The sequence below is a fragment of the Actomonas spartinae genome, assembly GCF_051209155.1.
GTDB lineage: Bacteria > Verrucomicrobiota > Verrucomicrobiia > Opitutales > Opitutaceae > Actomonas.
Map to the genome: position 1 here is coordinate 937064 of NZ_JBPJGB010000002.1, position 57671 is coordinate 994734.

Genomic DNA, 57671 nt, shown 5'->3' on the forward strand with positions numbered 1-57671 from the left:
GACTGGGATGCCGACGTCACGGAGGCGGTCGCGATGGCGGACACGATGTCGAGCCTGGGAGCGTTTCCGTTGGTGAGCGGTGCCGGTGATGCGGCGACCTCGACCTCGTTTGGCGCCGGGGTGAATTCGGTGCACGTGACGGGTGTCGGCGGACAGACGGGACTCGCGCTGGTTGAGGCCTATGACGCCGGCGGAGATGCCGATACGCGATTGGTCAATGTGTCGGCGCGGAGTCAGGTGGGGTTGGGAGCGGACGTGTTGATCGCGGGTTTTGTGATCGATGAAACGATGACCCTGCTGGTTCGCGGCGTGGGCCCGGCGTTGACCGGGCACGGTGTCGACGGCGCGATCAGCAATCCCATCGTGCAGCTGCATGGCGCGAGTGGGTTGATCGCGCAGGTCGACGACCTGGCGGTCACGAGTGACGCGGCGATTGTTGCGGAGCGGGCGGCGTTGGTGGGGGCGTTTGCGCTTCCGGCCGGCGGCAAGGACGCGGCGATGATCGTGACCGTGCCGGCAGGACTTTACTCCGCGGTGGTGAAAGGCGCGAACGGCGAGACCGGGGTGGGCCTCGTCGAGGTCTACGTGCTGGCGCCCTGAGCCATAACCATGCAGTTGAGCGGGTCGCTACTCGGCGGATTCCGGGGCGAGCTGGATGTCGACCATGAGGTCGGTGGCGATCTGTTCGAGGTCGTCGCCGAGCGTATCAAGGTCGAAGCTGTCGGGCACGAAGACCGTGGCGCTGGCCTTAAAGAGCGTGCCGCCACCGAGTGGAGCCGCGGCGCGTTCGCTTTCGAGTTCCTCGACATTGAGACCGTGCTTGGCGAAGACGCCGGTGATCTGGCGGAGCAGACCGGGCCGATCCTGCCCGACCAGGTCAACCATGGCGAGGCTGCCCGCGACCGGCGCGGGGGAGGCGTCGTCGGCCTGCACGGTGATGGCGAGGCCGCTGGCGACGAGGCCCTCGATGGCGGTGCGCAGGGCGGCGGCCTGGTCCGCTTCGATTTCGACGCGCATGAGGCCGGCGAACTGGCCACCGAGGTGGCACATGCGGCTCTCGAGCCAATTGCCGCCGTGGTCGGCGACGGTGCGGGCGAGCGAATCGACGAGGCCGGTGCGGTCGGCTCCGATGACGGTCATCACAAAAGACGTGAGCATGCCGCCAAGCTAGCGTCGCCAGCGGGGCGCCGGCAAGACGGCGCTGCCAGAGTTCTACGGTCCCGGTGGTCGACTCTCCCGTCCGCAACTTGCCCTCGGCTCGACCGCGCCATGCTGGGTAAACTGTCACCTAATAGGTGACAAAATTGGGTTCCAGCCGCGAAGCCGCAGGGCACTTTTGCTCGTTAAAGTGTGCCGCAAGGTAGGATTTGGGGCCGAAAGGAAGTGTAACCTATTAGGTTACAATTGATCCGGGTTTTGGATGGAAATGGGTGGGGCCTCTTGGCGGGCAAGGCGCGGGGGGCGGGTTAGACGAGGGCGGCCTGGCTGGCGACGCGGGCGACGAGTTCGAAGAGGCGTTGGATGGGGGCGAGTTCGTTGGGGCCGAAAGGTTGGCGGCGGGCGTTTTCCCAGCCGATGAGCAGGATGCCTTTGAGTTCGCGACGATGAGCGACGGGCAGCGCCAGAAAACTGCGTGGCGCGTTGTCTGACTTGAGCCACGGCGGCAGGAGCGGGTTGATCTTGGGCTCGGCGGTGTCCTTGACGGCGAGGTTGCGCAGGTGCTGATGACAAAGGAGGAAGGCGTTGCGCTCGTTGGCCGAGAACAGGGTGCGATGGCCCAACTCGTCGCTCAAAGGGCCGCGGCCGCGATGGATGGTAAAGGTGCGGCCGCGGGAGTCTGGTTGGGCGTAGATGAGGTCGCGTGGAGCGAGACTTTGCCACACGGTATCGAGCGCGAGTTGGAGCGTTTCGTCGGGACAGCCGGATTCCTCCATACGCTTCAGGATGTCGGCGGAAACCGGCTCCGGCGTCAGGCGTGCGGCGGGAGCACTGTCGGGAGCGGAGCTGGCGGGCGTGGGGGATTCAGCCAGCAGGTCACGTTCGGCGATGGAGGGCGCGGAGCTGGGCGGCGTCGGTCGCACGGTGGCGTCGTCGACGTGTTGTCCGGCGGTCACCGATGCGAATGGGGTCGCGGCGAGTGGTTCCGCATGGTGGGGCGATGCGGGAGGCGGAGTTGAGCTCGAGGTGGCGGCGGGACTGGGTTCCGCCGCGGCCTTGGTGAGGGAGTGCACGCGGTCGCGCAGACGGTTAAGACCCGGGGCGAGGTTGCGCGCGGTGGCAGCGTGGGCAGAGACCAGGCGCGTGAGCCGTTCACTGGCGGTGGCGAGGATGTCGGTCAGCTCGTGGGCGAAGTGGGGGAAATCGGCGGCGGCCTTGGCCATGATCTTGTCCCGGGCGTCTTCGAATTTACGGGCATCGAGGGAAGCGTCGAGGGTCACCTCGCTAATCTCGAGGGCGACGGCGGCCAAGCGCTGCATCTTGCGGTCGGTCCAAGCGGCTTCGTCGTCGGGCAATTCATGCTGGCGCACGGCGTTGAGGATGGGCTTGGGCAGATTGGCGGATTTGAGCAGTTCGTAGCCGAGTTCGAGCGGGGTGAGGCCAAAGGCTTTGCGGTAGGCGATATCACCTGCGCCGGCCTCGGCGGCATCGCGGGCGGAGCGAAAGTCGTCGGTCATGAAGGTGCCGAGCAGGAGTCGACCGAAGTTGCGCAGAGCGGCGCAGACGAACGCGAGTTCCGGCGACATAAGGGGCGAACGTTCGGCGACGACTTGGGCGACCATGCCGCTGCAGAGCGACAAGGTGGACATCTGGCGTTGTTCGGTGGGGCTGGTGCTGCGCTCGGCGTGGTCGAGCAGCATGAGCGACATGGCGAGGGTGCGCACCCGGTTGAAACCGATGGTGTGAATGGCTTCGGTCACGGACGTGATCTCTGCCCCAGAGGGGTTGTAGCCGAAGGTGTTGGCGGCGGCGACGACGCGCAGCAGGATCGACTGATCCTGATTGATCATGTCGGCCATGTCGCTGATCGAGATGCTGCCCTCGTCGCTGCTGAGCGCGCGAATGATGCGCACCAGCTCCGGCATGGAGGTGACCTGCCCCGATTTGAGGGCATGGTCGATTCGCTGCAAAGTTTGGTTGGCGAGCTTCTGGGGCACGGGGGGGAGGTGTTGGCGCGCGCGGGTGCTCAGGCCACCGCGGCGAAGCGATTGGTTGCAGCGCCGCTTTGCTGGGCGACAATTTCAAAGAGGGATTGAATCGGGGTGAGTTCGTCGCTGGCGAACGGGGCGGTGCGCGCCTTGTCCCAACCAATGAAGAGCAGTCCCTGCAGCACGCGTTGGTGGTGAACGGGAATCGCGAGAAAGGAACGAGGGGCATCGGCGCCCTTCAACCAATCGGGCAGGTGACGGAAAACGCGCGGGTCGGTGCTGTCCTGGATCGAGAGGTTGATGAGGCGATCGTGGCAGAGGAACAGGGCGTTGCGATCAGAGCGGCGAAAGAGGGTGCGTTCGCCGAGGCGATCGGCGAGCGGGCCTTTGCCGATCACGATGCGGAAACTGCGGCCGCTGGAATCGAGTCCGCAGAAAAACATGTCGTGAGGGGTGAGCGTTTTCCAGACGGCGTTGAGCGCGAAGGGCAGCGGATTGGCGGCGCCGGTCTTGCCGGACTCGATGGCGGCGAGCGCGTTGTCGATGGCGGTGCGAGTGGTCTCACGGCGACGAGGAGCGGGGGACGGGGAGGTCTCGGGGTCGGCGGCCGGGGTGGTGGCGCGGCGGGGCGTGAGGGTGGGTTGGGCGGCGGGGCGCGACCGGGCGGTGGGTTTGTCGGGATCGCTGGGCAGGGAGGGTTTGAGCGCGGGCGGGGCGTGGGCGTCGCCGGGGGGCAGGTAGCTCGGTGGCTTGGTGTCGGCGAGCTCGGGTTTGCCGTTGATGGGGGTGGCGCGAGCGCGGTGGCGCAGACGATCGCGCACGATGGAGCCAATGGCCGCGCCGCCGGCCGCGGAGGAGAGGAGGGCGAGGCGTTGCTCGGTTTCCTTGAGAATGTTGGGTGTGCGTTCGACCAGGAAGGGGAAATCACGGCCGGCTTTGCGGATCATTTCCTCCTGCGCTTTGGCGAAGCCGCGATCGGCGACGTCGGAGTCGAGCGAGAGTTCGCTGAACTTGAGCGAGAAGGTCGCGAGTTTGTGCATGATGCGCTCGGACCAAGCGACCTCGGCGCCAGCGGGTGGCTCGTGCTGGCGCACGGCGTTGAGAATGGGGCTGGGGAGGTTGGCGGACTTGAGCAGCTCGTAGCCGAGTTGAAAGGGCGAGAGGCCAAAGACGCGGGTGAAGGCGGCGTCGCCCTCGCCGGAGTCGGCGGCGGCAACGGCCTCGCGGAACTCGTCGATCATGAAGGTGCCGAGCAAGAGGCGTCCAAAGTTGCGCAGCGAGGCGCAGACGAAGGCGGTCTCGGGGTTGATCGCGCCGGCGTGCTCGGCCATGACCTGCGCGACGAGGCCGCTGGTGAGCGAGATGGCCGCCATCTGCCGTTGTTCCCAGGCACTGCTGGTGCGGCCGGCGTGGTCGAGCAGCATGAGCGACATGGCGAGCATGCGCACACGGTTGAAGCCGACGGTGTGGATGGCGTCGGAGACCGAGGTGATCTCGATGTTGGTGGGATTGTAGCCGAAGGTGTTGGCGGCGGCGATGACCCGGGTGAGGATGGTGGAGTCCTGGTTGATGAGTTCGGCGAGCTCGCCGATGGACACCGAGCCTTCGTCTTTGCTGAGCGCGCGGATGATTCGCACGAGTTCGGGCATCGAGGCGACTTGCCCGGATTTGAGGGCAGAATCGACGGTATTTAGGGTCTGTTGGGCCAGCACTTCGTCCACTCGTATATCTACGGACGATTGCGGGAGGGCTTGAGGGAACTTCTGGGGTAAATTACCCCGGTTAATCCGTTTCGACGTCGCCGGGGTGGTTCCAGTTGGCGAAAGGGCGTTCGTCGGGGAAGTCCAACAAGTCCAGATGCGCGGCGACGGCGGGCTCGGCGAGGAGGCGGCGCAGGCTGAGCCGGCCCATATTGAGAGCGGCGCGGAAGGGCGTGAGCAATGAACGCGGGTAGAGGGCAACCAGCGGTTGCGTGCCGCCGACCGAGCGGGCTACGACCCCGCGCGTGGGGGAGGTCGTGCGGGCGAGGAGGGCGTGCAGGATCTCGTGGGTCAGGGACGGCGCGTCTACCGGGATGACAAGCACGTGGTCGGTCGTGGCGTGTTGGAGCAGTTGCACCAAGGCACCGAGGGGGCCGGCGGTGCCGTCGTCGTCGAGACGGGTCACATCGGCGGGCACGGTCGGCAGGTGCTGTGCGTCGCGAGCGGCGACGACGCGGGAGATGGGGGGCGGGGTGAGCGCGGCCAGGGTCGCGAGTTGGTGACTGAGTAGCGGGCTGCGTGAGCCGGGCGCGGGCAGGAGCGCTTTGTCGGTGCCCATGCGACGGGAGTGACCGCCGCAAAGCACGGCGGCGGTATAGGTGAACGGGGTCACGGGGCGAGCCGGCCGGCGTAGAGGTTGAAGCGGTCGTCGCGGAGAAAGCCCACGAGCGTCTGGCCGGTGTCGCGGGCGAGGTCGACCGCGAGGCTCGTGGGCGCGGAGATGCCGGCGATGAGCGAGACGCCGGCGGCGAGGGCCTTTTGCCCGATCTCGAAGGCAATGCGACCTGAGACGAGCAGGCCGAGGGCCGGCAGATCGGCGCGGCGGTCGAGCAGGGCGCGACCGAGGACCTTGTCGACGGCGTTGTGTCGGCCAACGTCCTCGCGGGTGACGAGCAGGTCCCCGGTGGTGGGATCGAAGAGGGCGGCGGCGTGAAGTCCGCCGGTGGCCTGGAAGGTGGACTGCGCGGCGTGCAGGCGGGCGGGGAGCGCGCGCAGGATGGCCGGGGTGGTTGCGGGAGGTAAGATGGATGGCTTTCGGCTCGGTCGCACGGCCTCAATGGTGGCTTTGCCACAGAGGCCGCAGGAGGAGGCGGTGAAAACGTGGCGCGAGAGTTTCTCGAGATCGACGCTGGCGGGATCGCGCAGGCGGACGTGGATCACGTTACCCGGGCCGCCGTCGGTCGCGGAGCAGATGTCGAGGTCGAGCAGGTCGTCGACGGAGGAAAGCACGCCTTCGGTGAAGAGAAAGCCGGTGGCGAGTTCCTCATCGTGGCCGGGGGTGCGCATGGTGAGCGCGACCGAGCGGCCCTCGACCCGAATCTCCAGCGGCTCCTCGACGGCGAGCGCGTCGTCGGCCGTCGACGAGGAGTCGGCGGCGAAGCGTTGAATCGTGGTGGTTTGCGAGGGGCGGAGAGGCACGGATCTTCTACAGGAGGAAAGGGAGGGAAACGGAGAAGCCAACGGCGGAGTGGCTCCGTTGTCCTCTGTTTCCTCCTGTGAAAATCACCTCAACGCGTCTCGAGTTCGACCAGAGCGTTGTAGTCGGGGACGCCGCCGCCGGCGTCCTTGCGGGTGCGGTCGATGAGATGGTTGCCTTCGGGCCAGTGGACCTGGAGGTTGCCGGGCGCGATCGGGGCGAGGTGCACCTGCGCTTCGTAGCGGCCGAGGCGGTTGTGCAGGGTGACGCGATCGCCGTGCTTGAGGTGGCGGGCGGCGGCGTCGTCGGCGTTCATGAGCACGGCGTCGCGGGGGGCCCCGTTGAGCGGATCGATCTCGGCGTAGATGAGGGTGTTGAACTGTTTGCCGCGGCGCGTGCTCACGTGGAAGACGCCGGTCGGTCGGTCGCCGACGGGCGGGAGCTCGACGGTGGCGAGGTGGGCGCGACCGTCGTCGGTCGGGCAGACGCCGTTGGGGCAGAGGTGCGGACCGCCGTATTGAAAGGCGTCGCCGGTCTTATTCAGATTTTGGATACCGTCGTAGAACGGCACGACCCGGGCGATCTCCTCGCGCACCGCCTGACCGGTGGCGCAGCCGAAGAGGTTTTGCGGATCGGGGCGGGCGGCGAGGGCGATGTCGCGGAGGATTTTCCACTCAGCGCGGGCTTCGCCGACCTCGCGGGGAATTTGCGGCGTGAACATGACGCGGCGCTCGGTGGAGGTTTCGGTGCCGCCGTCGTCCTGTTCGTAGCGAGTCTGGGCGGGCAGCAGGATGACCTCGTCGGCCGGTTCGATGAGCATCTGGTCGGTGACGATGATGTCCTGGTGGATGCGCAGCGGGATGCGGCCGAGGGCGTCGGCGACGTAGCCGGGATCGGGCAGGGTGCGCAGGAAGTTGCCACCGACGAGGTGGAAGACATCGAGTTCACCGCGGTGCGCGGCTTCCACCATTTCGGTGGCGGCGAGGCCGGGTTCGGCGGGAATGTCGAAGCCGTAGTGGGCGGCGAGGTTGGCCGCGTTCTCGGCGTTGACCGCGAGACCACCGGGGAAGGCGGTGGCGTAGGCGCCCATCTCGGCGCCGCCCTGCACGGAGGAGTGGCCGCGGATGGGCATGACGCCGCACTTGTCGCGGCCGAGCCAACCGCGGGCGAGGGCGGTGTTGAGCACCATGCGCACGCCGTCGGCGCCCCACGGGTGTTGGGTGATGCCCATGGACCAGACGAAGACGCCGGAGCGGGCGTGGCCGATGAGCTCGGCAAAGGCGATCATGCGGCCGGTGGGCAGGCCGGCGGCCTTTTCCAGGACCTCCCACGATAGTTCGCGGGCGCGGGCGACGAGCACCGGCCAGCCGGTGGTGTGGTCGCGGAGGAAGGTTTCGTCGGTGAGGCCGGCGGCGTCGAGGTGTTTGATGACGCCGTAGAGGAAGGCGATGTCGCCGCCTTGGGAGACGGCATACCAATCGTCGATGAGGTCCGAGCCGAACAGTGCGCTGTCGAGGTTGGACGGCACCCAGTAGCGCTGCATGCCGGGCTCGAGGTAGGGGTTGACGATGATGACCTTGGTGCCCTGCTTGCGGGCCAGGTGTAGGTATTTCGTCGATACAGGCTGGTCGTTGGCGGGGTTGGAGCCGAAGAAGACGACGACATCGGTGCCGAACCAGTCGGAGTAGGAACAGGTCGAGGCGGCGACGCCAAGGGTCTGTTTCATGGCGGCGGATGACGGCGAGTGGCAAAGGCGGGCGGCGTTGTCGACGTGGTTGGTGCCGAGCCAGCGGGCGGCTTTTTGGGCGAGGTAGTAGATCTCGTTGGTGACGCCGCGGGACGTGACAAAGAAGGCGAGGCGGTCGGGCGTGGTGGCGCGGATCCTCTGGCCGATGGAGGCAAGGGCCTCGTCCCAGGAAATGCGGGTGAAACCGGGCTGACCCCGACGGCGGCGCAGCGGGTGCGCGAGGCGGCCGAGGTTGCGCAAGGCGCGGTTGTCGCGGGGGAGCGAGGCGACATCGGCCAGGGCGTCAGGGGCCATGGCGGGTTGGGTGTTGAGCCGCAGCAGGTTGAGCCGGGTCATGCACAGGTGCGTGCCCTTGATGGTCCAGTCGTGCAGGCCGGCGACCCCAAGGGCGCAGCCATCACAGACGCCGCGGGTCAGGATCTTCCACGCATAGGGCAGGTTGTCGCGGTTGTCCCAAATCACCTTCAGCATGTCACGGAAGTGTTTGGGTTTGGTGTGGCCGAGACCGAAGGGGGACAGTCGGGCCAGGCGCTGGCGCAGGGTGGGCCGGGGGCAGGACATTCGGGGGGAGGAAAAGCTGAAACGCGGAAAACGGAAATGCTGAAAATGTGAACAGTTGAATGGATGGGGTTTCGGCCCAACAAAAACGCCGCCCGGCGCGAGGCCGGCGGCGTTGGGGGCAAGGTGAGGGGCGGCTGGAAAATCAGGCGGCCGAAACCGGGGTGCGCGCGTGCACGAGGTGGACGATGGTGGTCGCAGCTTCGGGCAGAGGAATGCCAGAGGTGTTGATGACCAAGTCGTAGGCCGCGGGGTCGTCGACCTCTCGGTTGAAGTTCATCTTCACGTAGCGACGCCGGGCGGCATCGGCTTTGGCATTGCGTTCGAGGGCGCGAGGCAGGGCAAGACGATGCAGGCCGGCCATGTGGCGGGCGCGGGTTTGGGGATCGCCGATGAGCCGAAGGTGCAGGCCGTGCGGCACGGCGGCGGTGGCGAAGTTGGCACCTCGACCGATGAGGATGCAGCGGCCTTGGCCCGCGAGTTGGCGGATCAGGCAGTTGGTTTGTTGGACCAATTCCCAAAGGTTGGGGTGGAGACCTACAATCTCGCCGATGGAGGCATCGACTTCGGAGATCGAGTCCTCCGGCAGAAAGCGCGCGAGATGCTCGGGGTAATCGAGGTCGCGCAGCATGGCTTCCACCAGGTTGCCGTCGAAGACGCGCCAGAGGGTTTGGCCAGGTTCGAGGGTGCGGTTCAGTTGATCGGCGATGAGGCGGGCCAAGCTGGAAGCGCCGGCACCGGCTTCACGAGACAGGGTGATGAAGGGCCCGGCGGGGGTGGGGGGCAGGCCGCGGCCCCGGCGGGTGAGCTGCAGGTTGAGGTAACTCTGCGCCCGTTCGAGGTTGGGGGGTAGATTCATGATGCATGGGGGTTGACCCTGAAAGGATATGGCGGTCGCGGAGACTTGGGAAGCGTTCGCTGGTGGCGGGGGCGGATAGCAGCGCCGCTTACAGGCCGGATCATACCCATCGGCGAAAAAAAGTTGACCTCACGTTCAAAAGGTAACCAATAAGTTACAGATGGATTTAAGCGAGTCCTCACAGGATGCGATCTTTCAGGCGCTGGGCCATGCCACCCGGCGGCGCATTTTGGACCTGCTGAAGACGATGCCGGGAGCGACGGTGAACGACGTCGCGAAGTATTTTGAAATCTCGCGCATCGCGGTGATGAAACACCTCGGCGTGCTGGAGGCGGCCGATCTCATCGTCTCACGGAAGGTGGGGCGCATGCGCCACCTCTACTTCAACGCGGTGCCGCTGCAGATGATCCACGATCGCTGGGCAACGGACTACGCCGCCTTTTGGGCGGGGCGCGTCATGGATCTCAAATATCAGCTCGAAAATCTGGCCACTCGCCCAACCCCCGCCTCCAACCCGAAACCCGACCTCCCATGAGCGAACTCAAGACTGCCGTTTTCAAGATCCACATCGCAGCGCCCATAGAGCGCGTATGGGAGGCGATCACCAAGGAAGGGGAGGTCCTGCCATTCTTCTACAACTCGGTCATGCATACGCCGGCCTTGCAGCCGGGATCACCGATCCGGATGCGGTCACCAAATAACAAATACACAGGGGTGGTGGGTGATATCTTGGTGGTCGAGCCCCCGCATCGTTTCGCCCACACGATGATGTTTACCCAGCTCAACGATCCGCCCAGCAAGGTGACCTACGAACTCACGGCACACGGCGCGGGCACCGACCTGGTGCTGCTGATCGAGGATGTGCCGGCGGGCACCAAGTCGGAAGGTTACATGATGGCCGGCGGACCGTTCATCACCGAGACGCTGAAGGGCTGCGTCGAGCAGGGGAAACCACCGTTCAAGCATCGCCTGTTTCTCGGCATGATCGGCCTGTTTGCCTTTATGACCCCCAAGGTTTGTCGGACCGAAAATTGGCCGATGGAGCGAAAGATCGGCACCAGTGACTGAAGGGTCGAAACGGTTCCCCCCCCCGAAAAACGAAAACTAACATGAGCACAACTCCTGAAGATCAGGTTCTCACGATGCAGCGTAACCTCGAAGCCAAGACCGGCGTGGCTTGGTCGGACTGGCTGAAGCGAGCGCGTGCCGCCGGTTCGGAGAAGCACGGCGAGGTCGTGAAACATCTCAAAACGGTTCACGGCATCGGCCATGGTTACGCCAATCTCATCGCGCACTCGCTGAAACAGGCGGACGCGGGCGGCGCGCCGGCGGCGGATGACCTGGTGGCTGCCCAATACGGCGGCAAGAAGGCCGAACTGAAACCGATTCATGATGCGATCATGGCGGCGGTGCACGGTTTTGGGACCGAAGTCGAGCTGGCCCCGAAAAAAACCTACGTAAGTCTGCGCCGCAAAAAGCAGTTTGGCCTCGTGCAACCGTCCACCGCCACGCGAGTGGATGTCGGCCTCAATTTGCAGGGCAAGGCCCCCGCCGGTCGGCTGGAGGCGAGCGGCAGCTTCAATTCGATGGTGAGCCACCGGGTGCGCGTGGGGACGCCGGCGGAGGTCGACGCGGAGCTGATTGGCTGGTTGCGTGAAGCCTTTGATGCGGCCGGTTGAGCGAAACCGGTTGGACCGGTGTATCGAAAAAACTATGACAAAGGGCCGGCCAGGTCTCGACCGAGGCGATTTTGATGAAATAGTCGGGAACAATATGTGCGCGGTTGGTCTCCTTCCTGCAGCTTTCTCCCCCTTCAGCTGATGTCTACTCCCCGCGATTTCGTGATCACCGCTCTGGTGTGCTGTGTTATGGCGCTCGGCGCAGTGGCTTGGCGACAGCACCAGTCGTTGATGCGTTGGGCACAGGGAGAAGCGCGTGTGGCGGTCCTGCCGGAATCGACCTTGGCGCCGGGCGAGGAGATCGCCGAACCCGCTGGCACGAGTCCCGAGAGAGTGCGCGCATGGAACCGGGCACCGCTCACGGTGCGGGCGCGGCTGAGTGAAACGGCCTCGCCAATGAGTCAGCGGCAGTTGGCCGGGGTGGTCGAAATGCTGGAGGATCCGCGATTCCTGCGGGCGGTGGCCTCACATCAGCGATCGATGTTGGATGCGCGCTTTGGTGAGTTGTTTGGCCGACTGGACTTGAGCGAGGAGGAGCTGGAGTCGCTGCGGGCCCTCTTGATCGAGAAGCAGAACGCGGCGATGGACGTGATGATGGTCTCGCGGGGGGAGTTGGCCGGTCAGATGGGCGGGAGTGAAATGAAGACCGCGACCAAGCGGGCGCAGGAGGAGATCGACGGGCTTATCCGCCAGACTTTGGGAGAAGCCCGTTATGCGGTTTACAAGGCCTACGAACAAACGCTCCCGCAGCGGGCGGCCGTGGCGCAGTTGCAGCAGCGTCTGAGCTACACGCCCGAACCTCTGGCCCCGGCGCAGGTTGAGGCCCTCGTGGCAGTGATGGCGGAGTCCGGTGCCGAGGTGCGGCCGGCCCTGCCGGGCGTTTCGGTGGTGGTTGACCCGGAGGAGCGTCAAGCGGTGCCCATCATGCATTCGGCGGCGGAGAGCGTGGAGATCACGCCGGCGGTGATCGAAAGTGCGTCCAAGGTTTTGAATCCCCGGCAATTGGCGGCGTTGCACGAGTTGCAGGAAGAGCAGGAGGCGGCGGCGATGGTGGTCGAATTGGCTCGCAGCAATATGCCGGATCCGGCGATCGATCGCCTTGATATTCTGGACGGCTTGGAAGTGCAGTTGTTGCTGCAGTGAGGGCCGCGCCGAGGGCGCTGAAATTCCTTACTCCTAGGATTCTAAATCCTAAAGCATACCCATCACGGCAGGCGGATGCGCCAGTTGCCGCTGGGTTCGGTGGGGAGCTCGCCGGGGTGCGCCATCACCCATTGCACGATGAGGTCACGCACGCCGACGTTGGAGCGGCTCAGCACTTTGGCGTCCTGGAACATGGTGTAATCCCCGCCGCCGTTGTGGCGGTAGTTGTTGATCGCGACCTTAAGTTTGCGGTCCGGGTCGAGGCGTCGGCCCTGAAAGGTGAGATCAACGATGCGGTCGCCGGGGCCGCGGTTGAGGTCGATGACGTAGTCAACGCCTTCGGCGGTGTCGAAGTTGTAACCCGGGATGGAGGGATCGATGAAGTCGCGGGCCTCGGCGCCGGGTCGACCGGGCAGGAAGTAACGGGCAGCGTGTTCGAGCGCGGCCTTCAGTTGCGCGCCAGTGAGTTCAACCACCACGAGGGTGTTTTCGTAGACGTAGAGGCCGGCAAGGTCGCGGATGGTGATCTCACCCTCGGGGATGCGGGCCGCGGTGTTGAAGCTGGCGGCGAGCGAGACATCGGCATCGCCGGCTTCGAGCTGCACGCGGTGGATGAGGTCGATGATGGCGGTGTCTTCGATGCGGGAGTTTTCGGCGGAGAGGGTGCGCTCGGCGGTGCCGATCGGTTCGTTGAGCCAAGCTTCGGTGGCGTCGTGAGCCGCTTGGGTGATCTCAAGGATGCGCGGGTCGGGCGGAACCTGATCGTTGATCGGGTGGGTGGTGGCGGTCTTGCCGACGACGCGCCACGGCGTGTCGGGCTCGTCGCGTTCGAGCAGGATGGTGGTGCGGGACAGGAATTCGCCCCAGCGGCCGGCTTGGCTGAGCAGCACACCGTTGATGGTGAGGGACGGGACCTCGCGATGGGTGTGCCCCATGAGGATGAGATCAATGCCGGGCACCTCGCGGGCGATGCGGACGGCGGCGTTTTCGTTTTCGATCTGCCCGGGATGCGGTGCGCCGGTGAGGATGTCCTCCTCGAGCCCCATGTGCATGGCGACGACCACGAGGTCGACGCGGGCGCGGCGGCGAAGTTCGTCGACGTAGCGGCGGGCCGCGGCAACCGGATCGGTGAAACGGAGCCCCTCGTAGTTCACCGGCGTTTCCCACGCGGGCACCCCGGGGGTGGTGAGGCCGAGGATGCCGACGCGCACGCCGCGAACCTCTTTGACCAAATAAGGGGCGTAGGCGGGATCGTCGGTGTCGCTCAGGCAGATGTTGCCCGAGATCCAAGGGAAACGGGCGGAGCGGCGCGCGTGGTTGAAGGCGTCGAGGCCGAAGTTGAACTCGTGGTTGCCGATGGCCATGGCGTCGTAGTCGAGCGCGTTCATCGCCAACATCATGGGATTGCGGCGGGGCGGATCGACCACGGCCGAGTGATAGGCGAGGGGCGTGCCTTGGATGGTGTCGCCGGAATCGAGCAGGATGAGCTCGGGATCGAGCGCGCGGGCGCGCTGCACCAGGGTCGCGATCTTGGCCAAGCCGTTCTGCGCCGGTTGATCGGTGTAATAATCGACCGGGTGGACGTGACCGTGCAGGTCGGTCGTGGAAAGCACCGTGACGAAACTGCGCTCGGCGCCATCGCAGAGGCAGGAGACCGCCAAGCAAGCGACGGCCAGGGAACGAAGCCGGGGAACCATGGCGCTAGAGAATGGCGTTAAGCGCGCGGTGGGAAGCGCGAAAACCGCCGAGTGGGCGAAGGCTTTATTGGTTGCGCAGGTAGGCGACGATGTCTGCGACATCCTGCGCCTGGAGCCCAAGTTGGTCGGCGCTGAGCATGAGGGAGCGGCCATACCAGTGGACGCCTTTCACGCGGTCGCGCGGGATCATCTGGGTCACGCCGCCAAGCGAGCGCACCACGACGGGGTCGGATTCGGCGAGCACGATGCCGTGCACTTCGGTGCCGTCCTTGAGCTCGACGTTGCGACCATCGTAACCGTGCGCGATGTCGCGCGACGGGTCGATGATGGCCCACACGGTTTGCTCGGTGCCTTGACGGGAAGCCCAGCCGTTGAGGTCGGGGCCGTAGTCGGGACCGGTGTCGCCGACTTTGTGGCAGAGGCGGCAGGCGGCGACTTTCTCGGCGCCGCGAGCGGCGTCACCGGTGGCGGCGAGCACGTCCTCCAGTTTGAGGCGTTTCTCCGGATCGGCCCGGGGCACGATGCTGCCGGCGACGGTGACGGTATCGGGATCGTAGATACCGGCGGTCTTGACCTTGGCGGCCAGATCCGTGCCGGCCCAGCGCAGGTTCATGTGATTGAGAATCCACCAGAGGGCGGTGTCCTTGATGAGGCCGTCGGGTTCCGATTGGTAAAGCTCGAGCATGGCGTCGGCGCCGAAGGAGGAGGCGTTGAAGCCGAGGGCGGTGATGGCCTGCAGGCGGTCGGCCTGCGGCAGGCTATGGTCGAGGGCGCGGGCCTTGAAGGTCGCGCCGGCGGCTTCATCGCTGAGCGTGAAGAGCAGGTCGGTCTGCTGCGGCAGGTCGTTCTGTTGCAACAAGGCCTCGGTCAGCGCGGTGGCCTTGCCGTCGGCGCCGATGCCCCAGGCGGCGAGGAAGGTGCGGTCTTCCTCGCGGTAGGACGCGGCCATCTGCTCGAGCAGGGGCAGGGCGAATTCGACCGGTGCGTCGCGCAGGGCCACGGCCACGTCGCGACGGACGGCGAGGTCGGAATCGGCGGCGAGCTGTCGCAGCTCGGCGGATACATCGGCGCCGGCGCGGCGAAGGGAGCGCAGGGCGGCAAGGCGGATCTGCGGGTCGTCGTGCGAGGTAAGTTCGCGGGAGGCGCCAAGGCCTTCGGCGCCGAGATGAGGCAGGAGAAAGACGGCGCGGGCGGCCACGTAAGGGTTCGCGTCGTCGAGCAGGCTGAGGACGGCGGGCAGCGCGGCGGCCCCGGCGGCGCGCAGGCGGGAGGCGCCGAGGTCACGGACGTTGACGGCGGGGCTGCGCAGGGCGGCGAGTTGGCCGGCGGTGGTATTGAGATCGAAGGTCGGCACGGCCGGGTTCACGCCCGTGGGGGTGATGCGGTAGATGGTGCCGTAAAGTTGGTCGTCATGGTCGGCGTGGCCGCCAACACGGGGGTCGAACCAATCGGCGACATAGATGGCGCCGTCCGGACCAATCGCGACATCGGAGGGGCGGAAGAGGGAGTAGAGCTCGTTGTTGCGACGGCCGTTGAGGGAGTCGACGCCGGTGAGTTTTTCCTCGGGGTTGGTGGTGAAGAACTTCATCCGGTCGAGCGTCCAGCCAGCGCCGACGGGTTCGGGTTGGTAGCCGAAGACGACATTCCGGGCCGCTTCACAGGAGAGCAGGGTGCCGCGCCAGGCGTCGCCGAAGAGGTCGCCCTCGTAGAAGACGATGCCGGTGGGGGCGCCGGCGCCGTAGACGTCGCCGGAGGGCATTGCGCCGGGATCGTCCTGCCGCCATTGGGCGGTGGGAATGTCCTGACCGGGGCGACGGTCGGCGTTCCAGAAACGTTTGCCGTCCTTGGAGAACCAACCGGCGTTGCCGTATTCGAGCAGGTAGGACGTGCGGGAGGCGGGCGGGTCGTCGTTGTCGTTCTGGAAGACGTCGCCGAAGGAGGTGACGGTCTGTTCGTAGCTGTTGCGGAAGTTGTAGCCGATGATCTCGACGTGGGTGCCATCGGGTTGCATGCGGGCGGCGAAACCGCCGACGTAGACGTGGCCATCGTCGGACTTGGTGCCGGCATAGCTCATGGGTGAGTGGCCGCCGGGCGTGGCGACATCCCAAGTGTAGGCGCTGCCGATGCGGAAGGTGCGACCGGAGCGGTCGGTGAAGAAGCCGCCGGTGTTGCCGCTGTTCCAATACCAGAGGCCGTCCGGGCCGACGGTGACGGAGTGGAGGGAGTGGTCGTGGTTGGCGCCGTTGAACCCGGTGAGGAGGATCTCGCGTTTGTCGACGGCGGGGTCGAAGCGCAGGTCGCGGTCGACGTCGGTGTAGACCATCAGGTGCGGGGCGCAGGACACGACGACCTTGTTGTCGATCACGGCGATGCCGAGCGGAGCAACGAGTTCGGGTTCCTGCACAAAAACGTGCGACGAATCGGCGGTGCCGTCGCCGTCGGTGTCGGTGAGGACAACCACGCGATCACCGGCCGGATCGCGACCGGCGTGGCCGCGGTAGTTGACGCCCTCGGTCACCCAGATGCGACCGGCGTAGTCGATGTCCATGTTGGTCGGGTTGCGCAGTTGCGGGGCTTTGGCCCACACGGTGGCCTCCATGCCGTCGGGCAGAGTGAACATTTCGACGGGCACATGATCGGGGCCGGCGGCGAAAGCGAAGGTGGCGAGGAGCGGAAGCAGCGGGGTTACGCGGGGCATGGGGGAGGGTTTGAACGATGAAGGCCGGGGAATAAACACGTTTTATTTAACGTCTTCTCGGGACAAGGGCGGCGCGGGAGGCTTTGGGATTGAGTGAACTTGGCCAAAACCGATCGTGGGATCATGAAACCCCGAAGCTTCGCTGCCCTGTTCCTCCTCGTTGCCCTGGCCCTGGCGCCCGTCGCCCGCGCCAACCATCATGAGGAGGCGGCGCCACGGGCCTTTGAACTGCGCATCTACCATGCGAATCCGGGCAAGATCGGCGATCTGCTGACCCGCTTCCGCGACCACACTTGTGGCATCTTCGAACGACTCGGCATTGAAAACGTCGGCTACTGGGTCGAGGCGGAGCCGAAGGAAGGTGAAGAGCCGAAGCTTTATTACGTGATCGCGCACCCGAGCCGTGAAGCGGCGAAGGAGGCGTGGGCGACATTCATGCAGGACCCGGAGTGGAAGGCCGCTTATGCCGAGAGCATCAAGAACGGTCGCCTCGTGAACAAAGTGGAGTCGATCTTCCTGACCGCGGCGGATTTCTCCGCGATCAAGTAAGACCTCGTCGCGGCTCGGGGCTGGTCGAGTTTGTCACTTAGTAAGTGACAAACTCAGCGCGGCGACGCGGGAGGCAGGTCGAGGTGGGTGCGGAGGAAGGTGTCGATGCGGGCGAGCTCGGCCGGCGCGGTGAAGGCCGGTCCGCCGTGGGCACTGCCGTGCATCACTGTGAACGATACGGGCAGCCCCAGCGCCTCGTAGGCGCCCTGCAACTCATGGGCTTGGTTGATGGGCATCTGCGGGTCCTGGTCGCCGTGACTGAGGTAGAGCGGCGGGTCCTGCGCATCGACCTGAAACACCGGGCTGGCGAGTCGGGCGATCTCGGGCACGTCTTCGGGTTGACCGCCGAGGAGCAACTCAAGCGCGGGCCGACGAACGTTGAGGCCGTGCGGAGTGGATTGCGGGAGAATCGTGGTCAGGTTGCTGGCGCCGTAGAGGTCGACGATAGCCTGGATGGACGAGTCGGTGGAGAGGGCGGTGCCGACCTTTCCTTCGAGTTCAGGTGAGCCGTTGCTGACGCCTACCAACGCGGCGAGGTGCCCGCCGGCGGAGGATCCGGCGATCACGAACGGCGCGGCGGGCAGTCCGAGTTCGGCGGCATGGGCGCGCAGGTAGCGGATCGCGGCTTTGATGTCGTGCACCTGCGCAGGAAAGGGCGCGACGGTGGAAAGGCGGTAATCCACACTGGCCACGGCCCAGCCGTGGTCGGTCATGCCCTTGAGATCGACGCTGGAACGGTCGCCCGCCCGCCACGCGCCGCCGTGCACCCAGATCAGGACTCCGACCGGACCGGCGTCACCAGAAGGTTGATACAGGTCGAGTTTGAGCTCCTGGTCGTCGAAAGTGGCAAAGGTGAGGCCCGTTCGGGTAGGCGCTTGGTCCGCGGCCGCCAGGGGCAGCAGGATCGCGGCGAGCAAAGTGCCGAGGACGGCGTCGAACCGCGGGAGGCGGCAAACCGGGGGTATCATCCGGGGATTCCAGCACGCCGGCGCCACGACGACAAGGGGTGGTGAATGTGTCCGTTCAGCTTCGGGTTGGGGCCGACAGGTGAAAAGGGTCTTGGCGTAGGTCAACCGGTTCGATTGGGTGGGTCCACACTGGCCAAGTGGAACCTCAATGTCGTTTGCGTATGAACTCCTTGGTCACCTCCGGACAGTGTCTATCGAACCTTAACCAATTTTTAGGTAGAGGGTTACGTCTCACCTGGGCCTTCCTCGCCTTTGCGGCTGGCCTCTTGTCGGCGGCGGAACGCGACGAAAAAGGCTGGTTTCGCTACGGCAACGACGAGTTCGAGATTCTGGGCATCAACCGGGATTCCGACCACGAGGAGTTCGCGATGCGCTACCAGGTGTATCTCGACACGTTTGACAGCTACTTTGCCCGCGATGGGCTGCCGGCGCCGCGGGCCCTGATCCTGTCGATGCCCACCCGCCGCGAGTTCGCCGAGTTGATGGGGACGGCGAGCCAGGAATCCGGGATGACCAGTCTCGGTGGTTTTGTGGAAATCGATGGCGACGGCGGCACCGTGCTCAACTTCAGCCGCATTCATCCCGAGTCGCAATTGGGCGCGACGGTGTATCTGGAGTTGGAATGGCGGATGCGTCGCTATGGTTGGTATTTGCCGCCGTGGATTTCGCAGGGGGTGGGGGCGGTGTTTGCGTTTTCGCAGTTCCAACATCGGGGCGCGCTGGATGTCGGCAGTCTGCCTTTCGACCTGCGGCGCTGGAATGAAACGCACCTCTTGGACTGGGATCGCTTTTTTGCGGCCGGCCGACCGGACCTTGCGAAGATGACGCCGCGCGAGCGCGGGCAATACTGGGCCCAATCCTGGGGGTTGGTGCGTTGGTGGGTGTTTCGGTCGGATGATCCGCGGGCACGGATGGAGGAACTGACGGCTTTGACCGATCGGAGTGCGACGCCGGCGGAGTTGCTGGCTTACTTCGGTCTCAGCGCCGAGGCACTCACCGCGGAAGTGCTGCGGTATGCCGGTGAACGCGATTACGAACGCTTTCGCTTTGATCCGGAAGTGGTTGATCGACGGATGCAGTTCGAAGCGCTGAGCACTGCGGAGTCGGAGGCTCTGCTGGCGGATATCCTGTTGGCGAGTGGGGATCTCGAAGGCGCCGAAGCCCGGCTGAATGCGGCTTTGGCGGCGAGCGATCGTCCGCTGCCGCTGCCGTTGCTGCTGGCCGACGCGCGGCGCTGTTTGATGATGGAACGACGGGCGGAGGCCGTGGCGCGATATCGGGAAGCGATGGAGCGGGGAACCGATAGTCCGTTCGCCTGGCTCGTATCGGCGGAGGAGCGCGTTTTTGCGCTGGAGGCCACCGCGGCGGAGAACGACCGCGAGTCGTGGCGCGCGGAATGGGAGGCGGCGGAGCGAGAGGCGCGGCGAGCGATCGCGTTGGATCCCTCGAATGGTCGCGCTTACAACGTGCTCGGGCGGGTCGCATTGCTGGCGGATGCGGTGGAGCCGGTTTGGATCGATTTGATGCGGCAACGGGTGGGGGCCGATCTCTGGGGCGCACGCGTGCGCGGTTATCTGGGGATCCTGCTGGCCAAGGCCGGCCGGCAGGAGGATGCGGTGGCGGAGCTCACGATCGCAGCCCGCAATCCGGAGCTCAACGATGGGGAGCGCCACGCCACCTTACAGCGCCTGGCCGCGGTGCAAGCGTATTTGTCCGGCGATCGGGGGCAGCTCTTCGCGTCGGTGAGGGATGCGGTCAATGATCTGCTCGGGCAGGGGAACGTTGCGGATGCGCTGGCCTTGCTCGAGCGCACGGTGGCGAAGACGGAGGATGCCGGGCTCCGCGAGCAGTTTGCCGCCTTGGCCGTGGAGATCGAAGCCAACGTCACCCGGCAGATGGTCGCGGGCCTCATCAAACGGCAGCGCTGGGCCGAGGCGCGGGAGACGGCAGAGACGTTTCTGGCCAAGGTGCCGGCGGATTCCGAGTTTCGCGCGGAGATCGAGGGGCTGTTGGCCCAGGTTCAAACGATGTAATGGAACGTAGGATACGATTTATGAAACGACTTCCAAAGTGGGTCGGGGTGTGGGCCGGGTTGGTCCTTGTGGTGTTGCCGGCGATGGCGCGTGACTGGATCAAGTTGGAGACGCCCGGGTTCGTGGTGATGAGCGATGCGCGCGAGAGCGCCGTGCGGGAGTTCGCGTTGGAGTTCGCGGGTTTTCGGGAGGCGACCCGCCAATTGTTCGCCCCGGATGGCGTGCGGGTGCCGCGGTCGGTGATCATCCTGCATTCCAGCCACAAGGACTTCGTGGCGTATGGTGCGCGCACCGACGGCGACTCGCGGTCGAAGCCGTTCAGTTTTTCAACCGAAGTCGACGGTCGGGCGGTGACCGCTCTGGCGCGCGGCTCCGATTGGGCAAAAACCCGGCGCTTGATGGCGGAGTTTGAGACGATGTGGCTGTTGCGCCGCTACGGTTGGTCACTGCCCACTTGGATGGCACAGGGCAGCGGGAGTGTGGTCTCGACCGCCTACGTCGATGACGGTGAAGCGGTTGTGGTGGGGGACACGATGTTTCACGCCAAGGTGTGGCGTAACGACGTCATGTTGCCGTGGTCACGCTTCTTCGAGATCGGTCGCACCTCACCGGAGTATCGCGGTGAGAAAGACTATGGTGTCTATCACGCGCAGGCGTGGGGTTTGATGCACTGGCTGCTGCTGCGGGATGACGCGGGATCGCGGCGCTTCGTGGACTTGGCGCGGCGGGTCACGCAGGAGCCGTTTGCGGATGGGGCGGTCGCCGTCGCCGGGGTTGAGCTTGATGATTTTAATCGCGAGATCCGTTCGCACGTGCGGGGACGTCTGCCTTCGGTGCGCCTGCCGTTTGACGCGAACGCGGTGTCGGCCGCGATGACGATCGAGCCGTTGGCGGAGGCGGAGCTGCTGGCCATGCAGGCGGATGTCGCGGCTGCGGCGGGCAATTCTGCCGAGGCCGACTTGCGCTACCTGAAGGCGGTGTCGCTGGCCCGAGACGCGGCTTACACGCTGGAGTCGGGGGCGCGGTGGTTGGATCGCCGCGGGGACCGGGCGGCTTCGATCGACAAATACCGGGCGGCGATCGCGGCGGGGTCGGAGAATCCGGACGCCTATCTCAACTCGGCGGCTTGGCGTCTGCAACGCAGCGGAGGGGGCGTCGATCGGATTGGCGGCGGTGTTCCCGTGGTGATGGAGGAAGCCGAAGCAGAGGTGCGGCGGGCGCTGGAACTCGATCCGGGGTCGGGCAAAGCCTACCGCTTGCTGGGGCGGATCGCGATTTTGGAGAAGGCGCCGGACGAATCGAAGTTGGACGATCTTGCGCGGGCGATAGGCTCTGATTTTTGGGGCACCGAAGCCCGCTACTATCGGGCCTTGTTGTTGCGACGACTGGACCGAAACGAGGAAGCCAAGGCCGATCTGCAGTGGATCATCTCGCAGGCGGAGACCAGCGAAACGCGGCGGGCGAATGCCGAAAGCCGGTTGGCGGACATGCGGACCGAACCCTTGAACGAGCAGGTGGTCGCTTTGGCCAAGCGCAACGCTTTCGACGAAGCGTTGGCGGCGATCGACGCATGGGAGAAGACCGAAGCGCAGCCCGAGGATGCGGGGTTGCTGCGTTCCCTGCGCGATCAACTTTTGGACGGGAAGGCCAACCATGAGCAACGCGAGCTGGACCGCGAGATGCGCAACTTGAACCGGATGTTGAAGGCGCGTTCGTTTGAGGCCGCCCAGCGGGCGGCGCGGGAACTGGCCGGGCGCGATGTATCCGATTCATTGCGACAGGCGTTTCAACGCGTTGCCCGGCAGGTTGATGAAATCGCCACCCTGCAGCTCATGAAGGCCGCGAACAAGGAAGCACGCTGGGCGGACGCGGTCGCGCTGGCGGAGGAGTATTTGCCGGCCGCTCCCGCCGAGTCCAAGTATCGCAGTCAAATCGAGGCTTTGCTGGCGGAAGCTCAGGCCAAGCAATGAGTGTCGCGGTCGCCTCAGGACGATTCGCGATTCAATCACTGACTCGACCGTTTCGATTGCCTGCATTACGCATCGTTTGCCCATGAAAACCCGCCTCAAGTTTCTGTTTGTCTTCCTGATCCTCATGGTCGGCGCCAGCCGTGCCGCCGCGGCGGAGTCGTGGTGGAAACTCGAGGCGGACGCGGTCACCATCTACACCGACAGTTCAGCCAAAACGGCGGAGCTTTACGCGCAGGATTTTGACGCGATGTCCGGCTTGGTGCAGGCGGTGTTGGGACGGGAAGGTTACCAGCCGCCCCGGCCGATCGTGGTGTTGTTCCGCCGGGAAAAGGATCTGGCGGCCATCTTTGGATCGGTTGCCACGGAGGTCGACGAAGAGATTCTGCAACAAACGCTCACGGTCGACGGCCGTCAGGTGATCGCGATGACGACGTCGATGTCTAAGGAAACGCGGGTGCCGGCAAACCCCGGCCTGCTTGCGGCTTACGGCCGGGCAATGCCGTGGTGGGTGGCGCAGGGATTGCACATGGTGCTCGAACAACGTTTCAGCGGGAGCGACATCGACTACCGGGGGATGGACAAGAAGGACTTTCCGGAGCGTTGGTCCGATGACGAAGTCACCCCGTGGGAGGTCTTTTTCAGTCCTGCCGGTCGGCTCGAAATGATGGCGACGGATGACGAGCGCACGGCTTTGCAGGCCCGCGCCTGGGGCATCATGAGCTGGCTGATGGATGGTCATGAAGGGGCGGAGCGCGTGCAGCGCTTTCTCTCGTTGATGCAGGACCGACCGGTGCCGCAGGCCTTGGAGGCGGTCGCCGGTCTCAGTTTGGAGGAGCTGAAAGTCCCAATTTTGCGCTCGGTGCGGAATCGGAAGGCCCGGGAGGAGTTTCGCGCGTGGTATCTGGAGCGGAAACCGATCGATGCTTACGAGGCGGTGCCGTTGCCCGAGGCGGAGCGGCTCGCGCTGTGGAGTGACGCCGCGTTGGCGAACGGGCGGGAGCGCGATGCGCGCAAGGCGTTTGAGCAAGCGAAGCAGGCGGCGCCGGAATCCTTGGCTGTCATCGAGCTGGAGGCGCGGCGCGCGTATAAGGCTGGTGATCAGGTGCAGGCCTACGCGCACTATCTGCAGGCCGTCGAGCAGGGCACCGAAAACGCTTGGGCGCATGTGTCGGTGGCGTCGTGGCAATTGCAGCAGTTGAGCGCGGGCGAGGCCTATGCGCTGGGCGACATCCGTGATCTGATGCTGCGAGCGGTCGAACTGAGTCCGGGTATGGTGGAGGCTTATCAGGTCCTCGGCACGATCGGATTGGTTTCTCCCAACGCGGAGCCGGCGGTGCTGCAGGCCTTGTCGGATCGGGTGGGGCCGGATGCGGTCGGGGCGCAGGCGCGACTTTACCGTGCGGCTTTGCGTGCGCGTGGCGGTGAAACGGCATCCGCCTTGGCCGATCTGGAGATGATCATGGCCGAGCCCGAAGCGCCGCGGAATTTCAAGTTGAGCGCGTTGCAGCAATGGTCGGCCCTGGCGCTGCCTGAGCTGCAGGCGACGGTCAAGGCTGCCTTGGCCAAGGGTGATGTGGCGGCGGCGCTGGCCGCGGTCGATGAGACGCAGGCCGCGGAAACCCGGTCCCTGGCGATCGATGCCTGCAAGTTGTTGCGGGCGCAGATCGAGCAGATGGCGAAGGGGCGGTAGGGCTGATCCAGGCAGCCACTCGCTCGCCTTCTCAGCCACCCATCAGGCGCTTAGATCGAGGCTTCGTCGGGCGGGTCGCTGGCCCAAACAATCAGCCACCCCGACTCGTCGTCGACATAGACGAAGGGACTGGCGTCCTCGTTGTCGGTCTCGACGTATTCGGCGTGCGCGGTGAAGGCGAAATGCTGATCCATCTCCGGCCACGTGCCGTCGAAGGAGTCGGTTTGCGCGACGGTGGTTGCTGGTTCCACGGGGGTCGGACCGAGCGCTGGGGGGCGGGCCTGCCAAACCACCAATGCGATCGCCGCCACCGCGGTGAGCGGGGCGGCAATGCGGAGTAACCCAGCCCAGGCGGCGGCGGGTGTGGCGGCCCCTTCGCCTTGGCGAATCTTGCGGCGGACCGCATGCCACTCGGTTTGGGGATCGGGGATGGGGACATCACCAACTTCGCGTTGCCAATCGTGGAGTGATTTGGTCAGCCCCTCCTGGAGGCTGCGGCACTCGGGGCAGGAGGCGAGGTGGTCGGCGACCTCCCGGGCTGCTGCGGCCGAGACGGAGGTCTCATCGCGATCGGCGAAGAGATGGTCCTGGATTTGACGGCAGTTCATGGGAGGGCGGAAGGTGGGGGAGCGGGGGGAGCTTACCAGCGGCCCCGGGTGGAAACCCAGACCTTTTCGTTGCGATAGGTCCAGTAGCCACGTTGGACGTGCTTGGTGCGGTTGCCCCAACGGTCGCGGGTGAAGGTGACCTGCTTGGGGATCCAGACCTTCACGGTGCGGTAAGTCCAGTAACCACCGCGGTCGTGGTGGCGGCCACCGCGGTCGTAGTGGCGGTCGCGATCATGGCGGCCGCGATCGCGATCATGACGATCATAGTCACGACGGCGGTCGCGGTCACGGTGGTCGCGATGGTCGCGGTAATCGCGATCGCGATGGGAGTAGGCGACGTCGAAGCTGACGTTGGCGTCGTGGTCGAGCGCGTCGTCGATGACGGCGCCGATGACGAGTCCGCCGAGCACACCGCCGAGGATGGCGGCTTCCTTGTCTCCGATGGCGGCGGCGGGACGAGCGGTGAGGGCGAGAGCCGCGACAGCGGCGGCGAGAATCGTGAGGGTCTTTTTCATGGTGATCTCCTTGGTTGAGTTCACCGGATTGCGACGAAGCCCGGGCGGGGCGTATTCACTTTTTGGGAAAGGAATTTCGATCCGCTGGATTTTTACCGAAGGTAACGAAGGGAAGCAGAAGGTGGGGGTTGGGCTTCGTCTTCTTCATTTCCTTCCGTGAGGATCGTCTTAGTCGGCGATGAGGATGACGGCGTAGACCTCGTGGTCATTGCGCGAGGGGCCGCCAAGCACGGCGGGCACGCCCGGGCGCAGCACGAGGCCGGTGCGCATGAGGCGGCGGCCGTTGCCGTCCCATTCCACCTGCACGCGGATACGGTCGCCCTTGGCGGGCTCAGTGTTGATCTCGAGCCGGTGGCCTTGACCGAGCGACAGGGTGCCGGAGCCCGGGGTGTCGAGCGTCGCGCGGTCGGAGCCCAGTTGCTGGAAGCTCTCGAAGCGGAGAATGCGGCGCAGGGTGTCCTCGTAGCGGGAAAGGCTGCGGTCGGTGGCGCCGGGCTCCTTGGAGGCGGAGACGAGGATGGCGCGCAGGGCCACGCGGTCGTTACCCTGGGCGTGAGCGGCGGGAACGGCCATGGCGGCGAGGAGGGCGGCGAGGCCGCAGAGGGAAAGGATTAGTCGCATGAGGATTCGCGGAGTTTTTGGGCGAGCAGGCGGCGGGCGTGAAAGAGGCGCGACATGACGGTGCCGCGGCGAATGCCGACGGCGGCGGCGATTTCGTCGTAAGATAGACCTTCCACCTCGCGCAAGGCGAGCACGGCGCGGTGTTTTGGCGGCAGGCTGTTGAGCAGGGCGGTGAAGTGTTCGCGGCGCTCCTCGGCCTCGAGTTGGGCAGGGGCGGCGGGTTCGTCGTCGGCGGGTTCAACGAAGGTCCGGGTTTCGCCGTCTTCGTCCTCGCGGGAAAAGGGGAGGAAGCGATCGAACCAGCGGCGCCGTTTGCGCAGGTGGTCGAGGGCGCGACGGGTGGAAATAGGGTGCAGCCAGGTGGTAAATTTGGCGTCGCCGCGATAGCGCGGCAGTTCGCGCCAGACCTTTAGCCAGACTTCCTGCGCGAGATCGCGGGCGTCGTGTTCGTTGCGCACGATGGCGTAGACGGTCCGAAACACGGTTTCGTAGTGGCGCTGCATGAGGTCGCCGAAGGCGGCTTCGTCACCCTCCCGGGCACGGGTGATGAGCTCGGGCTCAGCCGCGGTGGTGGCGTCCGACGGGGGCGAATCCATGCGCGTGGAGAAGGGGGGCGGCGGAGCGACTCAGCGCCCGCAATCACCGCGTTCGCGGGACAGGGCGGGCGGCCTACATGGTGGTCTCAGGGGCGAGGCGGGAGACCGAGATTGCCCGGTGCGCGGAAGCGAGGATCGCGGCGATCGTAATAGTAGTCGCCGTAGTAAGGCGTGCCGCCGCGCATCGTGCTGTAAGTGACCGCCGCGCTGAAGCGGCCCTTCGGGTCGCTGATCACGGTGGTCATCGAACCGCCGTAAAAGCTGTCGCCGCCCGCGCTGCCGACGGTAATGGAAACCTCGCCGTGCACTTCGAGACGGGGACCGTCGCTGGAGACGGCTTCGCCGTCGCCGGTGGTGCGCGCGCGGGTGCGATCGCCGCGGGCGATGTAGGGCACACGCGGGGTATCGGCGAGGAAGCCGGCAATGTGTTGGTCGAGACGTTCCCGTTGTTCGTCGCTGAGGCGGTCCATTCCGGTGGCATCGAGTTCGGCCTCCGAACGGCGGGACGAAAAGGTGCCGGCAAATCCGGTCACGTTGCCGGCGCGGGCGGAGGCGATTTCGTAGGCGACGAGGTTTTCGAGGTTGGCGCGCTCCTGGGCGGACAACTCGTGCATGCCGGTGGCGAGTTTTTCGGTCTCGGAGAGTCGGGCCAGGAAGTCGGCACTCGGCGTCCAGTGTTGAGCCGAGGCGGTGGCGGCGCCCCAGCAGCCCACGAGGAGGGCGAGCAGGCGCAAGAATCGAGAGGAAGCGGGCATGGGGATAAGAGCCGCGAGGGCGGCGAAAGTTCCGAAAGGGGTCGGATCGGAGTGTGCCGAAAGTTGCGGTCCGGGGTCAATCTTCGCCCGTGTTCTCGCTCGGTGGCGGAGTGGCGGACCGGAGTGAGGAACGGGGCGGCGCGAGGTCGCCGACGGAGGCGACGTTCATGGCGCCGAAGAGGGCGGTGAAAGGGATCTCGATCACGACCTGCCAGGTGCGCCCCCGGTGGATGCGGTAGGTCCAGGTGCCCTCGAGTTGTTGGATGCGTTGCCCGATGTTGCGCAGTCCGTTGCCGGAGGTGACGGCGTCGTTGGGGGTGAAGCCATCGTTTTCCCAGCGAATGACGAGGAAGCCGGCTTCGCGGCGCAGGAAGAACGAGGTGTGATCGGGCCGGGCGTGACGCGCGGCGTTGGAGATGAGCTCGCGGGCGATGTAGTAGACGTGGATCTGTGCGTCGCGGGAGAGGCCGTCGAGCACACCTTCCTCGATGGAGAGTTGGGCGGACTGGCGCGAGATCGACTGCATGTAGCGTTCGAAGCGTTGCAGCGACGTCTCGAGGTCCTGATCGCGCAGCTCTTCCGGCTCCAGATCAAGCAGGAGGTTGCGCAGGTCGGCCGAGCACTCGGTGAGGATGCCGCGGATGGAAGCCAGTTGCGCGGTGGAGGGAGAGCGACCGGAGGAGGTGAGGGCTTCGAGCGAACTGATCTTGAGGCCGGCGGCGTAGAGCGATTGCAGCGGACCGTCGTGGAGGTCGGAGGCGAGACGCAGCCGCAGGGCTTCGTTGGTCTCGCGATGATGATCGTCGTCGTCAGGATTGGCGGCGGCGAGGCGGCGCCGAATTTCTTCCTGCAACATGCGACCCTGGCGGAACTGGGAGGAGAGGAGGCGGGCGATCTCGCCGAAGTCGGATTTGGCCACGAGGAGATCGGCCAAGTGGATCGGGTTGCGCGATTCGAGCGACCGGGTGATCCGGCCCAGCGGACGCACAATGGTCAGGCCGATAAAGATCGCGAGCAGGGCCAAGAGGATGGCGATGCTGCTGGCGAAGATGAGGGCCTGCTCGCCGAGCGACTGCCGCACCTGCTCGATTGTGGTGGCGTCGAAGGTTCCAGTGACGGTCGCGATGCGGGTGTTATTGAGGCCGTTGATTGGCGACGTGAAAAAGTAGCCGGAGGTCGGCGCGGCCCGGAGCGGGGCGTTGGTGAAATCGGCGTCGGCAGACGGCTCGATCGTGACGCTAAGTCGAGATTGGCAAAGGTTGCCGAGCTGGCTGAGCCAGGACTCGTCCCAGCGTTTGCCGATCAGCAGGTAGCCGACGACCGGAGTCTCGTGGCGCCAAAAGGTCGGGTCCTGCACGGCCGAGCCGAAGATCTGCCAGATCTCGCCCTCGATCACGGTAAAGTAGCTGAACTCGAAGCCCTCGGCGATGTGCTCGCGCAGGCTGTCGGCAGAGTCGAAGGGCACGCGCGGCCGGCGATAGTCCACGTCGATGGTGTGCACGAGGGACAGATCGGTGCCGAGCACCCACAGCGCGTCGCAGCCACCGGGCATGCCGACGATGTTTTCGATGTTGTTGGAGGCCCAGGTGGGATCCGGGTCCTGCATGAATTGCACCATGTCGTCCCACCACGAATAGCTTGCAACGAGGCTCTTGAGGCCGGCGCTCTGCAACTTCGCCCCGCTGCGGAAGAAGACGGCGTGCTCCTCGGTCCGGTCGGAGATGAGGGTGCCGATTTTTTGCTTTGAGGAGCGGTAGGAAAGACCGACGGCCACGACGACTCCGGTGAAAACCACCGCAAGGATCAGGCTGAGTCGGGTGAGCAAGTTCATGGCGCGAGCCCGGCTGGCGACAGGCGCCGCAACCGGTTTAACAGGGTGACGCAAATGATTCGCCGGCACTGACTAGGGTCAACGTCGCAGCCAGGGGGAAATTGCGTAAAACAAGGCCGGAAAGAAGGGAGTAAGAAGGGCCTATTTAAATAGGCCCATTCTAATCTTTTTCCGGCTCGGGGGCGACTTTGGGTGGTCGGCGCAGGAGGATGAGGCCCATCCACACGGTGATCCAAATCAGCGCATAAAATTCGCGACCATCGACGATCGATTTGTTGGTCATATGCCACTCTTGCGTGAGGTCCGAGAAGGGCGTGTGCCAGGCGCCTAGGCGGATGTAGTGGATTTCCCACCATACGCAGATGACGATGATCAGCGGCGCAAACCAGCCGGTGGCGCGACCGGCGGCGGCGAAACCGGTCACGATGGCCGCGACGGCGTAAAGCACAATCCATGGGGCGGGATCGGGATCGTTGAACTGCAGCGTCGCGGAAAACGCGAACAGCGCGGCCATGATGCCATGAGAGATACGAAGGGCCAGGGGCATGTTATCGAGGGGAGAAATCCGTCGGAGTCGGCGACGGCGGGTCAGCCCGCACCTTGATGAGCTGGCAGCCACAGGCAACGGGAAAGCCGAGCCGCCACGGAGCAACGTTCACGGGGGGCGGGCCGCCGCTTGTGGAGTGTTGGAGAGAACGCCGGTTATTCGGTGCCGGTGAGGCCGCGGCGCTTGAGCAGGGGCTCGACGCGGGGGTCGCGGCCGGTGAAGTCGCGGAAGAGTTGCATGGGGTCGCGCGACTCGCCACGCGAAAGCAGGGTGGCGCGAAAGTGGTCGCCGTTGGCGCGGGTCGGGCCGCCGTGGGCTTTGAACCATTCGACGCTTTCGGCATCAAGCACCTCGCTCCAGATGTAGCCGTAGTAGCCGGCTGGATACCCACCGGAAAAGACATGGGAGAAATAGGTGCTGCGGTAGCGGGGCGGCACGGCGTCGAGCTTGAGGCCGACGCGCGCGAGGGCGGCGTCTTCGAAGGCCAGCACGGCTGCCGGCGTCGGCGGGACCTCGTCGGGTTTGAGTTGATGCCAGGCTTGATCGAGCCAAGTGGCGGCGAGGTATTCGGCGGTGGCGAACCCCTGATTGAACTGCGCGGCGGCTTCGATCTTGGCGAGCAGCGCGGCGGGGATGGGTTCGCCGGTTTCGTGATGCACGGCGTAGTGCGCGAGGATGGTCGGCCAGTCGCGCCACATCTCATTCACCTGTGACGGAAACTCCACGAAGTCACGCGGCACGCTGGTGCCGGCGAAGCTGGGGTAGGTGACGTCGGAGAACATCTCGTGAAGGGCGTGACCGAACTCGTGGAAAAGGGTGTTGGTCTCGCTCCACGTGAGCAGCGTGGGCTGACCGGCGGCGGGTTTGGCGATGTTGAGATGGTTGCCAATGATGGGCTGGGTGCCGAGCAGGTGGGACTGGACCGAATAGCTGTTCTTCCAGGCGCCGCCGCGTTTGGCGGGGCGCGCGTAGAAATCGCCAACGAAGAACGCGAGGGTGGCGCCGTCGGCGTCGAAGATTTCCCAAACGCGCACGTCGGGGTGATAGACCGGCAGATCCGGACGGGCTTGGAAGGTGAGGCCGTAGAGTTGGTTGGCCGCGTAGAACACGCCGTCTTCGAGCACGCGGTTCAACTCGAGGTAGGGGCGGAGTTCGTTTTCGTTGAAGGCGTAGCGCTGGGCCCGGACCTTGGCGGAGTAGAAGGCCCAGTCGTGCGGTGCGAGGGTGAAGTCCTGACCATCGGCGAGAATCGCTTCCTGAAGCGCGGCGGCTTCGCGGCGCACGTTGGCGGCGGCGGCGGGAGCGAGACGGCCGAGCATGGTGTTGACGGCGTCGATGGTCTTGGCGGTGCGTTCCTCCAGTGCGTAGGCGGCGTAGGACTCGTAGCCGAGCAATTGGGCGCGTTCGGCGCGCAGGCGGGCGGTGCGGGCGACGAGCATGCGGTTGTCGAACTCGTTGCCCCGGGTGCCGCGGGCGAGGGAAGCCGCGTGCAGGCGGGCGCGCACGGCACGGTCGGTGAGGTCGGCGAGGGCCGGTTGGCCGGAGGTGTTTTGCAGGGCGAGCAGGAACTTGCCGTCGTGGCCGGCGGCGGTGGCGGCCGTCGCCGCGGCAGCGATCGCGGTGTCCGACAGGCCGTCGAGTTCCTCGCGAGTGTCGACGAGCAGAGCAGAGGCGTTGGTTTCCTGCAGGACGTTTCGGCGGAACTGCGTGCGCAGGGTGGCGAGCTCGGCGTTGATCTCGGCCATGCGTGCCTTGGCGGCGGCGTCGAGTAGCGCGCCCGCGCGCACGAAGCGCGTGTAGGTTTGTTCGGCGAGGCGGCGGGATTCCGGGGCGAGGTCGAGGGAATCAAGCGCGGCGTGCACGGCGGCGACGCGGGTGAAGAGGGCAGGGTTGAGGTGGATCTCGTCGTTGAGCGCAGCTTCGATGGGCGCAAACTTCGCGTCCACGACAGCGAAGACCTCGTTGCCGATGGTGCTGTTGAGATTGGAAAAGAGGCGATCGACGCGGTCGTAGAGTTGGCCGGAGCGTTCCAGAGCGACGATGGTGTTCTCGAACGTGGCGGGCGCGGGGTTGTCGACGATGGCTGCGATCTCGTTCCGCTTGGCTGCGATGGCGGCAGTGAACGCGTCGTCGAAATGTTCGGGCCGAATCAGGTCGAATTGCGGGAAGCCGAAGGGCAGCGGGCTGGCTTGCAGCACCGGATTGACAGCGGTGACCGACAGTTCGGCGGCGGGCGTGGAAAGGCAGCCGAGCATGAGGGCGACGACGGGCCAGATGGCGGTCCGCCGGTGCGACAAAAGAGGACGTTGGAGCATGGGCGTTGTTTGTTTCGGCCCACTGAAATGGGTTCGAACAGACCTGCAACACCTCGGTCTGGTTGGGGATGTTCACTTGGCTTGCAATCGAAGGATGCTCGTGGCAGAAATTCGCCCAAAGCCGTTCGATGAACGAGAGTTACAAACACGCTTCCATAGAGTAACAGCGGGATGAATACACGGTGTGATATGGTTTCGCTGCCGAGAAGGCGCCGCCGCGCTGAAACTCCTCTCGGGTAAACTTCAATCCTGCGCTATTATGATCGATTGGTGGAATGGTCTCTCTCTCGCCCTGCAGGTCTTTTATGGCATCGGGTTCATTTCCCTGCTTTTGTCGGTGCTGCAACTGGGGCTGTCGCTGTTCGGCTTGGGTGGAGACGCGTTTGATCTTGATTTGGAGCTCGGCGATGGTGACCCGGCCGGCGCGAGTGTGGTTTCGGGGCAAACCTTGTCGGCCTTCTTTCTCGGTTTCGGCTGGGTGGGCGCGGCGGTGTTGACCGCTGGTCTGAGCCTCCTGATCGCGATCGTCTTCGCTGCGGTGGTGGGCGTCGTGGTGATGTTTGCCACCTACTTCCTGATTCGTCAGGTGCTGCGGCTCCAATCCAGCGGCAACCTCGACTACCGCAACGCCATCGGTCAGCAGGCGACCGTCTATGTGACCCTGCCGGGAGACGACGAAGACGGCGGCGGGCAGATTCAGTTCATGATTCAGGGCCGCCTGCGCACCGCCAGCGCTCGCAAGGTCACCCCCGGCGTCGCGAAGCCCGGCGAGAAGGTAACGATCACCGGCATGTTTGGCGAAACCTCCTATGTCGTGGACTCCGTGCGTGAGACCACGGCGCAACCGCCGCCCCTTTCCTCCTAATCCCATGTTAAACAGCATCCCCATCCTGCTCGGCATCGTCGCCGGCATCATCTTCCTCATCGGTTTTCTTGTCACGGCGGCCACGCGCTACAAGCGCTGCCCGTCCGACCGCCTCCTCGTTGTCTACGGTAAGATCGCCGGCGGCAAGTCGGCCAACTGTTACCACGGTGGCGCGGCCTTTGTCTGGCCCATCATTCAAGGTTATCAATACCTCGACCTGACGCCGCTGCCGATCGACATCCGGCTCGAGGGCGCGCTCTCCAAGCAGAACATCCGCGTCAACACGCCCTCCACCTTCACGGTCGGTATTTCGACGGAGCCGGGCATCATGGAAAACGCCGCCGAGCGCCTGCTCGGTCTGGGCCTCGCCGAGATCAAGGAACTGGCGAAGGACATCATCTTCGGCCAGATGCGCGTCGTCATCGCCACGATGGACATCGAGGAAATCAACGCCGACCGCGACAAGCTCATCGCCAACATTTCGATGGGCGTTGAAGTTGAGCTCAAGAAGGTCGGTCTGCGCCTCATCAACGTGAACGTGCAGGACATCACCGACGCTTCCGGCTACATTGATGCGCTCGGTCAAGAGGCCGCTTCGAAGGCGATTGCCGAAGCCAAGGTCAAGGTCGCCCAAGCGCAACGAGACGGTGACATCGGCGCCGCCGAAGCGCAGCGCGACCAGCGCGTGCGGGTGGCGGAAGCCGATGCTGTCGCCACCGAGGGCGAGAACGCGGCCAAGGTCACGGTGGCAAACTCCAACGCCAGTCGTCGTGTCCGCGAAGCCGAAGCCGAGCGCCAGGCGATCACCTCCGAAAAGGTCGCGCAGGCGACAGCGCTCAAGGATTCCTACGTCGCGGAAGAGGCGGCGGAAAAGCAACGTGCGATCAAGGAGAAGGCCACCCAGGAGGCCAACGTGATCGTGCCGGCGGAAGTCGACCGCGACAAAGCGATCGTCGACGCCGAGGCGAAGGCCGAGGCCATCCGCCGCGTCCAGAAGGGCGAGGCCGACGCGGTGCGCCTCCAGAAGCAGGCCGAGGCCGATGGTCTCAAGGCGGTCAAGCAGGCCGAGGCCGACGGTCTACGTTTCAAGCTCACGGCCGAGGCCGATGGTCAGCGTCTCAAGATGCTGGCCGAAGCCGAAGGTGTGGAGGCCCTGCTCAAGAACAAGGCCAAGGGTTTTGCCGAGCTCGTCTCGTCGTTCAGCAGCGAGGAGCAGGCGCAGCTCATGCTCGTCATCGAGCAACTGCCGAAGCTGGTCGAGGAGCAGGTCAAAGCGATCTCCAACCTCAAGATCGACAAGGTCACGGTCTGGGACGGCGGCAAGAACGCCGACGGCAAGAGCAGCACCTCGAACTTCCTGTCCGGACTGGTCGGCTCGCTGCCACCGCTGCACGAGATCACCCGCAACGTCGGCGTCGAGTTGCCGGAGTATCTCGGCAAACTCGGCGGCAAGGCGGATCGCGCGGCGCCGGCCGAGCCCGCGGACGACGCGGGCGAATCCAAATCCTGAATACGCAAAAGCGGCACCCGGGCGGGTGCCGCTTTTTTGTCGGCTGCTGACTCGCCGGGTTTACTCCGCCGCCTCGAGATAGACGCGGTTGTAGGGGTGGATGTCGAGCAGGTTGCCGTCCCAGCCCTTGAGCTCCGGCACCTGGAGTTGATTGTTCGTGTAGTAGTAGAGCGGGATGATGGGGGATTCCTCCATGAGGATGGCCTCGGCCTGCCGGTAGAGGGCGAAGCGATCCTCCTTTTTGATCTTGGTGCGGGACTCCTCGATGAGGCGGTCGTATTCGGCATTGCTCCAGTGGGTCTGATTGTTGCCGTTCTCGGTCGTGAGGAGATCCAGGAAGGTGGAGGCGTCGAGGTAGTCACCCACCCACGCGTAGCGCGCGATGTCGTAGTTCATTTCGCGCATGGTGTCGTTCCAGACCTTGGCTTCCTGGTTGTAGAGGCCGATCTCGATGCCGAGCTCCTGCTTCCACATCTGCTGCAGGGCCTCGGCCAAGGCGCGGTGACCCTCGCTGGTGTTGTAGAGCAGGTCCATTTTGGGAAAACCCTCGCCGCCCGGGAAGCCGGCCTCGGCAAGCAGGGCGCGGGCGGCCTCCGGATCGTGCTTGATCACGATGGGCGCCTGGTAGCCGCCAGTGTCGGGCGGGGTCAGGGTGAAGGCCGGGAGTTGGTCGCCGCGGGCGACGGCGTCGATGATTTGCTGTCGATCAACCGCCATGGAGAGGGCCCGACGCACCCGGACGTCGTCGAGCGGCGGACGCTCGACATTGAGACGGTAGAAGTAGGTGGCGAGCTGCGGGTATTGTTTAAGCAGGTGACGGCGTTCCGGGTCGTTCTTGTAGACCGCGATTTTGGACTGGGGCATGGTCACGGTGGCATGCAACTGGCCGGCGCGGAAGGCGGCCTCCTCGGTGGCGGAGTTGTCGATGGGGTAGATGTGGACTTCGTTCAGACGCACGTTGGCGTGGTCCCAGTAGAGCTCGTTGCGCTTGAGGATGATGACCTGATTGGGTGACCACTCGGCGAGCACGAAGGGACCGTTGCCGATGAGGTTGCCGGGGCGGGTCCAGTGGGTGCCGCGCTGGTCGATGGCGCCGTGGGCGAGGATGTTGTCACGATTAACCGGATACCAGACGGCATGCGCGACCATGCCCGGGAGGTAGGGCACGGGATGGTCGAGCGAGAGCAGCAAGGTGTGGTCGTCGATGGCCTTCACGCCCACCTCGGCAAAGTCGGTGATCTCACCGCCGAGGTATTCGCGGGCATTGCGCAGGCAGAACAGCATGGAGGCGTATTCGGAGCCGAGGCCGGGGGAAAGCACCCGTTGGTAGGCCCAGACAAAGTCGTGCGCGGTGACAGGGATACCGTTGGACCACATGGCCTCGGGCCGGAGGTGGAAGGTCCAGAGGGTCGCATCGTCATTGGATTCCCATGACGTGGCGACGCCTGGGATGGGCTCGGCGGTCTGCGGGTGGTAGCTGGTCAGGCCCTCAAAGAGACCGATGACGATCTGGAAGTCCTGCAGGCTACTGATGATCTGCGGGTCGAGATCGGTCGGCTCGGACATGTTGCCGAGGTGGAAGATCTGTTCGCGATTGCCGATCGAGACCGGGGTTTCGCGTTTGCCGCAGCCGCTGAACAGGACGGTGCCCACCACGAGGGCGAGGACGGGGAGGAAACGAATTCGCATGGGGCAAGGGAAGCGGCCCACGCGGAAGCGCAAAGCAAAAACGACGTGGCGAGCAGGCTGGGCCACTCGCTCACGCTCGCGGCTACATGGCGGCGCTCACTCCTCGAGGCCGGGTGGCGCCTTTTCCTGCAGCGCGTCCAGGCGGGTCTGGAATTCCGCGAGTTTCGCGAAGAGTTCCTCTTCCTTTTTTTTGCGCTCGGTGCTGTTCACGAAGCTCGCCTGCGAGGCATCCTTGATGAGCCCGGCGGGCAGCGTGAGGATGCGGGTGAGCACGCCTTTGTCCTCGAAGCTGGAAAGGTAGAGGGCGGCGAGTTCCTGCGAGAGCCCGATTGAATCGCGGGCAATGGCCTGGGATTCGCCGAGGTTGTTGTTGAGGGTCTGGTTCTTGGCCAACTCCGACGTGAGCACGACGGAAAGCTGGTTGGTGATCTCGGCGGAGATGTCCTCGAGGATCTTGCGATTGGCGGCTTGGTCGTCGGACAGCTGGGCGATCAGCGGGCGCAGGCGATCGGTGAGACGGTCGGAAACCCGATCGATCTGGGCGGCCTCCTGTTGCGCGGCTTCGTTTGCGGACTGCGGCACGTCCTGATAGGGTTGCAGGCGGCCGGCGATGGCGTCGGCGAGTTGCTCGACCTTGGCCTGTTGGGCGGAGGCGTATTCCTCATCGCTGAGCAGCAGGTCGGAGCTGCGGCTCTTGATCGCGTCGCGCAGGAACGCGTTCATTTCGTCGATTTGCTGGCGGGTTTCGGCGGCGGCGTCGCGGAGTTCGGCCTGGGTCTGCTCCCGCAGCGCGGTCATTTCCGCCTCCTGGGTGGCGCTCATTTGCCGCACGGTTTCGGTGTGCAGCCAGTAGGCCAGTCCCCCGATTAGCACGATGGTGATCACGACGGCGGGAAGCTGATCTTTGAGTTTTGGCCACATGGTGCCGTCGAGACTGGGGAAGGTCCCGGCAATTTGCAACGTCGCCTCGCGGCGAGGTTTGCGTTTGAAAAGCGCGGTCTGCGACGGGCAGGCTGCGGATTAATGAGCCTGAACCGCAGCGAGCAGATGGTGTGTGACTACGTGGAAGAAAACCCGGAGGAACGCCGGTTCTGGGTGGACAAAGTCACGGCCGTCGCGGCGCGCGAGGCCGACGAGCATCAGGCCGCGGCGACTCTGGCGGAGGAATTGTGGCGTTACTTCGAGGAGCGCGCCGGGGTGGTGGCGGCGTTTCAGGAGGCGGCCAATCGGGCGGGGCTGGGGCCGACGAGTATGCGCAACTTGGCGGAGTATTGGCTGCGCGTTTGGGTGGCGCCGCGCCCCAACAAGCGCTCGGCCGGGCAACCCTACGCGTAGGGTTGCCGGAATCGATTCGGGCCGCTGAACTTTTGCTCAAGTCGGCGCCAAGCCGCGCCGAAAGAGTCCTTGGGTTTCAACCGTTCTCCATTGCGAAGTGGAGAGCTGGGTTCAAAAAGAAAACCACGGGCGGACCGCACTGGGGTAGGCGGTCTGCCCAATCTTTTTGGGTAAGCTCGGCTCATCGGTCCTGCCGGATTGGATACGTGATCGTCACCCAATATTTTGGGGAAAACCCAATTCCCCGATGGACAAGCGCCGGTGAGTTGTTCACAGGTTATTCCCAATAAATGGCGAATCACCCCAGCGGCGAAATTGCTCCATCTCGCTCGCGGACGGACAAGCGGAGGGTCACTCCCAAAACGTTCGTTCTCGACACCAACGTCCTCCTTCACGACCCCCAGTCGTTATTCAAGTTTGAGGACAACACCCTGGCCATCCCGGTCGAGGTGCTGGAAGAGCTGGACCGAATAAAAACCGAACAGTCGACCGAGCGCGGTCGCAACGCCCGCCGGGTGCACCGCATCCTGCAGGAGCTGTTGCCCGACAAACGCTCCATGGAAGAGGGAGTGAAGTTGCCCACCGGTGGCACGCTTCAGGTCGTGATCAACCGCTACCACGAATCCGGCAGCTATGACTCGCCGGCGATGAACCGCCTGCGCGCGGTGCTCGATGATCCGAAGAAAAAGGACAATCGCATCATCGCCTGCGCGCTCTTCGTGCAGGAGAACTACACGCCGCCGACGATCCTCGTCACCAAGGATGTCAATGTGCAGCTCAAGGCGCGCGCGGTGGGGCTTGAGTCGCAGGACTACCTCAACGACAAGGTGCCCGAGGTCGACGAGGAGATGGGCTACCGTGAAGTGCCCGTCACCATTTACGAGCTGCAGCGCTTTTGCTCCGAAGGTCACCTCGACGTGGGCGAGACGATGGAGAGTCAGCCGCCGTTGGAGATCAACGAATATGTCCTGCTGCGCTCCGATGAGGACAAGACCATGCCGGCGCGCCACATCGGCAAGGGCCAGGTGCGTCGCCTGCGCATCCCGGAGTTTGTGAAAGCGCCCGGCGGCATCCCGATCCGCGCGCGCAATTTGGAGCAGCAGTTCTTCATGGACGCGCTGATGGACGATTCGATTTCGCTCATCACCTGCTTCGGCAAGGCCGGCACCGGCAAAACGCTCATCTCCACCGCCTGCGCGATCGCGCAGATCATGGATGAACACGGACGGTATGATGGTGTGTCCATTTCCCGGCCGGTCATCGCCCTGGGCAAGGACATCGGCTTTCTTCCCGGTTCGCTGGAAGAAAAGATGAAGCCCTGGTTGCAACCTTATTACGACGCGCTCGAGGTCCTCATGCCCTCCAAGCCGCCGAAGGATCCGCAGTTTGCCGCGAAGAAGGTGGCCAAGAAGAAGGTTCGCAAACTCGACACCACGCCCAGCGATCCCTCCGCCGGTGTCGCGGCACCACTCAAACCCTACGAAAAACTGATTCACAGCGGGGTGGTCGAAATCGAGGCGCTCTGCTTCATCCGTGGTCGCTCGATTGCGCGCCGCTTCTTCATCCTCGACGAGGCGCAGCAGCTCACGCCGCACGAAGTGAAGACGGTGATCACCCGCATTTCCGAAGGCTCCAAGATCGTGCTCATCGGCGACCCGGCGCAGATCGACAACCCGTATGTCGACTCCCGCAGTAACGGCCTCGTCTACTGCCACAATCGCATGAAGGGCCACTCGATCTCCGCGCACGTGAAGCTGTCGAAGGGCGAACGTTCCAAACTCGCCGAACTCGCGGCCGATCTGCTCTGAGCGCAGCGTTGCTGGTCGGCCCCGGAGGATTGCCAAACCTGCGGCGCCACGTTGGTCTCGCGGCGGGATGAAACTTCGACTCGGGCTGTTTTGCCTCTGGGCTTTTCCGGGATGGGTCTTTGCGGCCGAACCGGCGGAAGCGGGCGCGTCCTTGAGTCGCGACCTTCACATCGTTTATACGCCGCCGCAGCCACCTGCCCCTGCGCTTTTGGCGCATTTTGAGCCAACGCGGCCTGACATGGTGGAGAGGCTGCAGGCGCAGGCGAAAGATCCCGCCTACCAGGCGGCTCATCGCAATGCCTGGGAGCGCTTCATGCTGACCGTGTCGGAAGAAATGATCGCATCACAACCAGGGTTCGAAGTTTACACGGGCTCGGGCCATTCGCACCACAGCGTGCCGGGACCCACGTTGGCGGTCTTCGGGATGGAGGCAGGTCAGGACGAGGCGCAAAGGCTTCTCGGGAAGCTGCGCGGAGCGCCACTCGCGGAGCGCGCACGCTTGGTCGCGGAGCTGCACGCTTTGCAGCGCGAACTAGCGGCAAAAAAGCGCGCGCCGTTGCCGTATTGTGAGTCCCACGATTACGCCACGCGGGCGGACCGGCTGGAGGCGATGCGCGCGGCGGGAACTCGCGAGGAGCAGTGAATCCGGCCTCGCGCCAATTGGCCGAAGGTGCCTGCGGCGTGCGAAGAGCGGCGCGCGCGGGGCTGGGCAGAGGTTCAGGAGGTTCCCCGCTTTCAAGTTGAGTCTGACGGGGCGGTATTCAGCATGCCGGGATGCGCGGTGCTTGGTTTCAGCTCTGGAGTCTGTTGATCGTTTTGGTTCAGCCAGTCTTGTTCGGGCAGCCGACAAACTTGGATCGGCCAGCTTCGGAACGTGAGCGGACATTCCATCTCACTTACAAGGCGCCGGCCTCTGAATACGTGGTCGGCGACGAGGCAGAATTCTTTGCGGCACATCGCAACGCCTGGGAACGGGTAGTCCTTGCGATTCGGCCGGAAGAAATCTCCTCCGGCGTCGCGGGGGACCTGAGTGTCGTTACGCTCCACACCCACTGCGGTGTTACGATCCCAGGGGCGTTCGGCATGGAATGGGGGCAGCGCGACGCGGAAACGCTGCGCCTGCGGTTGCGGGAAATGGTGAGATCGGAACGGGATCGCCTGGTCGCGGAGCTGAAGCTGCTGCAGGCCCAGTTGCGTTCAAAAAAGCGCGCGCCGTTGCCGTATTGTGAGGCCCACGATTACGCCACGCCGGCGGACCGGCTCGAGGCAATGCACGCGGCCGGAATTCGCGAAGACTAGGCGGGCCGTCCCTGTGCGGGACGGATCAACGCACGTGGCGTGATCCAGGGGAAGGGGGGGGCTCCGGACCTTGCCGGGGGAAGTCCGACCTCCGTTGTTGGCCGCGATTTCCGAAGTTCAGCGGCCGGCGAACGGAGGAACCGTCCTTACGTCGTCCGGAGGTTGGCGTCCACCTTTCGTGGGCAGGGTGGACGCGGACGTCCTCGACCGCGTTTTTAGGTGTTCGCGATCCGCACTGCCTTGGCTTGGGCTTCGAGACACAGGCGGGCGGCGGTGAAGATGTGGTCCTGGGTCATCGCCTGCTCGGTGCGATTCAGGCAGTCGAGGATGAGCTCGCCGAAGAAGCGGTAGCCGACCTTGCCCGCGACCGGGATGTGGTGCTCGCCCTTTTGGTCGACGAGGAAAACGTGATCCGGGCCGCTGTCGGGGCGGCCGACGTCGAGGTATTTGCGCAGCTCGATGTAACCCTGCGTGCCCAAAATGATCATACGCCCGTCGCCCCAGCTGCGGAGACCGTCGGGCGTGAACCAGTCGAGGCGCACGTAGTTGGTCGCGCCGTTGTTGCCAACCAGGGTGGCCTCGCCGAAGTCGTCGAGCTCCGGGTGGTTTGGGTTGTTGTAGTTGGCGATGGCGGCGTGGGTGACGGTGGCATCGGTGGCGCCGGAGAAGGTGAGGAATTGTTCGAACTGGTGGCTGCCGATATCGCAGAGGATACCGCCGTATTGTTCCTTTTTGAAGAACCAGTCCGGGCGGGACGGAGCATTGAGCCGATGCGGGCCGAGACCGAGCACTTGAATGACGCGGCCGATGGCGCCGCCGGCGACGAGGTCGGTCGCATACATGGCACTCTCCACGTGCAGGCGCTCGCTGAAATAGACGGCATATTTGCGGCCGGTCTCGGCGACGACCTGCTTGGCCTGCTCGAGTTGGTCGAAGGCGGTGAAGGGCGTCTTGTCGGTGAAGTAGTCCTTGCCGGCGGACATGACGCGGCAACCGAGCGCGCCGCGGGTGTTGGGGATGGCGGCGGCGGCGACGAGTTGCACGGCAGTGTCGTCGAGGACTTCGTCGAGCGAGCGTGCGACTTGGGCCTGCGGATAACGTTGGCAGAAGTCCGCCACCTTGGCCGGATCCGGATCGTAGACCCACTTCAGCTCGGCGCCGGCTTCGAGCAGCCCGTTGGTCTGACCGAAGATGTGGCCGTGATCGAGGTGCGCGACCGCGAAGGTAAACTCACCGGGTTTGACCACTGGAGCGGGTTTGCCCGTGGGGGCGTAGGTCATGCCGTCGGAAGAACTCATCAGTGGGGAAACGCGGAAAAGCTAAAAACTGAAATGCTGAAAAAGGCTGAAGGCGATCATGCCTCCGCGGCGTCTCGGGTGCGTTTGGCGAGGTCCTTGATGTCGCGGTCGATGGATTGGCGGACCTTCTTGCTCATGCGGTCGATGAAGAGCGTGCCGTTGAGGTGATCGGCTTCGTGCTGGATGCAGCGCGAGAAGAGACCGTTGCAAATCAAGGTGTGCGGGGTGCCGGCGGCGTCCTGGTATTTGACCAGGATTTCGTCGGGGCGGATGACGTCGCCGTTGATGCCGGGGAAGGACAGGCAACCTTCTTCATAAATCGTGTCGTCGCCCTCCAGCACCTCGATCTCGGGATTGGCGATCGTCATCGGCATGATGAGGTCGAGCGGCGGCTTGGCGCCATCGAGCTCCCAATCGAAGTCGCGATCGGTCTTGGCCAAGTCGACGACGCAGAACTGCATGGCTTTGCCGATCTGCTGGGCGGCGAGGCCAATGCCGGCGGCGGCATGCATCGTTTCCACCATGTCGCGGGCGAGCACCGCCAGCTCGGCGTCGAAGGTGGTGACCGGCGCGCCCTTGGTGCGCAGCACGGGGTCGTTGTAGTGAACTATGTTGAGAACCATGGGTCTGTGAGGGCGCAAAGGTGGGTTTGCGTCCGGTGCGTCGCAACTCGATAGTCCGAATCCGATGACACAAAGCTCGTCCGCGTCCCGCAGTCGTTGGCTGCCCTTGGCCTGGGTGCTGGGCGGTGTTTTGTTGGCGGGAGCGGCGTGGATGTTGCCGGTCAATCTGTTGGCTTTGCCGACGGCCTTGCTGCGCGAAGCGGGGCGAGGCACGCCGAGTGTCGTGGACATCGGCGATGATCTGTTGGCTCGCGAAAAGCCCGGTCCGGCGGCGCTGGTGCAAGCGGCCGCCCAAGTGGTCGAGGCCCCCGGTGCGGTCGCGTTGGCCGAGCGTTTGGCGCGCGAAGCGACGCGGCAACCGGAGCTCGTGCCGTGGGGCGGTTGGGATCCGTTTCTGGAACCGCTGGTGGATCAGGCGGATGCCGTGGGGCGACCCGACTCCACGCCGGTGCTGGCGTTCTTTGTAACGCGGGAAGCGCGCGGTGCGCTGGCGGGTTTTTTGGCCAATTCGCGGTCGGCCGGGGTGCGGGCGATGTTGGAACTGCGGCGCATCGATCGCGCCCAGCAGTTTGTGCCGGCGACCCGGCCGGGCGGCCAGGCGCTGGATGCCACGATCCTGCTGGCGGCGCTGTTGTATCAGGGGGAACACCTGTCCGATTCCCTGCAGCGTGAGGTGCGCGACCTGGCGGAAAACGCTGCGCTGGCCGACGACCTCACCGAGATCGAACCCTTCTTTCTCGACCTGCTCTCGCTCGGCAAGCGGCTCAACTGGATTCAGCTCACCGAGCTGCTGCGGCTGGTCGAAAGCACGCAGACCGTCGGCGAGTTTGCCCACCTGAGCCGGGTGGCGGCGGACGATCTGGCCAGCGTTTACGCGGCCGCGATGGCGGCGGAGGCGGCCGACCCGGTCGCCACTTATTTGATACGCTACGGCCGGCAGGGTCTGGCGGACCTGCGGCTGGCCTTGGCCAACGGGCAGGGGGCGGTGCGGCAACTCGTCGGTCGACAGGTGCCCGTTTCGCGCGAGGCCGGGCCGACGCTCAGTGCGGTCGCGGCGTTCGGGTTGCTGCATCCGCACTGGCTGCTGGGGGCGAAGTATCTCGGCATGCTGGCGGGAGCCTTCCTGCTCTTTCGTGGACTTGACCGCGGTTTCGCCGCGCGCACGGCCGGCGGCGCGCTGCCGCATCTTTCGAGCGGGGTGCTGGCAGTGTTGACGGCGGGCGTCATCATTGTCGCGACCGAACCTTTTCTCCTGCAGGCGGCTCCGCCGTCGGAATTTCAATTCAAAATAGCCTTGCCGGTGTTGGCTGACATCACGGACACGACTTCGGCTGAACTCACGAAACCCACCACGACCATGGATTCCTCGACTCTGCTTACGATCGGTCTGTTTGCCGCCCTGCAAGTGGCGATGTATCTCATCTGCCTGCTCAAGATCGGCGAGATCAACCGCCGCGAGGTGCCGCCGCTGGTGAAGCTCAAGCTGATGGAGAACGAAGAAAACCTTTTCGATGGCGGTCTTTACGTGGGCATCGGCGGCACGGCCACGGCGCTGGTGTTTCAGGTGCTCGGTCTCATCGAGCCCAACTTGCTGGCGGCCTATTCCTCCAACCTGTTCGGCATCACCTGCGTCGCCCTGGTGAAGATCCGTCACGTGCGCCCCTACAAGTGCCGCCTGATTCTGGAAGGGCAGGAGGCGTTGATGGCGCTCGCCCAAAAGGAAACCCCCGCCGCTCCCGTGAAGGCTTGAGCCGCGACCCCGCGTCATGAACCGCACCCTCCTGCTCATCCTCTGCGACTTCCTGTTGCTGACGTTGCTCGCGCTCACGCGTTGGGAGACGGCGGAGCCGGAGCGGCCGACGGAGACGGCGGCGGCGCAGATCCAGGACGAAGACGGCGCGGTCACGGCGGCGGATGACGTGGTTGAACTGATGAAGCTGTCCTTCGAGGACCAGCAGGCGCAGCAAACCGAGCTCAGCGCCGAGCTGGAGGCGCGGGCCGCCGAACTCGCGGAGCGCGAGCGGGCGCTGCGTGAGTTGGAGGCAGCGCGCGACGATCTCGCGGTCAATCTGGAGCAAACCCAGCAGACGGCGGCGCAGTTGCGCGAACAGGCGGCGGCGCGGGCGAGTGAAGCGGCGGCATCGCAGGCTCGCGTGGCGCAGTTGCAACGTGATCTGGAAGAGCGCGAGAAGCTGGCCGCGCAACAGGCGGAAGAGTTGGCCAAACTCGCCACCGCGCAGGCGGCGGCGCAGGAGCAGATCCAGAATCTCAACGTGGCGGTCAAAGTCGCCGAGCAGGAGAAAACCCTGTTGCGCGAAACGGCCGACACCTTCCGCGAGCAGGCGGCCAAGGAGCGCGAGGAGCGCATCAAGGTGCAGGAGACAACGACCCAGCTCGCGCAGGGCGTGGGCGCCTTGGCGGAGAAGTCGGATGCGATCACGCAGGAGATGCGCGAAAACCGTCCCATCAATGCGAATACACTCTTCAGCGAATTTTTGATCAACCGGGTGCCGGCCAACTTCAATGCGGCGCGGATCAATGGATTTGGCAACGAGCTCACCCGCACCGCTCAGGCGCGGACGATTCTGGTGAGCGACGGCGAAGCAACCTACGCGATCATGCACATCGAGGACACGCCGTTCAACTACGCCGAGCCGGCGTCGCAGTGGGCGCGGGTGTTTGTGACCCTGGCGAAGGACGAGGTGCGAGCGGCGGCGCCACGGTTGGATTTTCTGGCACGGGACCCGCGCATCGTGGCGATTCCGGTGGAGGCCTCGCAGGCGGCCGCGCTCGGGGTGAAGGTGTATCGCACGACGACGGATCCATTCCGTTTTCCGGAGGCCGTGTTGATCAGCAACGGCGGCGAAGGTTATGGCGAAGTGCCCTTCAAGTTGGAGGCCAACCTGCCGGGCTACGTGCGCATGGACAACCGGCTGGTGCGTCGGCTGATGGCGGACTACACGCCGGAGCGCGGCGATCTGGTGCTGTCCAAGACCGGCGAACTGCTGGGCGTGATGGTGACCTCGGACCTGTGTGCGATGGTGGATAATTTTCTCCCGGCCGGCACGATTCGCACCGGCGACACGAGCGGGCAGAACCTTCGTGCGCTGCTGGAGCGCATGCGGCAGATGGCTGAGAGTCGCAGCCGTTGAACCGTGATGGGAGCGCGGCCGAACATCCTGTGGATTGTGACCACGCAGTGGCGGGCGCAGGCGCGGGCGGCGATGGGGGATCCCAACGCGCGCACGCTGCACCTCGACGCGCTGGCCGCGGCGGGTTGCGACTATCGAGAGGCAACCACGCCGCATCCCTTTGGCCCCTTTGCACGAGCGGCGTTGTTGACCGGCGTGCCGTCGCCCGAGAACGGGGTCTGTGACTATTGGGATCCTTTGCCAAGCGACGCGCGAACGATTGCGCATGATATGGCGGAGCGCGGCTACATGACGGCATGGTTTGGCAAGTGGCATCTGGCCGAGCGCGATCGCACGGCGCCCTTGGTCGGCGAAGCGCACGCGCGTATGGTCGTGCCGGATACGGCGCGCGGCGGCTTCGGATTTTGGGAAGGGTTTGAGAGTGGATTCCTGCTCAACGATCCGTGGCTGCACGGCACCCGGTTGCCGGAGCCGGTGCAGGTGCCGGGTTATCAGAGTGACGTGCTGTGCGAGCGCGCCGGTGATTGGTTGCGCGAACAGACCTCACCGTGGTTTGCCGTGGTGAGCGTGGAGGCGCCGCACCCGCCCTATGGCGCGCCGGCGGCGGGGATTGAGCGCGACGCGGCGGAGGTGGTGTTGGCGGAAAACGTGCCGCCGGCGGCGAGGGAACGGGCGCGGCGGGATTTGGCGGGTTATTACGCTCACATCGAGGCGACTGATCGGGCGATGGGTCGACTGGTGGCGAGCCTGCCGGACGACATGATCGTGGTGGTCACCTCGGTGCACGGTGACATGCACGGCGCCCACGGCTTGTTTCGCAAAGGCTGGCCGCACGAAGAGAGTGTGCGGGTGCCGCTGGTGGTGCGCGGCGCGCCGGGTGAGCGTGGGGTGAGCGCGGCGCCGGTGTCATTGTTGGATCTGCCGGCGATGACGCGGGCGTGGGCGGACCGTGATGCGTGGAGTTGCCCGCGCGATCGCGCACCGATCTCGATGCCGAGTGTGGTGGCGCTACCGGATCAATGCGATCGGGTGTGGACCGGGTGGCGCAGCGCGGCGGAAAAGCGCGTGTGCAACGCGGATGGGGCGGTGTGGGCGGCAGAGTGAGCCGGCACTCGCTTGCGATCGCGGCCACGTTGGCCCGCCAAGTACCTAGTCGAAGGCGACGGGGCGGGTGGCTTCGGTTTGGCCGGAGTTGGCGAGGAGGTTGAGGGTGGGGCGCAGGTCTTCGTGTTCGGCGTTGGGCTCCACGGCGGGAGCGGTGGCGCCGTCGATCCAGCGGCCGTCAATGATGGTGGTCTTGGGTTGGTCGGGCAGGCCGCGCTCGTGGCGCAGGAGTTGTCCGGCGACCATGTCGACCGCGGCGGCGCCGATGCTGTGGGCATCCTGGTAGATGCCGGCCATGCTGCCGTCGTCGCTGGCGAGGTCGAGGGAGCAGAAGGCAATATCCCGGGGCACGTCGTAGCCGGCTTCGGTGAGCCACTCCGGGATACGTTTTTCCGTGCTGATGATGGCGTCTGGCTTGGCGCGTTTGACCCAGGTAAGGAAGGCCTTGGCCGTCAGATCGTGGGGCCGGTGCAATAGGGTCGGGGCGCCGATGCCTTCGGTGAAGGTTTCGAGCAGGTAGCCGCCGGTCCAGAGGTCGCCGACGCGGTGGTCGAGTCGCGCGGCCATGGCGAGGCCGATGCGGCTGCGACCGGCGGCGTGCAGGCGCGCCACGCAGACGCGCGCGGAGGCGGTGTGGTTGTCGGTTGCGCGGTGCAGGCGGGGCTCGGTAAGGGTGTAGGCGATGGTGGCGGCGGCGAAGCGATCCCACTGCAGCGCAATGGTGCCGGTGGCGTAGAACGGTGACACGATGAGACCGTTGATGCCGCGGGCGTAGAGGATGTCTGAAAGGCGGTTGGGATTGCCGTTGGCATCGCCGAGCCAGAACTGCTCCAGGCGGTAGCCGGCGCTGTCGGCCCGGGCGTGAGCGCCCTCAAGGCAGCGGACCTGAAACGGGCTTTCTTTCCACTCGTCGCGGCGGCGGTCGCTGCTGACCCACGCGAGGGTGACGCGATCAGAGGAAGGTTGCCCGGCGCGGATTGCGCTCATGGCCTCGGCCAGCAGGGGGTTGGGTCGCCAGCCGAGTTGGTTGGCGATCCGTTGGATCCGCTCGCGGGTGCTCAGGGGGATGCGCGGGTGGTTGCGCAGGGCCATGGAGACGGCGGCGCGGGAGACGCCGGCTTGATCGGCGATTTGTCCGAGGGAAGGGGTTTGGGCGTGGCGGCGCATGGTGGGGCGGGGCGAAACAGGACGAGCGGGCAGCAAGCAAGCGGACGACGCAGACGACCAGTTTAACAGAGAGCGCCCGGAGATGAATGTTAAATTCCGGATGCGGCGAAGGGAGCAAGTCGAAGCGTTGTGGGTGTTTCGTTTGCCCGATCGTTGACCCGCGGCGTGGGGTTCGCTCGACGGGGATAAGGAGAGAGAAGAAAAGCGACGCCTAGGCGCCGGAAGTGGGGAGTTCGCTTTCTTCCGATTGGGCGGCGAACTGGCGGCGGATGACTTCGCTGAGCTCGTGGAGTTTCACGGGCTTGGTGATGTAGTCGTCCATGCCGGCCTCGATGCACACATCGCGGTCGCCTTGCAGGGCGTTGGCGGTCAGGGCAACGATCTTCGGTTGGTGTTCGGCGGGGAAGCGGCGGCGGATTTCGCGGGAGGCTTCGAAGCCGTCCATCTCCGGCATCTGCAGGTCCATCAGCACCAGGTCGAAGCGGCGGTTCTCAACGGCGTGCACGGCTTCGAGACCGTTGCCTACGCAGTCGGCGCGGTAGCCGAGGCGTTCGAGGAAGCGCAGGGCGACCTTTTGGTTCACCATGTTGTCCTCGACGAGCAGCACATCGAGCGGGAACTCCTCCGCGAGGACGCGGCGTTTGGCGGCGGTTTCGCTGGCGGGGGCGGGTTGGTCGGACCCGCGGAAAAGAGTGTGGATGCCGCGCAGCAGGGTGCTGGTCTTGAGTGGCTTGTTGAGGGTGAGGATGTTTGGCTTCGAGCGGGCTTCGTCGGCCAATGGACGGCCGGGGGTGAGCAGCAAGAGGGTGGGCAGCTGGCGTCGGTTGATGGCCTGCAAGAGTTCGATCGAGCCTTCGGTTTCGAGCACATCGTCGTCGAGCAGGACGAGGCCGGGCGGGGTGTCGGTATCGGTCAGGCGCAGGGCTTTGGCGAACTCGGTGGCACCGTCGAAGCCGACCTTCCACTGCTTGAAGAAGGTGGCGAGGCGCTGCTGGCCCACGGGGTTGTCCTCGATGCCGAGCACCCGGCGGTTGGCGAGCGCGGTCGGAGCGCTTGGCAGCGGTTCGATGTTCATCGGGTGCGCCGATTCGGTGCGCAGCGTGAAGATGAAGCGGGAGCCTTCGCCCTGCGTGCTTTCCACGTGGATACCGCCGCCCATGAGCTGGGTGAGGCGATGGCAGATGGCGAGGCCCAGGCCGGTGCCGCCGTATTTGCGGGTGGTCGAGGAGTCGACCTGGCTGAAGGGTTTGAAGAGGCGGTTGATGCGCTCCTGGGGGATGCCGATGCCGGTGTCCTGCACGGCGATCTCGAGCATGACGCGTTCACCGCCCAGCGGGACGGCGACGGCCTTGCGGCGCACGAGGATGGTGATGCTGCCGGAGGCGGTGAACTTGACCGCGTTGTTGACCAGGTTGACGAGGATCTGCCGCAGGCGGGTGATGTCGCCCATGATCCAGGCGGGCACGTCCTCGGCGACATGGTAGGCGAGGTCGAGTTTCTTGGCGGCGGCCTGCATAGCGAAGAGGTCGAGGGCTTCCTCGATGCAGGTGGGCAGGTCGAAGGGCAGGTGCTCCAACTCCATCTTGCCTGACTCGATTTTGGAGAAGTCGAGGATGTCGTTGATGATGGTGAGCAGGGCTTCGCCGGAAGTGCGGATGGTGTTGACGAAGTCGCGCTGCTCCGGGTCGAGCTTGGTGTCCATGAGCAGGCTGGTCATGCCGATGACGCCATTCATGGGGGTGCGGATTTCGTGGGACATCGACGCGAGGAATTCGGACTTCGCGCGCGAGGCGTGATCGGCCTCGGCCTTGGCGCGGCGCAGCGCGTGCTCGGTTTCGACGCGAGTGGTGATGTCGGCGAGGATGGCGATGAAGGTCTCGACCTGACCCTGCTCGTTGCGCACCGGCTGGACCTCGAGGTGGATGTGATATTTGCGGCCGGATTTGGAGTAGTTGACGAGGTCGGTGGTGACGCCGACGCCCTTGGCCATGGCGGCGCGGATGCGCAGGGCGGTGCGCGCCTTGGTGTCGGGGCCGGCCATGAAGGTGTCCGGCGTGCGGCCGCGAATTTCGTCGAGCTCGTATTCCATCACGCGGGTGAAGGATTCGTTGATCCATTCCACCTCCCCGCTGGGCGAGGTGATGAGCACCATGTTGTCGGTGCGGGCGGCGACGAGGGAGAGTTTACGGGTGGCGGCCTGGGATTCACGCAGGGCGGCCTCGGCGGCTTTGCGTTCCGTGATGTCCTGCAGGGTGCCGATGATGCGTTGGGGGGCGCCGCTGGAGGCGCGGGCGACGGTCTTGGAGCGGGCGTAGATCCAGCGCCATTCGCCGTTGCCGGTGCGCAGGCGGTATTCCGGGGCGATGAAGGTTTCGTCGCCGGCGAGCTGGCGTTCGACCGCTTCGCGGTAGCCGGGGAGATCATCCTCGTGGATGAGCGCGGTCCAGGCGCCGGGCGTGTTGGCGATTTCACCCGGAGCGTAGGCGAGCATGGTCCACAGACCCGGGCTGTAGTAGACCTGGTTGGACGGCAGCGACCATTCGAAGATGCCAATCTGGGTCGAGTCGAGGGCGAGGCGCAGTCGCTCATCCGACACCTTCAACATGGCCTCGACGCGACGGCGTTCCTCGTTCTCGGCGACGAGGCGGCGATTGGAGAGTTCGGCCGTGCGCAGCAGGGTGTTGGCGGTGCGGGCGAGGTGAACCGAAACACCGAGGAGGAGGGTCACGATGAAACCAGCGGCGGCGGCGAGCTCGGGCAGGTTGCGCCGTTCGCGGGTAAAGGCGTCCTCGGTGAGCAAGACGGTGAAGCGCATGCGCCGGTCGCGGATGGCCTGGGTGAAGTCGATACCGCCGCGCTGCAGGATGAGGTCGTCGTCGATCGAGGAGCGACCGGCCGTGTTGTAGATGACCAGATCGCCAATCGCGATGCGGATGAGGTAATCGCTGCGGAGGTTTTCCTGTTCGCCGACAATCATGCCGATCACGTGGCTGTAGACAAAATCGGCCGTGAGCAGGCCCCAGATTCTGCCGTCACGTTCGACCGGCGAGTAGATGGCGTAGCCCGGATTATCGGGCAGGATGTCGAGGGTGCCGGAGATCGTGGTGCGGTTGGGCGGAGCCAAGGCGCGTTCGATGGCGGCCGCGCGGGTCTGGTCGTCGTGATGACTGTAGCCGACGAGGTGCTCGTTGCCTTCGGCCGGGTAGATCTCCCGCGTGAGGAATTCATCGTCGGGGCTGACGAGCATGGCCACGAGGCCACTGGGGTTGTCCTTGAGATAACTTTCGGCGTCGATGGCCCGGACGACGGCGGTCTTGGCCGGATCGGACCAATCCTCCGCAAAGCGTTCCAGGGAATCGGCCTGCTCGCTGATTTCATCATCGAGGCCGCGAATGATCGCACCGACATGGCGATCGGTGGTTTCGCGCAGACGAACGATTTCCTGTTCTTCGAGGCCGAGGTAAAGGATGACGGTGAGGGTCGCGGATCCCACGACCACCGGCAGGGGCAGCCAAACCGGCGCACCGGCATCGGTGAGGGTGTGTTCCCGCCAAGCGCGGGCCAGCAGGGCGACGCCGATGAGCGAGATGGTCCACGCGGCGAAAGGGGAAGTGGCGTCGCCGGAGCCCCACTGGTAGACCGAGGACAGGTCGAGCGCGTAGCCGAGAAGCGTTGCTGCGCCGACGGAGAGCACGCCCGAGGCGATCAGGGCGAAGAGCAGAGTCAGGCGCTGGCTGAGGCGGGAAAAGGCCAGCGAGGTGACCAACAGGCTGGCCAGCAGCAGGCTGATCGACACCGGCATGGTCATGTGACCAGACGCGGTGGAGACCCCTTGGGTGAGTGGATCAAACAACAGGTCGTCGATGCCGAAGGAGCTCTTCGTCAGGTCCTGCAGGAGCGTGAGACCGGCGACGAGGGTGGGGATGAGACCGAGCCAAGCGGACCGCCGATAACCCGTTTCGATGGCCACCAGCAGGGAACCGATGAGAAAAGCGACGAGAACCGTGTTGCCCTTGATGGGTTCGGATTCCAGCCCCAGCGCGATCAGGGACGGAATGTGCAGAATCCAACCGAGCAGCGGGAGGAGCATGATTCCGACCACGGAGCCCGCCAAAATGAGGCAAGCTCGTTTCGGCCACACATCGCTGAGGGCTTTAGGTGGTTGGACCATAGGGAATCCACCTCAACAAGGGGAAAAGCGATCGCAGGGGCAACGTTGTTTAAGGCCGTGAAAATACGGGGTGGAGTCGAGCCGAGAATCAGGACTCGGGGGGCGGCTCAGCAGATTCGGGGCCGGACGAGGGGGGCTGGAAGGTGGGTGCGGTCGGCGGTGGAGCGAAGGTCTCGTTGCTGTCGGGCGGGCTGGGGGCGTCCGGCGCGTCGGCTTGGGGACCGGATCCGGTGAGGGCGCGGAGGAAGTTCGTGGGACCGTAAACGAAGGTCCACGCGGGGGTGTTGAGTTTCCCGCCGAGTTTCACTTCCAAGGCACGAGTGAGCGGGGTGAACACGGCGTCGAGCAGGTTGCCGCCGCCGCCGTCGAAGGGACGCACCCGGGTGAGAAAATCAAGGTTGCGGGTATCGAGGTAGTATTTGCCGTTGGCATCGAGCGAGCCGCGAGTCCCGGTGAGCTTGATGTTGTCGAAATCGAGCACGCGACCGTTGAGCTCGAAGTCGCCGTAGGCGTTGTCGAGTTGGAGTTTGGAGAAGTTGAGCAGAGTGCTGCCCAGCAAGGTGGAGAGCGGGCCCAGGAGTTTCAGCTCGCCGAGATTGGCGTCCTGGATGGAGGCGGCGCCCTGGCCTTGAAAGCCATAGGGATCGGCGGCGGGACCGGTGGCGGAGAGCGACAGGTCGAGCACGCCCTCCGCGATGCGTTGTTGAAATTCGCTTTCGGGCGAGGGCTCTTCGCCGCGACGGTGCGCGGTCCAGGTTTCGACTGCCCGGATGGTTTCGCCGAGATGAGCGTGATCGAGATTGAGATCAAAGGCGATGCGGCGATCGGCGGCGTCGCCGGTCATTTCGATGCGACCGGCCAGCGCTCCTCCGGTCGCCCCGGCGCTGAAAGGCGCCACCAACAGGCGTTCGTTGGTCTGGTGCGCTTCGAACTGTGCGCCATGCAGGGGAAAATCAAAAAAGCTCCACTCCTCGCTGGTGTGACCGCTGACCTTAAAATCCACCTCGATCGGCGCGCCCCAATCTTCGCGCTCAGCCCGACCGTCGATTTGCAGTGAGACCGGGCCGGCCATGGCGAAGGGTTCGGCGATGCGCTCGCCGAGGTCACCCAACAGCTTGGGCAGGGGCGACAGGTCCGAATCGCCGGTGGCGTGCACTTCGATGCCAGTCCAGCGCGCGCCCAAAGGCAGGCGCCACGAGCGGGTGAAGCTGCCGCGCACCTCGCCCTGCGGACGCCAGGCGTGGAATTCCAGCACGTCGGCCCAACCGGGACGCACGAACAGGCGGGTGGTCATCCGGTCCAGGGCGATGTCTTTGACGACCGCGTTCTCGGCGCTGGCCTGCACCCAGACCCGCGTGAGCAAGGGCTTTTTCCAGCGGCCGCTGACCTCCACGCTCGCGTCCGGCGGCGCGACGGGGAACTGGAAGTTGGTCCAGAAGTTCGGCCACCAGCGGCGGAACCAGCCGTCGATATCGGAGGGCTCCAAGCGCCCGCCGAGCAGGAAGCGGAAGTCGAGCGACTTGGTATCCATTTCGTAACTACCGGTGGCCCGGCTGGCGCCGCGCAGGAGCAGGATGTCGTCAGCGCGCAGCGTGGTGCCCTGCCACGTTACCCGCGCGGCCGTGGCGTCGAGGTCGACCCGACGGGCGGTGACCGCGCCGGTGCTGAAGACCGCCTCGGCGCGCAGCGGGCGGCCGCCTTCGGCGAGGTTGAGGTCGGCGGTGATGCGGGGGGCTTCGGTCCAGTTGAGCAGGGCCGGCAAGTCGAAACTCAGGTGGCGGCCGGCGAGAGCAATGGCGGCGGCATCCACCGCGGTGGCCAGCCGCACCCGGCCGGCGACGGTGGTCACATCGAGATCGGCCTCGATCGCCAGCGGATGTCCGAGCAAGTCAACCTGCACCATCGCCTGCACCTGGGGCAGGGTGGCGACGCCGGTGCGCACGCTGATCCGGGGCAGGTCGAGCCAGGGGGTGTGCACGGTGTGCGCGGTGAGGTCGAGGAGGCGTGGTTCGAAGCGACCGACGGCCGGTGCGGCCATCAGTTCGAGTTGGCCGCGCAGGTCGTCGATGGCGATGCGGGCCGGGGCCGCGATGCGACCGGCGCTGAAGTCGACGGTTTGCAGGCGGGCCTGCGGCCCGAGGTCGAAGGTCGTGGTGGCCGTGAAGTCCTGCAGGTCGATCTGCTGGTCGGGGTGTTGAGGGAGACTGAGTTCGAGCTCCCGGGCCTGCAGCCGCAGGGCGATGTCGGCCAAGGGGTGCTCGTCGGGAATCAGCTCAAGGCTGACCCGCAACTCGCGGTGGCGGGGCACCTGCGGCAGGTAGGTGGCGGCGAGCCGGCAGGCGCGCAGGTAGTTCCGGGCGAGGGATTCCAGCAACTGGTCGACCGGCAGGCTGTCGCCGCCGCGAGCGGGCAGGCGGAGACTGCCGTGCAGGTCGACGGGAGTGGGCCCAAGGATGGCCGTGAGGTTTTCCAGCACGATGAGGTCCGCCGCTTCGCCCGGGCGCACGGTGGCGTTGAGCTTCCGCACCAGCGGTTCGCGCGTGCCGGTGGGCGACAACATCGACGGGATGTAGAACGCGGCATCGCTGATTTTGATTTGCCGCGGCTCGACCTGTCGGAACCAGAGCGTGATCGGGTTCAGCTCGAAGTAGAGCGCTTCGGCGTGGAACACCGCCTCGTCGACCGCGATGAGGGTGAGGTCGGCATCGCGCAACAGGATGTGGCCGCCGGGATCAAACTGGGCCTCGCCAAAACTGACCCGCAGACCGGCGGCTTCGAGACGGGACTCGATCTCGCGCAGCACGAAACGGGGCACGGCGAGTTCCTGCGCCGACATAATGAAAATCTGGATACCGAGGCAGATCGTGAGGACCAGCCAGAGACTCCAAAGCAGCAAAGAGCACAGTCCGCGCCCACAGTGATGGGTGCCTTTCCAGCAAACCTGCAACCAGCGGGGGGCGGGCATTTTCTAAAAAGCTGAAACGCTAAAACGCGGAAAAGCTGACGTGGAAGATCGTGGTCAGGGACCGTTGCCCTCGGGTTCCTCTGCTTCGTCGTCGGGATTGGCGGCGCTGGCTTCCGGCGGGGGCGTGGTGAACTCGATCGGGCCCGGGTCGCGTTCGGCGTAGGACAGCGTCCAGAGGGCGTCGATGAAGGGTTGGGTGGCGGCGAAGACGACATCGAAGTTGGGGTCGGGGGAGCCGACGAGTTGCACGTCGCCCCCGTCGCGATCGGCGATGAAGAGGGTGGAGTCGACGACCTGATTGCCGGCGTCGCCGGTGAGGGAGAGTTTCACGTCGAGGCGGAAGCGCCAGCCGCGGGACTCGCCGTTCACATTGACGGTTTCGGTGAACTCATCGGCGACGAAGCGACGGGCGCGCAGGGTGCGCACTTCGGCGCGCAGGGTGGCGAGGGCCTGGGCCTGCGTTTGGGGCAGGCCGGTGAAGACCTGGTCCCACGATTCGCCGTCGCGGAGTTCCCTTTGGAACAGGGTGGAGTTGTTGCTCAGGTCGCGCAGGTTCAGCCCGGTGATGCGGGCGCCGGCGGGCAGCTCGCGCAGGAGGCGTTGCCGGTAGTGGAGCGGGTCAACCGGAGTTGCGGCGAGGATGTCGGCCGCAACGGCGTAGACAAAGGTCTGGCGACGCAGTTTGGCGTAGGTGTTGTCGCCGGTTTGGTCGCGGCCGATGAGCAGGGTGATGTTGTCGGGGGCGAGCGAGGCGGGGTTGTCGGCGCGGAAGTTGAGGGCAATGGTGCGCTCCGGGCGACTGAGACCCCAGTCTTCGAGTTCGGCTTCGGTGGGCACGTCGCGCACGAAACTCTGTGCGCGCAGATCGCGGAGGTGGCGCAGGAGCATGTTTTCAACGACAGCCTGGTCGGCCGGTTGGGTGCGCAGGGTGCCGTCGTCGGCGCGTTGCACAACTTGCCATCCGGAGGCGGTGGCGAGGGCGTTGGCGGTGTTGGCACCGTTGGTGCCGCCCTCGAGGCGCAGGTTTTGCAGGGTGACGACCTGGCCGTCGCCGTCGGTGAGGGTGACGGAGTCGACCTGGCGCTCGGCGAGGTCGAGGACGAGCGGATCGCGCAGCTCACGTTGGGCGTTGCGCAAACGGTCGAGGAGTTTGGCGGGCACGGCGACGGTGAAGAGCGCGGCGCGGTTTTCCATGCGCGCGTAGTAAGCGACATCGGGTTGGGTGGCGGGACCGTTGGGCACGGCGGTGTCGCCGAGGGGGTTGCCGAGCAGAAGGGTTTCGCGGCGGGCGTTGCCTTCGAGGGTGATGCGCAGGATGGGTGTGTTGGTGCCGGAGGCGGTGGCGCGATCGGGATGGTCGGCGGGGTCGCCGATGAACTCGAGGGTCTGGAGCGCGTTGAGCGCGTTGAGGGTGTCGCGGGTCACAATGCCGTCGGCGCGGGTGACGATGGGCGATTCGAAGGACCAGCGGTTGCCTTCGCGGCGGATGCGCACGCGGACGTTGGCAGGGCCGGCGGCCTGGAGGTTGAGGGAACGGACCTCGAAGTCGGGGATGGTGAAGCAGGAGTTGGCGCGCAGGTCCTCGAGGTCTACGGCGAGAGCGTTGGCGAGGGTTTGCGGCACCACGTGCACGCGGGTGCCGTCGGGCGAAAGCACGTAGAGGCGGTTGCCGATGGCGGTCTTGTTGCCAATGGCAAGGGCGGTGGCGCTTGGCGTGGTGGCGCCGGCGGCGGCGTCGGCGGCGGGCAGGGCGCCGAAGGTTACGGTGAGGGGCGGCGTCTCGAGATTGTAGTCGGCGAGAGAGAGGCCGGTGGCGCCGAGGTTGGCGACGTCGTAGGAAGTCTCGTGTTCAAGGAACTGGAGTTCCTTGATGATGCGCTCGACGGCAAAGGGATTGGCGGGCCACTCGTAGGGTTCGGTGATGCGCCAGGCGTCGGCCTGTTTTTCCAGGCGAATGGTCGCGGGCAGGGTGGGACCGGTGAGTTCGAGGAATTGGATGTTGGCGGCCTCCGGGCCGAGCACGTGGCGTCGGGCCTCGCGGGCATTTTCCTCGGTGCGCCACTTCCGTTCGAATCCGAAGATAAAGAAGAAAAGGGCGACGTTGAGGAAAACGAGGATGAGCGTGACTTTGGTGCGCATGGCGGGGCCTAGGAGCGTCGGGTCCAGTAGACGATGATGCCGAAGACGGCGGCGATGCCGGGGAGGATAAAGAGCAGGCTGATGCGGAGGTTGCTCAGTTCGGCGAGGCTGAGATCGATCTGGTAGCGTTCGATCGGGCGGGGGAGGGTGTTGAGTTGCACGTCGCGATCGACACACCACTCGACGGCGTTGAGTAAGACCGCGAGGTTGCCGGGCGAGGCGACGCGGGAGTTGGCGGCGAAGTCGGCATTGCCAAAGAGGACGAGGCGACCGCCGCGGACGCTGAAGGGCAGCGATTTTGGAGGCGTGATGCGTTCCGAAGACACGAGCACGGAAAGTCGGTTTTTGGGTTCGAAACCGGCCAGACCCTTGAGATCGATGCCCGGATCGTAGGCGATGTTGTTCTGCCGATAGTCGCGCTCACCCCAAGCGGTCTCGGAGGTGGCGGCGAGCACGGTGGCGCTCAGGGAATTGTCGAGGGGGCGTCCGGGATCGGGGCGCACGACGCGGGAGAGGCCGAGGTAGAGCGCGAATTGGTAGTCGAGGAGCGATTGGGTGATGGGGTGAGCCATGAACGCGGAGATGCGGAGCTCACTGCGTTCAGTGACGTTGGCGGGGTCCGGCTCGACCACGATGACGTCGTCGGCGACGAGGCCCCAGTCGTAAAGCAGATCGTCGAGGCCGTGGCGCACGACCGGTGGCAGCAACACGAGGGCGCGGCCCGCGCGATCGCTGAGGTAGCGGCGGAGGAGCTCGACCTCGAAGGGGTCGTAGCGACCTTGGGGGCCGGCGATCACGACGAGGGCGGCGTCTTCGGGAACCTCCTTGGTCTGGGTGAGATCGA

At 65.3% G+C, this 57671-nt stretch carries 45 protein-coding genes (2 of these 45 running past the window's edge); 18 read left to right on the forward strand and 27 right to left on the reverse strand.

Features of this window, described 5'->3' with window-relative positions; genetic code table 11:
* Positions 1-600, forward strand: partial view of an outer membrane protein assembly factor BamB family protein gene (locus AC0MRV_RS11490; protein WP_472764613.1) — the end only. Its footprint begins 1395 nt before the window's first position; only the last 600 of its 1995 coding nucleotides appear in the window; its start codon lies off the left edge, out of view; it ends in the stop codon at positions 598-600.
* A 27-nt stretch (positions 601-627) separates the two neighbouring features.
* Here AC0MRV_RS11490 and AC0MRV_RS11495 read toward each other — a convergent pair whose 3' ends face one another.
* The 7 genes from AC0MRV_RS11495 to AC0MRV_RS11525 all read right to left on the reverse strand — a co-directional run bounded on the left by AC0MRV_RS11495 (position 628) and on the right by AC0MRV_RS11525 (position 9487).
* Positions 628-1158 carry a glycine cleavage system transcriptional repressor gene (locus AC0MRV_RS11495; protein ID WP_472764614.1) on the reverse strand — a complete coding sequence of 177 codons (531 nt, stop codon included), beginning with the start codon at positions 1156-1158 and terminating at the stop codon, positions 628-630.
* A gap of 308 nt (positions 1159-1466) precedes the next feature.
* Positions 1467-3155 carry an HDOD domain-containing protein gene (locus tag AC0MRV_RS11500; protein WP_472764615.1) on the reverse strand — a complete coding sequence of 563 codons (1689 nt, stop codon included), beginning with the start codon at positions 3153-3155 and terminating at the stop codon, positions 1467-1469.
* 29 nt (positions 3156-3184) lie between these two features.
* A complete protein-coding gene (locus AC0MRV_RS11505) occupies positions 3185-4867 on the reverse strand; it encodes an HDOD domain-containing protein (RefSeq protein WP_472764616.1) in 1683 nt (560 codons plus the stop codon).
* Between the two features lie 61 nt (positions 4868-4928).
* Entirely contained in the window at positions 4929-5519 is a 591-nt protein-coding gene (mobA, locus tag AC0MRV_RS11510; RefSeq protein ID WP_472764617.1) for a molybdenum cofactor guanylyltransferase, read from the reverse strand.
* Positions 5516-6325: a formate dehydrogenase accessory sulfurtransferase FdhD gene (gene fdhD, locus AC0MRV_RS11515; RefSeq protein WP_472764618.1), complete on the reverse strand. Its 810-nt coding sequence runs from the start codon at positions 6323-6325 to the stop codon at positions 5516-5518. Before fdhD ends, mobA begins: the two co-directional genes overlap by 4 nt.
* Before the next feature lie 89 nt (positions 6326-6414).
* The gene (locus AC0MRV_RS11520) at positions 6415-8631 is read right to left on the reverse strand and encodes an FdhF/YdeP family oxidoreductase (RefSeq protein WP_472764619.1); all 2217 of its coding nucleotides are present in this window, start codon (positions 8629-8631) and stop codon (positions 6415-6417) included.
* Between the two features lie 142 nt (positions 8632-8773).
* On the reverse strand, positions 8774-9487 hold the full coding sequence (locus tag AC0MRV_RS11525; protein ID WP_472764620.1) for a cytidylate kinase-like family protein: 714 nt from the start codon (positions 9485-9487) through the stop codon (positions 8774-8776).
* Between the two features lie 160 nt (positions 9488-9647).
* Here AC0MRV_RS11525 and AC0MRV_RS11530 point away from each other — a divergent pair, with 160 nt between their 5' ends.
* The 4 genes from AC0MRV_RS11530 (at position 9648) to AC0MRV_RS11545 (ending at position 12309) form a co-directional block, all read left to right on the forward strand.
* Positions 9648-10022 carry an ArsR/SmtB family transcription factor gene (locus AC0MRV_RS11530; protein ID WP_472764621.1) on the forward strand — a complete coding sequence of 125 codons (375 nt, stop codon included), beginning with the start codon at positions 9648-9650 and terminating at the stop codon, positions 10020-10022.
* Positions 10019-10555 carry an SRPBCC domain-containing protein gene (locus tag AC0MRV_RS11535; protein WP_472764622.1) on the forward strand — a complete coding sequence of 179 codons (537 nt, stop codon included), beginning with the start codon at positions 10019-10021 and terminating at the stop codon, positions 10553-10555. Before AC0MRV_RS11530 ends, AC0MRV_RS11535 begins: the two co-directional genes overlap by 4 nt.
* Before the next feature lie 41 nt (positions 10556-10596).
* Positions 10597-11166 carry a DUF5655 domain-containing protein gene (locus AC0MRV_RS11540; RefSeq protein WP_472764623.1) on the forward strand — a complete coding sequence of 190 codons (570 nt, stop codon included), beginning with the start codon at positions 10597-10599 and terminating at the stop codon, positions 11164-11166.
* Positions 11167-11307: 141 nt separating this feature from the next.
* Positions 11308-12309 carry a hypothetical protein gene (locus AC0MRV_RS11545; protein ID WP_472764624.1) on the forward strand — a complete coding sequence of 334 codons (1002 nt, stop codon included), beginning with the start codon at positions 11308-11310 and terminating at the stop codon, positions 12307-12309.
* Positions 12310-12371: 62 nt separating this feature from the next.
* On the opposite strand, the gene AC0MRV_RS11550 is transcribed toward AC0MRV_RS11545, so the two are convergent.
* Both AC0MRV_RS11550 and AC0MRV_RS11555 read right to left on the reverse strand, forming a co-directional pair.
* Positions 12372-14006 (reverse strand): bifunctional metallophosphatase/5'-nucleotidase, encoded by a 1635-nt coding sequence (locus AC0MRV_RS11550; RefSeq protein ID WP_472764625.1) that lies wholly within the window; start codon positions 14004-14006, stop codon positions 12372-12374.
* A 64-nt stretch (positions 14007-14070) separates the two neighbouring features.
* Complete coding sequence (locus AC0MRV_RS11555; protein WP_472764626.1) at positions 14071-16704, reverse strand: PVC-type heme-binding CxxCH protein; 2634 nt, start codon at positions 16702-16704, stop codon at positions 14071-14073.
* Between the two features lie 123 nt (positions 16705-16827).
* On the opposite strand from AC0MRV_RS11555, the gene AC0MRV_RS11560 reads away from it, so the two are divergent.
* The gene (locus AC0MRV_RS11560; RefSeq protein ID WP_472764627.1) at positions 16828-17253 is read left to right on the forward strand and encodes an NIPSNAP family protein; all 426 of its coding nucleotides are present in this window, start codon (positions 16828-16830) and stop codon (positions 17251-17253) included.
* 53 nt (positions 17254-17306) lie between these two features.
* Here the strand turns inward: AC0MRV_RS11560 and AC0MRV_RS11565 are convergent, their stop codons facing one another.
* Positions 17307-18221 carry an alpha/beta hydrolase fold domain-containing protein gene (locus tag AC0MRV_RS11565; protein WP_472764628.1) on the reverse strand — a complete coding sequence of 305 codons (915 nt, stop codon included), beginning with the start codon at positions 18219-18221 and terminating at the stop codon, positions 17307-17309.
* 161 nt (positions 18222-18382) lie between these two features.
* Here AC0MRV_RS11565 and AC0MRV_RS11570 point away from each other — a divergent pair, with 161 nt between their 5' ends.
* From AC0MRV_RS11570 to AC0MRV_RS11580, 3 genes are all read left to right on the forward strand, one after another.
* A complete protein-coding gene (locus AC0MRV_RS11570; protein ID WP_472764629.1) occupies positions 18383-20254 on the forward strand; it encodes a hypothetical protein in 1872 nt (623 codons plus the stop codon).
* A gap of 20 nt (positions 20255-20274) precedes the next feature.
* Positions 20275-22224: a tetratricopeptide repeat protein gene (locus AC0MRV_RS11575; protein WP_472764630.1), complete on the forward strand. Its 1950-nt coding sequence runs from the start codon at positions 20275-20277 to the stop codon at positions 22222-22224.
* A gap of 82 nt (positions 22225-22306) precedes the next feature.
* Positions 22307-23914 (forward strand): hypothetical protein, encoded by a 1608-nt coding sequence (locus AC0MRV_RS11580; protein ID WP_472764631.1) that lies wholly within the window; start codon positions 22307-22309, stop codon positions 23912-23914.
* A gap of 50 nt (positions 23915-23964) precedes the next feature.
* Here the strand turns inward: AC0MRV_RS11580 and AC0MRV_RS11585 are convergent, their stop codons facing one another.
* The 8 genes from AC0MRV_RS11585 to AC0MRV_RS11620 all read right to left on the reverse strand — a co-directional run bounded on the left by AC0MRV_RS11585 (position 23965) and on the right by AC0MRV_RS11620 (position 31702).
* Positions 23965-24522 carry a zf-HC2 domain-containing protein gene (locus tag AC0MRV_RS11585; RefSeq protein WP_472764632.1) on the reverse strand — a complete coding sequence of 186 codons (558 nt, stop codon included), beginning with the start codon at positions 24520-24522 and terminating at the stop codon, positions 23965-23967.
* Between the two features lie 32 nt (positions 24523-24554).
* On the reverse strand, positions 24555-25037 hold the full coding sequence (locus AC0MRV_RS11590) for a hypothetical protein (protein WP_472764633.1): 483 nt from the start codon (positions 25035-25037) through the stop codon (positions 24555-24557).
* A gap of 168 nt (positions 25038-25205) precedes the next feature.
* Complete coding sequence (locus AC0MRV_RS11595) at positions 25206-25658, reverse strand: hypothetical protein (RefSeq protein WP_472764634.1); 453 nt, start codon at positions 25656-25658, stop codon at positions 25206-25208.
* A complete protein-coding gene (locus AC0MRV_RS11600) occupies positions 25649-26254 on the reverse strand; it encodes an RNA polymerase sigma factor (RefSeq protein ID WP_472764635.1) in 606 nt (201 codons plus the stop codon). Before AC0MRV_RS11600 ends, AC0MRV_RS11595 begins: the two co-directional genes overlap by 10 nt.
* Positions 26255-26340: 86 nt before the next feature.
* Positions 26341-27009: a hypothetical protein gene (locus AC0MRV_RS11605; RefSeq protein WP_472764636.1), complete on the reverse strand. Its 669-nt coding sequence runs from the start codon at positions 27007-27009 to the stop codon at positions 26341-26343.
* Between the two features lie 76 nt (positions 27010-27085).
* Complete coding sequence (locus tag AC0MRV_RS11610; protein ID WP_472764637.1) at positions 27086-28840, reverse strand: CHASE4 domain-containing protein; 1755 nt, start codon at positions 28838-28840, stop codon at positions 27086-27088.
* 160 nt (positions 28841-29000) lie between these two features.
* A complete protein-coding gene (locus AC0MRV_RS11615) occupies positions 29001-29387 on the reverse strand; it encodes a transmembrane 220 family protein (protein WP_472764638.1) in 387 nt (128 codons plus the stop codon).
* A 155-nt stretch (positions 29388-29542) separates the two neighbouring features.
* Entirely contained in the window at positions 29543-31702 is a 2160-nt protein-coding gene (locus AC0MRV_RS11620) for a M3 family metallopeptidase (RefSeq protein ID WP_472764639.1), read from the reverse strand.
* 259 nt (positions 31703-31961) lie between these two features.
* Between AC0MRV_RS11620 and AC0MRV_RS11625 the strand changes: the two genes are divergently transcribed.
* Both AC0MRV_RS11625 and AC0MRV_RS11630 read left to right on the forward strand, forming a co-directional pair.
* A complete protein-coding gene (locus AC0MRV_RS11625) occupies positions 31962-32567 on the forward strand; it encodes a hypothetical protein (RefSeq protein WP_472764640.1) in 606 nt (201 codons plus the stop codon).
* Between the two features lie 4 nt (positions 32568-32571).
* Entirely contained in the window at positions 32572-34077 is a 1506-nt protein-coding gene (locus tag AC0MRV_RS11630) for a flotillin family protein (protein ID WP_472764641.1), read from the forward strand.
* Positions 34078-34137: 60 nt separating this feature from the next.
* Here AC0MRV_RS11630 and AC0MRV_RS11635 read toward each other — a convergent pair whose 3' ends face one another.
* Both AC0MRV_RS11635 and AC0MRV_RS11640 read right to left on the reverse strand, forming a co-directional pair.
* Complete coding sequence (locus AC0MRV_RS11635; protein ID WP_472764642.1) at positions 34138-35766, reverse strand: peptide ABC transporter substrate-binding protein; 1629 nt, start codon at positions 35764-35766, stop codon at positions 34138-34140.
* 96 nt (positions 35767-35862) lie between these two features.
* The gene (locus AC0MRV_RS11640; RefSeq protein ID WP_472764643.1) at positions 35863-36687 is read right to left on the reverse strand and encodes a hypothetical protein; all 825 of its coding nucleotides are present in this window, start codon (positions 36685-36687) and stop codon (positions 35863-35865) included.
* Positions 36688-36789: 102 nt separating this feature from the next.
* On the opposite strand from AC0MRV_RS11640, the gene AC0MRV_RS11645 reads away from it, so the two are divergent.
* The 4 genes from AC0MRV_RS11645 to AC0MRV_RS11660 all read left to right on the forward strand — a co-directional run bounded on the left by AC0MRV_RS11645 (position 36790) and on the right by AC0MRV_RS11660 (position 40208).
* On the forward strand, positions 36790-37101 hold the full coding sequence (locus tag AC0MRV_RS11645; protein ID WP_472764644.1) for a hypothetical protein: 312 nt from the start codon (positions 36790-36792) through the stop codon (positions 37099-37101).
* Positions 37102-37391: 290 nt separating this feature from the next.
* Positions 37392-38909: a PhoH family protein gene (locus AC0MRV_RS11650; protein ID WP_472764645.1), complete on the forward strand. Its 1518-nt coding sequence runs from the start codon at positions 37392-37394 to the stop codon at positions 38907-38909.
* Positions 38910-39060: 151 nt separating this feature from the next.
* Complete coding sequence (locus tag AC0MRV_RS11655; RefSeq protein ID WP_472764646.1) at positions 39061-39552, forward strand: hypothetical protein; 492 nt, start codon at positions 39061-39063, stop codon at positions 39550-39552.
* A 209-nt stretch (positions 39553-39761) separates the two neighbouring features.
* On the forward strand, positions 39762-40208 hold the full coding sequence (locus AC0MRV_RS11660; RefSeq protein ID WP_472764647.1) for a hypothetical protein: 447 nt from the start codon (positions 39762-39764) through the stop codon (positions 40206-40208).
* Positions 40209-40423: 215 nt separating this feature from the next.
* Here AC0MRV_RS11660 and AC0MRV_RS11665 read toward each other — a convergent pair whose 3' ends face one another.
* The gene (locus AC0MRV_RS11665) at positions 40424-41506 is read right to left on the reverse strand and encodes a Gfo/Idh/MocA family protein (protein ID WP_472764648.1); all 1083 of its coding nucleotides are present in this window, start codon (positions 41504-41506) and stop codon (positions 40424-40426) included.
* 56 nt (positions 41507-41562) lie between these two features.
* Positions 41563-42129, reverse strand: coding sequence for a peptide deformylase (gene def, locus AC0MRV_RS11670; protein ID WP_472764649.1), 567 nt, complete (start codon positions 42127-42129; stop codon positions 41563-41565).
* 64 nt (positions 42130-42193) lie between these two features.
* Between def and AC0MRV_RS11675 the strand changes: the two genes are divergently transcribed.
* The 3 genes from AC0MRV_RS11675 to AC0MRV_RS11685 are packed head-to-tail and all read left to right on the forward strand — an operon-like array spanning position 42194 to position 46385.
* Entirely contained in the window at positions 42194-43879 is a 1686-nt protein-coding gene (locus AC0MRV_RS11675; RefSeq protein ID WP_472764650.1) for a hypothetical protein, read from the forward strand.
* Positions 43880-43895: 16 nt separating this feature from the next.
* Complete coding sequence (locus AC0MRV_RS11680; protein WP_472764651.1) at positions 43896-45281, forward strand: hypothetical protein; 1386 nt, start codon at positions 43896-43898, stop codon at positions 45279-45281.
* Positions 45282-45287: 6 nt separating this feature from the next.
* Positions 45288-46385 carry a sulfatase-like hydrolase/transferase gene (locus tag AC0MRV_RS11685; RefSeq protein ID WP_472764652.1) on the forward strand — a complete coding sequence of 366 codons (1098 nt, stop codon included), beginning with the start codon at positions 45288-45290 and terminating at the stop codon, positions 46383-46385.
* 45 nt (positions 46386-46430) lie between these two features.
* Here AC0MRV_RS11685 and AC0MRV_RS11690 read toward each other — a convergent pair whose 3' ends face one another.
* The 5 genes from AC0MRV_RS11690 to AC0MRV_RS11710 form a co-directional block, all read right to left on the reverse strand.
* Entirely contained in the window at positions 46431-47552 is a 1122-nt protein-coding gene (locus AC0MRV_RS11690; protein WP_472764653.1) for a LacI family DNA-binding transcriptional regulator, read from the reverse strand.
* Between the two features lie 211 nt (positions 47553-47763).
* On the reverse strand, positions 47764-51642 hold the full coding sequence (locus AC0MRV_RS11695; RefSeq protein ID WP_472764654.1) for a response regulator: 3879 nt from the start codon (positions 51640-51642) through the stop codon (positions 47764-47766).
* A gap of 169 nt (positions 51643-51811) precedes the next feature.
* Positions 51812-54688, reverse strand: a complete 2877-nt coding sequence (locus AC0MRV_RS11700) for a hypothetical protein (RefSeq protein WP_472764655.1) — start codon at positions 54686-54688, stop codon at positions 51812-51814.
* A gap of 54 nt (positions 54689-54742) precedes the next feature.
* Positions 54743-56827: a DUF4340 domain-containing protein gene (locus tag AC0MRV_RS11705; protein ID WP_472764656.1), complete on the reverse strand. Its 2085-nt coding sequence runs from the start codon at positions 56825-56827 to the stop codon at positions 54743-54745.
* 8 nt (positions 56828-56835) lie between these two features.
* On the reverse strand, positions 56836-57671 hold the 3' portion of the coding sequence (locus AC0MRV_RS11710) for a GldG family protein (RefSeq protein ID WP_472764657.1). It continues 673 nt past the right edge of the window; only the last 836 of its 1509 coding nucleotides appear in the window; its start codon lies off the right edge, out of view; its stop codon occupies positions 56836-56838.

What these genes read in the sequence shown, in the direction of transcription:
- AC0MRV_RS11555 (WP_472764626.1), bottom strand. Translation starts at nt 16,704, where the DNA reads ATGCCCCGCGTAACCCCGCTGCTTCCGCTCCTCGCCACCTTCGCTTTC.
- AC0MRV_RS11690 (WP_472764653.1), bottom strand. Translation starts at nt 47,552, where the DNA reads ATGCGCCGCCACGCCCAAACCCCTTCCCTCGGACAAATCGCCGATCAA.
- AC0MRV_RS11540 (WP_472764623.1), top strand. Translation starts at nt 10,597, where the DNA reads ATGAGCACAACTCCTGAAGATCAGGTTCTCACGATGCAGCGTAACCTC.
- AC0MRV_RS11630 (WP_472764641.1), top strand. Translation starts at nt 32,572, where the DNA reads ATGTTAAACAGCATCCCCATCCTGCTCGGCATCGTCGCCGGCATCATC.
- AC0MRV_RS11705 (WP_472764656.1), bottom strand. Translation starts at nt 56,827, where the DNA reads ATGCGCACCAAAGTCACGCTCATCCTCGTTTTCCTCAACGTCGCCCTT.
- AC0MRV_RS11530 (WP_472764621.1), top strand. Translation starts at nt 9,648, where the DNA reads ATGGATTTAAGCGAGTCCTCACAGGATGCGATCTTTCAGGCGCTGGGC.
- AC0MRV_RS11665 (WP_472764648.1), bottom strand. Translation starts at nt 41,506, where the DNA reads ATGAGTTCTTCCGACGGCATGACCTACGCCCCCACGGGCAAACCCGCT.
- AC0MRV_RS11560 (WP_472764627.1), top strand. Translation starts at nt 16,828, where the DNA reads ATGAAACCCCGAAGCTTCGCTGCCCTGTTCCTCCTCGTTGCCCTGGCC.
- AC0MRV_RS11595 (WP_472764634.1), bottom strand. Translation starts at nt 25,658, where the DNA reads ATGCGACTAATCCTTTCCCTCTGCGGCCTCGCCGCCCTCCTCGCCGCC.
- AC0MRV_RS11535 (WP_472764622.1), top strand. Translation starts at nt 10,019, where the DNA reads ATGAGCGAACTCAAGACTGCCGTTTTCAAGATCCACATCGCAGCGCCC.
- AC0MRV_RS11610 (WP_472764637.1), bottom strand. Translation starts at nt 28,840, where the DNA reads ATGAACTTGCTCACCCGACTCAGCCTGATCCTTGCGGTGGTTTTCACC.
- AC0MRV_RS11680 (WP_472764651.1), top strand. Translation starts at nt 43,896, where the DNA reads ATGAACCGCACCCTCCTGCTCATCCTCTGCGACTTCCTGTTGCTGACG.
- def (WP_472764649.1), bottom strand. Translation starts at nt 42,129, where the DNA reads ATGGTTCTCAACATAGTTCACTACAACGACCCCGTGCTGCGCACCAAG.
- AC0MRV_RS11565 (WP_472764628.1), bottom strand. Translation starts at nt 18,221, where the DNA reads ATGATACCCCCGGTTTGCCGCCTCCCGCGGTTCGACGCCGTCCTCGGC.
- AC0MRV_RS11585 (WP_472764632.1), bottom strand. Translation starts at nt 24,522, where the DNA reads ATGAACTGCCGTCAAATCCAGGACCATCTCTTCGCCGATCGCGATGAG.
- AC0MRV_RS11675 (WP_472764650.1), top strand. Translation starts at nt 42,194, where the DNA reads ATGACACAAAGCTCGTCCGCGTCCCGCAGTCGTTGGCTGCCCTTGGCC.
- AC0MRV_RS11615 (WP_472764638.1), bottom strand. Translation starts at nt 29,387, where the DNA reads ATGCCCCTGGCCCTTCGTATCTCTCATGGCATCATGGCCGCGCTGTTC.
- AC0MRV_RS11620 (WP_472764639.1), bottom strand. Translation starts at nt 31,702, where the DNA reads ATGCTCCAACGTCCTCTTTTGTCGCACCGGCGGACCGCCATCTGGCCC.
- AC0MRV_RS11600 (WP_472764635.1), bottom strand. Translation starts at nt 26,254, where the DNA reads ATGGATTCGCCCCCGTCGGACGCCACCACCGCGGCTGAGCCCGAGCTC.
- AC0MRV_RS11580 (WP_472764631.1), top strand. Translation starts at nt 22,307, where the DNA reads ATGAAAACCCGCCTCAAGTTTCTGTTTGTCTTCCTGATCCTCATGGTC.
- AC0MRV_RS11525 (WP_472764620.1), bottom strand. Translation starts at nt 9,487, where the DNA reads ATGAATCTACCCCCCAACCTCGAACGGGCGCAGAGTTACCTCAACCTG.
- AC0MRV_RS11695 (WP_472764654.1), bottom strand. Translation starts at nt 51,642, where the DNA reads ATGCTCCTCCCGCTGCTCGGTTGGATTCTGCACATTCCGTCCCTGATC.
- AC0MRV_RS11495 (WP_472764614.1), bottom strand. Translation starts at nt 1,158, where the DNA reads ATGCTCACGTCTTTTGTGATGACCGTCATCGGAGCCGACCGCACCGGC.
- AC0MRV_RS11545 (WP_472764624.1), top strand. Translation starts at nt 11,308, where the DNA reads ATGTCTACTCCCCGCGATTTCGTGATCACCGCTCTGGTGTGCTGTGTT.
- AC0MRV_RS11590 (WP_472764633.1), bottom strand. Translation starts at nt 25,037, where the DNA reads ATGAAAAAGACCCTCACGATTCTCGCCGCCGCTGTCGCGGCTCTCGCC.
- AC0MRV_RS11550 (WP_472764625.1), bottom strand. Translation starts at nt 14,006, where the DNA reads ATGGTTCCCCGGCTTCGTTCCCTGGCCGTCGCTTGCTTGGCGGTCTCC.
- AC0MRV_RS11640 (WP_472764643.1), bottom strand. Translation starts at nt 36,687, where the DNA reads ATGTGGCCAAAACTCAAAGATCAGCTTCCCGCCGTCGTGATCACCATC.
- AC0MRV_RS11645 (WP_472764644.1), top strand. Translation starts at nt 36,790, where the DNA reads ATGAGCCTGAACCGCAGCGAGCAGATGGTGTGTGACTACGTGGAAGAA.
- AC0MRV_RS11605 (WP_472764636.1), bottom strand. Translation starts at nt 27,009, where the DNA reads ATGCCCGCTTCCTCTCGATTCTTGCGCCTGCTCGCCCTCCTCGTGGGC.
- AC0MRV_RS11625 (WP_472764640.1), top strand. Translation starts at nt 31,962, where the DNA reads ATGATCGATTGGTGGAATGGTCTCTCTCTCGCCCTGCAGGTCTTTTAT.
- AC0MRV_RS11700 (WP_472764655.1), bottom strand. Translation starts at nt 54,688, where the DNA reads ATGCCCGCCCCCCGCTGGTTGCAGGTTTGCTGGAAAGGCACCCATCAC.
- AC0MRV_RS11650 (WP_472764645.1), top strand. Translation starts at nt 37,392, where the DNA reads ATGGCGAATCACCCCAGCGGCGAAATTGCTCCATCTCGCTCGCGGACG.
- AC0MRV_RS11575 (WP_472764630.1), top strand. Translation starts at nt 20,275, where the DNA reads ATGAAACGACTTCCAAAGTGGGTCGGGGTGTGGGCCGGGTTGGTCCTT.
- AC0MRV_RS11635 (WP_472764642.1), bottom strand. Translation starts at nt 35,766, where the DNA reads ATGCGAATTCGTTTCCTCCCCGTCCTCGCCCTCGTGGTGGGCACCGTC.
- AC0MRV_RS11570 (WP_472764629.1), top strand. Translation starts at nt 18,383, where the DNA reads ATGAACTCCTTGGTCACCTCCGGACAGTGTCTATCGAACCTTAACCAA.
- AC0MRV_RS11685 (WP_472764652.1), top strand. Translation starts at nt 45,288, where the DNA reads ATGGGAGCGCGGCCGAACATCCTGTGGATTGTGACCACGCAGTGGCGG.
- AC0MRV_RS11520 (WP_472764619.1), bottom strand. Translation starts at nt 8,631, where the DNA reads ATGTCCTGCCCCCGGCCCACCCTGCGCCAGCGCCTGGCCCGACTGTCC.